This is a genomic window from Pseudoalteromonas sp. 2CM28B (assembly GCF_023161935.1).
On the sequence record NZ_JALNTH010000039.1, the window covers coordinates 1 to 57,671 of the forward strand.

General features: G+C 39.3%; 43 protein-coding genes and 2 pseudogenes (1 of these 45 running past the window's edge). 20 read left to right on the plus strand and 25 right to left on the minus strand.

Annotated elements, in window-relative coordinates; genetic code table 11:
• Positions 1 to 525: 525 nt before the first annotated feature.
• The 4 genes and pseudogenes from MTN96_RS30375 to MTN96_RS30390 all read right to left on the minus strand — a co-directional run.
• A pseudogene (locus MTN96_RS30375) lies at positions 526 to 830 on the minus strand (sulfotransferase); the annotation flags it as partial.
• Positions 831 to 904: 74 nt separating this feature from the next.
• Positions 905 to 1,537, minus strand: coding sequence for a hypothetical protein (locus MTN96_RS30380; RefSeq protein ID WP_248533919.1), 633 nt, complete (start codon positions 1,535 to 1,537; stop codon positions 905 to 907).
• A complete protein-coding gene (locus MTN96_RS30385) occupies positions 1,530 to 3,113 on the minus strand; it encodes a sulfotransferase (protein WP_248533921.1) in 1,584 nt (527 codons plus the stop codon). Before MTN96_RS30385 ends, MTN96_RS30380 begins: the two co-directional genes overlap by 8 nt.
• A gap of 85 nt (positions 3,114 to 3,198) precedes the next feature.
• Entirely contained in the window at positions 3,199 to 5,616 is a 2,418-nt protein-coding gene (locus MTN96_RS30390) for a TonB-dependent receptor (protein WP_248533923.1), read from the minus strand.
• A 415-nt stretch (positions 5,617 to 6,031) separates the two neighbouring features.
• Here MTN96_RS30390 and MTN96_RS30395 point away from each other — a divergent pair, with 415 nt between their 5' ends.
• Positions 6,032 to 7,126, plus strand: coding sequence for an NADH:flavin oxidoreductase/NADH oxidase (locus MTN96_RS30395; protein WP_248533925.1), 1,095 nt, complete (start codon positions 6,032 to 6,034; stop codon positions 7,124 to 7,126).
• 79 nt (positions 7,127 to 7,205) lie between these two features.
• Entirely contained in the window at positions 7,206 to 8,384 is a 1,179-nt protein-coding gene (locus tag MTN96_RS30400) for an MFS transporter (RefSeq protein WP_248533927.1), read from the plus strand.
• 75 nt (positions 8,385 to 8,459) lie between these two features.
• Here MTN96_RS30400 and MTN96_RS30405 read toward each other — a convergent pair whose 3' ends face one another.
• From MTN96_RS30405 to MTN96_RS30420, 4 genes are all read right to left on the minus strand, one after another.
• Positions 8,460 to 9,317 carry a DMT family transporter gene (locus MTN96_RS30405; RefSeq protein ID WP_248533929.1) on the minus strand — a complete coding sequence of 286 codons (858 nt, stop codon included), beginning with the start codon at positions 9,315 to 9,317 and terminating at the stop codon, positions 8,460 to 8,462.
• 219 nt (positions 9,318 to 9,536) lie between these two features.
• The gene (locus MTN96_RS30410; protein ID WP_004587131.1) at positions 9,537 to 10,286 is read right to left on the minus strand and encodes a FadR/GntR family transcriptional regulator; all 750 of its coding nucleotides are present in this window, start codon (positions 10,284 to 10,286) and stop codon (positions 9,537 to 9,539) included.
• Positions 10,287 to 10,843: 557 nt separating this feature from the next.
• Complete coding sequence (locus tag MTN96_RS30415) at positions 10,844 to 11,845, minus strand: Gfo/Idh/MocA family protein (RefSeq protein ID WP_248533931.1); 1,002 nt, start codon at positions 11,843 to 11,845, stop codon at positions 10,844 to 10,846.
• Between the two features lie 288 nt (positions 11,846 to 12,133).
• Positions 12,134 to 13,150 carry an AraC family transcriptional regulator gene (locus MTN96_RS30420; protein ID WP_248450417.1) on the minus strand — a complete coding sequence of 339 codons (1,017 nt, stop codon included), beginning with the start codon at positions 13,148 to 13,150 and terminating at the stop codon, positions 12,134 to 12,136.
• Positions 13,151 to 13,326: 176 nt separating this feature from the next.
• Here MTN96_RS30420 and MTN96_RS30425 point away from each other — a divergent pair, with 176 nt between their 5' ends.
• On the plus strand, positions 13,327 to 14,937 hold the full coding sequence (locus MTN96_RS30425) for a GMC family oxidoreductase (RefSeq protein ID WP_248533933.1): 1,611 nt from the start codon (positions 13,327 to 13,329) through the stop codon (positions 14,935 to 14,937).
• Here MTN96_RS30425 and MTN96_RS30430 read toward each other — a convergent pair.
• From MTN96_RS30430 to MTN96_RS30440, 3 genes are all read right to left on the minus strand, one after another.
• Complete coding sequence (locus MTN96_RS30430; protein ID WP_248533935.1) at positions 14,932 to 15,756, minus strand: class I SAM-dependent methyltransferase; 825 nt, start codon at positions 15,754 to 15,756, stop codon at positions 14,932 to 14,934. The two genes, MTN96_RS30425 and MTN96_RS30430, sit on opposite strands and share 6 nt — an antisense overlap.
• A gap of 3 nt (positions 15,757 to 15,759) precedes the next feature.
• On the minus strand, positions 15,760 to 16,158 hold the full coding sequence (locus MTN96_RS30435) for a hypothetical protein (protein WP_248533937.1): 399 nt from the start codon (positions 16,156 to 16,158) through the stop codon (positions 15,760 to 15,762).
• Positions 16,159 to 16,225: 67 nt separating this feature from the next.
• Positions 16,226 to 16,645: a DUF3429 domain-containing protein gene (locus tag MTN96_RS30440; RefSeq protein WP_054981772.1), complete on the minus strand. Its 420-nt coding sequence runs from the start codon at positions 16,643 to 16,645 to the stop codon at positions 16,226 to 16,228.
• Positions 16,646 to 16,899: 254 nt separating this feature from the next.
• Here MTN96_RS30440 and ahpC point away from each other — a divergent pair, with 254 nt between their 5' ends.
• A complete protein-coding gene (ahpC, locus tag MTN96_RS30445) occupies positions 16,900 to 17,469 on the plus strand; it encodes an alkyl hydroperoxide reductase subunit C (RefSeq protein WP_004587118.1) in 570 nt (189 codons plus the stop codon).
• 156 nt (positions 17,470 to 17,625) lie between these two features.
• Positions 17,626 to 19,209 carry an alkyl hydroperoxide reductase subunit F gene (gene ahpF, locus MTN96_RS30450; protein WP_248533939.1) on the plus strand — a complete coding sequence of 528 codons (1,584 nt, stop codon included), beginning with the start codon at positions 17,626 to 17,628 and terminating at the stop codon, positions 19,207 to 19,209.
• A 111-nt stretch (positions 19,210 to 19,320) separates the two neighbouring features.
• Here ahpF and MTN96_RS30455 read toward each other — a convergent pair whose 3' ends face one another.
• The 3 genes from MTN96_RS30455 to MTN96_RS30465 all read right to left on the minus strand — a co-directional run bounded on the left by MTN96_RS30455 (position 19,321) and on the right by MTN96_RS30465 (position 22,019).
• The gene (locus MTN96_RS30455; RefSeq protein ID WP_004587115.1) at positions 19,321 to 19,572 is read right to left on the minus strand and encodes a hypothetical protein; all 252 of its coding nucleotides are present in this window, start codon (positions 19,570 to 19,572) and stop codon (positions 19,321 to 19,323) included.
• 17 nt (positions 19,573 to 19,589) lie between these two features.
• Positions 19,590 to 21,617, minus strand: coding sequence for an ATP-binding protein (locus MTN96_RS30460; protein WP_248533941.1), 2,028 nt, complete (start codon positions 21,615 to 21,617; stop codon positions 19,590 to 19,592).
• Positions 21,618 to 21,797: 180 nt separating this feature from the next.
• Positions 21,798 to 22,019 carry a hypothetical protein gene (locus MTN96_RS30465; RefSeq protein ID WP_024032720.1) on the minus strand — a complete coding sequence of 74 codons (222 nt, stop codon included), beginning with the start codon at positions 22,017 to 22,019 and terminating at the stop codon, positions 21,798 to 21,800.
• Positions 22,020 to 22,467: 448 nt separating this feature from the next.
• Here MTN96_RS30465 and MTN96_RS30470 point away from each other — a divergent pair, with 448 nt between their 5' ends.
• From MTN96_RS30470 to MTN96_RS30480, 3 genes are read left to right on the plus strand one after another with little or no spacing between them, the layout of a single operon-like run.
• Entirely contained in the window at positions 22,468 to 22,755 is a 288-nt protein-coding gene (locus tag MTN96_RS30470) for a hypothetical protein (protein WP_031289698.1), read from the plus strand.
• On the plus strand, positions 22,752 to 24,347 hold the full coding sequence (locus MTN96_RS30475; protein WP_248533943.1) for a PepSY domain-containing protein: 1,596 nt from the start codon (positions 22,752 to 22,754) through the stop codon (positions 24,345 to 24,347). The genes MTN96_RS30470 and MTN96_RS30475 overlap by 4 nt, the downstream gene beginning before the upstream one ends.
• A complete protein-coding gene (locus MTN96_RS30480) occupies positions 24,344 to 24,580 on the plus strand; it encodes a hypothetical protein (RefSeq protein ID WP_248533945.1) in 237 nt (78 codons plus the stop codon). The genes MTN96_RS30475 and MTN96_RS30480 overlap by 4 nt, the downstream gene beginning before the upstream one ends.
• Here the strand turns inward: MTN96_RS30480 and MTN96_RS30485 are convergent.
• The gene (locus MTN96_RS30485; RefSeq protein WP_055253856.1) at positions 24,577 to 25,413 is read right to left on the minus strand and encodes a patatin family protein; all 837 of its coding nucleotides are present in this window, start codon (positions 25,411 to 25,413) and stop codon (positions 24,577 to 24,579) included. The genes MTN96_RS30480 and MTN96_RS30485 overlap by 4 nt on opposite strands.
• Before the next feature lie 354 nt (positions 25,414 to 25,767).
• Between MTN96_RS30485 and MTN96_RS30490 the strand changes: the two genes are divergently transcribed.
• The gene (locus MTN96_RS30490; RefSeq protein ID WP_248533946.1) at positions 25,768 to 26,640 is read left to right on the plus strand and encodes an SMP-30/gluconolactonase/LRE family protein; all 873 of its coding nucleotides are present in this window, start codon (positions 25,768 to 25,770) and stop codon (positions 26,638 to 26,640) included.
• Between the two features lie 4 nt (positions 26,641 to 26,644).
• Here MTN96_RS30490 and MTN96_RS30495 read toward each other — a convergent pair whose 3' ends face one another.
• The 3 genes from MTN96_RS30495 to MTN96_RS30505 all read right to left on the minus strand — a co-directional run bounded on the left by MTN96_RS30495 (position 26,645) and on the right by MTN96_RS30505 (position 29,643).
• Positions 26,645 to 27,100, minus strand: a complete 456-nt coding sequence (locus tag MTN96_RS30495) for an NfeD family protein (RefSeq protein ID WP_029774440.1) — start codon at positions 27,098 to 27,100, stop codon at positions 26,645 to 26,647.
• Positions 27,101 to 27,128: 28 nt separating this feature from the next.
• Entirely contained in the window at positions 27,129 to 28,085 is a 957-nt protein-coding gene (locus tag MTN96_RS30500) for an SPFH domain-containing protein (protein ID WP_029774439.1), read from the minus strand.
• 106 nt (positions 28,086 to 28,191) lie between these two features.
• Positions 28,192 to 29,643, minus strand: a complete 1,452-nt coding sequence (locus MTN96_RS30505) for a diguanylate cyclase domain-containing protein (protein ID WP_248533948.1) — start codon at positions 29,641 to 29,643, stop codon at positions 28,192 to 28,194.
• A gap of 198 nt (positions 29,644 to 29,841) precedes the next feature.
• Here MTN96_RS30505 and MTN96_RS30510 point away from each other — a divergent pair, with 198 nt between their 5' ends.
• A complete protein-coding gene (locus tag MTN96_RS30510) occupies positions 29,842 to 30,738 on the plus strand; it encodes a cation diffusion facilitator family transporter (protein ID WP_248533951.1) in 897 nt (298 codons plus the stop codon).
• On the opposite strand, the gene MTN96_RS30515 is transcribed toward MTN96_RS30510, so the two are convergent.
• On the minus strand, positions 30,735 to 35,237 hold the full coding sequence (locus MTN96_RS30515) for an EAL domain-containing protein (protein ID WP_374276185.1): 4,503 nt from the start codon (positions 35,235 to 35,237) through the stop codon (positions 30,735 to 30,737). The two genes, MTN96_RS30510 and MTN96_RS30515, sit on opposite strands and share 4 nt — an antisense overlap.
• Positions 35,238 to 35,402: 165 nt before the next feature.
• Between MTN96_RS30515 and MTN96_RS30520 the strand changes: the two genes are divergently transcribed.
• The 7 genes and pseudogenes from MTN96_RS30520 to MTN96_RS30550 all read left to right on the plus strand — a co-directional run bounded on the left by MTN96_RS30520 (position 35,403) and on the right by MTN96_RS30550 (position 44,337).
• Positions 35,403 to 35,957 (plus strand): hydrolase, encoded by a 555-nt coding sequence (locus tag MTN96_RS30520; RefSeq protein ID WP_248533955.1) that lies wholly within the window; start codon positions 35,403 to 35,405, stop codon positions 35,955 to 35,957.
• Positions 35,958 to 36,050: 93 nt separating this feature from the next.
• Complete coding sequence (locus tag MTN96_RS30525; RefSeq protein ID WP_248533957.1) at positions 36,051 to 37,517, plus strand: methyl-accepting chemotaxis protein; 1,467 nt, start codon at positions 36,051 to 36,053, stop codon at positions 37,515 to 37,517.
• Positions 37,501 to 38,019: a DUF6436 domain-containing protein gene (locus MTN96_RS30530; protein ID WP_374276186.1), complete on the plus strand. Its 519-nt coding sequence runs from the start codon at positions 37,501 to 37,503 to the stop codon at positions 38,017 to 38,019. The genes MTN96_RS30525 and MTN96_RS30530 overlap by 17 nt, the downstream gene beginning before the upstream one ends.
• A 426-nt stretch (positions 38,020 to 38,445) precedes the next feature.
• Positions 38,446 to 39,592: pseudogene (locus tag MTN96_RS30535) on the plus strand (IS3 family transposase).
• 223 nt (positions 39,593 to 39,815) lie between these two features.
• Positions 39,816 to 42,224, plus strand: a complete 2,409-nt coding sequence (locus tag MTN96_RS30540; RefSeq protein ID WP_248533961.1) for a hypothetical protein — start codon at positions 39,816 to 39,818, stop codon at positions 42,222 to 42,224.
• On the plus strand, positions 42,224 to 43,909 hold the full coding sequence (locus MTN96_RS30545; RefSeq protein ID WP_248533963.1) for a LeoA/HP0731 family dynamin-like GTPase: 1,686 nt from the start codon (positions 42,224 to 42,226) through the stop codon (positions 43,907 to 43,909). Before MTN96_RS30540 ends, MTN96_RS30545 begins: the two co-directional genes overlap by 1 nt.
• Positions 43,910 to 44,151: 242 nt before the next feature.
• Positions 44,152 to 44,337, plus strand: a complete 186-nt coding sequence (locus MTN96_RS30550) for a hypothetical protein (RefSeq protein WP_024594843.1) — start codon at positions 44,152 to 44,154, stop codon at positions 44,335 to 44,337.
• Between the two features lie 1,089 nt (positions 44,338 to 45,426).
• On the opposite strand, the gene MTN96_RS30555 is transcribed toward MTN96_RS30550, so the two are convergent.
• The 4 genes from MTN96_RS30555 to MTN96_RS30570 are packed head-to-tail and all read right to left on the minus strand — an operon-like array spanning position 45,427 to position 50,337.
• A complete protein-coding gene (locus MTN96_RS30555) occupies positions 45,427 to 46,758 on the minus strand; it encodes a TniQ family protein (RefSeq protein WP_248533965.1) in 1,332 nt (443 codons plus the stop codon).
• The gene (locus MTN96_RS30560; protein WP_024032700.1) at positions 46,758 to 47,708 is read right to left on the minus strand and encodes a TniB family NTP-binding protein; all 951 of its coding nucleotides are present in this window, start codon (positions 47,706 to 47,708) and stop codon (positions 46,758 to 46,760) included. Before MTN96_RS30560 ends, MTN96_RS30555 begins: the two co-directional genes overlap by 1 nt.
• Entirely contained in the window at positions 47,702 to 49,729 is a 2,028-nt protein-coding gene (locus MTN96_RS30565) for a DDE-type integrase/transposase/recombinase (RefSeq protein WP_096042865.1), read from the minus strand. Before MTN96_RS30565 ends, MTN96_RS30560 begins: the two co-directional genes overlap by 7 nt.
• Positions 49,726 to 50,337 (minus strand): TnsA endonuclease N-terminal domain-containing protein, encoded by a 612-nt coding sequence (locus MTN96_RS30570; protein ID WP_055253882.1) that lies wholly within the window; start codon positions 50,335 to 50,337, stop codon positions 49,726 to 49,728. Before MTN96_RS30570 ends, MTN96_RS30565 begins: the two co-directional genes overlap by 4 nt.
• 1,339 nt (positions 50,338 to 51,676) lie before the next feature.
• Between MTN96_RS30570 and MTN96_RS30575 the strand changes: the two genes are divergently transcribed.
• The 3 genes from MTN96_RS30575 to MTN96_RS30585 all read left to right on the plus strand — a co-directional run bounded on the left by MTN96_RS30575 (position 51,677) and on the right by MTN96_RS30585 (position 53,270).
• The gene (locus MTN96_RS30575) at positions 51,677 to 51,901 is read left to right on the plus strand and encodes a hypothetical protein (protein ID WP_055011434.1); all 225 of its coding nucleotides are present in this window, start codon (positions 51,677 to 51,679) and stop codon (positions 51,899 to 51,901) included.
• A gap of 39 nt (positions 51,902 to 51,940) precedes the next feature.
• On the plus strand, positions 51,941 to 52,267 hold the full coding sequence (locus MTN96_RS30580) for a hypothetical protein (protein WP_055011433.1): 327 nt from the start codon (positions 51,941 to 51,943) through the stop codon (positions 52,265 to 52,267).
• A gap of 406 nt (positions 52,268 to 52,673) precedes the next feature.
• Positions 52,674 to 53,270 (plus strand): HD-GYP domain-containing protein, encoded by a 597-nt coding sequence (locus tag MTN96_RS30585; RefSeq protein WP_004589546.1) that lies wholly within the window; start codon positions 52,674 to 52,676, stop codon positions 53,268 to 53,270.
• Positions 53,271 to 53,674: 404 nt separating this feature from the next.
• Here the strand turns inward: MTN96_RS30585 and MTN96_RS30590 are convergent, their stop codons facing one another.
• Both MTN96_RS30590 and MTN96_RS30595 read right to left on the minus strand, forming a co-directional pair.
• A complete protein-coding gene (locus MTN96_RS30590) occupies positions 53,675 to 57,151 on the minus strand; it encodes an ATP-binding protein (protein ID WP_248443010.1) in 3,477 nt (1,158 codons plus the stop codon).
• A gap of 16 nt (positions 57,152 to 57,167) precedes the next feature.
• Positions 57,168 to 57,671, minus strand: partial view of an ATP-binding protein gene (locus tag MTN96_RS30595; protein ID WP_248473964.1) — the final stretch only. Its footprint extends 1,764 nt past the window's final position; only the last 504 of its 2,268 coding nucleotides appear in the window; the start codon falls outside the window, past its right edge; it ends in the stop codon at positions 57,168 to 57,170.

A 57,671-nucleotide genomic window follows, 5' to 3' on the forward strand; every position in this document is an offset into this window, starting at 1 on the left:
TTATTGTTAACCGACAAAAAGAAAGTCGATGTTTTTATTTGAAAAAAGCCTAGAACATAGCAAAACAGCTAACAGCTTATTGAACACCATTTTGGTGGTTTATAACACACCGAAACGGCGTATATTACATACCCTGATAATTTCACCAATAATTACCTTTGTAAACAAGTAATTAAAACAGCTAGGAATTAAGCATGTTATTTTGCCCCAAAACGGCGTTTAATAATGTTATTGGACAAAATTAGATTTCTACTTAAAACACAGGAATAAATTTAACTTTTTCAGTGTCCGGTTATCGCTCAAAGCCGACCTATAGAATAATTGCTTTAACACGTTTTGGGGCAGAAACGAGTTACGGCTGATAGTCAGCTTATGGCACTCTCCAGTCATTCGACAACATAAAAAATTGATAATAATTGGCAAGGTATTTTACTGTGTCGGATGGCGCTTCGCTTATCCGACCTAGGCTAGCACAAAGCGGACTATCCCTAAGTCCATCTATTTAACTCCCAAGCCATAAAACCATTACTCAACACTAATACCTTGCTTTAATAGGTACTCCATTGCTGAGTTAGTATGGGGCTTAAATGCCTTCCAACGGCCAATTGCCTTGTTGCTAGTGGCTGGCGTACTTGTACTTTACTAGCCGTAGAGACCGGTGCGGTGTTTAAGTGAAAGTCTATACACTGTGCTTGCCATTCTAAATTACAAAAGCTGACTAACTCTTTTATTTGTTGCTCGGGCTGGGCGACTAATTCTTCGTATTTTACTAATTTTATATTGCTGTGCAGGGCGCTAAAGTGCTGCATGAGTTTGTAAAAGCGGCTATTTAAAAAAGATAAATCCCCCATACTGGGGGCATTTATCAAATTAGTATATGACCTTAATATAATTACTAGCGATGTTATTTTGAATTGGAAATTACTGGCCACTCGTCAACTAAAATGCCATTGCCACAATCGTTGTCTGCATGTATTAAATTAGGTTTTAGATTAATCAGTTGTGGGAACGAAATGGTGTAATTGACTTTATAACCGCAAGAGCCAAAAGCAGAGTATAAGCGCAGAGACTTTAATTCATTCTCTATTTCACTAACTTCAATACTGCCGGTAATTAAATTAGTTTGCTTTAGCTCCCACTTATTATCAATAAAAGTAGGTTCTGACCAAGTTATGGGGTAAGCCATGTTAGTTAACGTCTTGACATAATAGGTCAAGTAACTGTCTTGATATGCTCCAGTGTTGCAAGCTAATGCAAGCAGTTTATCGCCCGAACTTAGCTTAAAAACTGAGACAAATCGTTTGTTATGATGTTCGTCTTTGATAGAGCAGTTGTTGTGTTTATTTAGTAAGTTAAGAAGCTTTTTTTGAGTTAATAGTTCAAAATTTAGAGGCAACTTTAGACCAGTTGATACCTCTACTTCTAAGTGTCTTTTATTTTTAATATCTGTATTGATCGTAACTGCATTACTATGGGCGCAGAACAAAAAGATTAAAATGATGAACATATTTATATTTTTCAAAAAATATTTACTCAATATTTATACCCTGTTTTAAAAGGTACTCCACTGCTGCATTAGTATGGGGCTTAAACGCCTTCCAACGGCCGATTGCTTTATTGTTAAGTGGTTGGCGTACTTGCACTTTACTGGCTGTAGACACCGGAGCGGTGTTTAAGTGAAAGTCTATACACTGTGCTTGCCACTCTAAATTACAAAAGCTAACTAGCTCTTTAATTTGCTGCTCGGGCTGGGCGACTAGTTCTTCGTATTTTACTAATTTTATATTGCTGTGCAGGGCGCTAAAGTGCTGCATGAGGTTATAAAAGCGGCTGTAAAACTTGGCAGTGTCGAGTAAATCGAGCGAGTACGCGTAGTAGGGGTTATTTATAGTAAATAGCTGGCGGTAGTTACCAATGCAGGTGTCCATTGGGTCGCGTAGCATACAAATAATTTTAGTGTTTGGTAGGGCTTTGGTTATTAAGTCGATATAAAAAAAGTTAAACGGGAGTTTATCTATAAAGTGCTTATGGCTACCGGTGGTTACGCGAGTGGCGTTTAAATACGTTGTCCCAAGATGATTAAAATCAAGCTCGTAAGCTTTAGTGAGTGTTTGAGTATCGAGTACATGCGGTGTTTGAGTTTGGCTTAATTTTTTAACGCTTAGGCCAAAGTCTTGTAATTCACCGGCTGATTGTACGTCGCTGTGGCTCGATAAAATACGCTCAACCAATGTGGTGCCAGAGCGGGGCATACCTAATACAAAAATAGGCTCTTGCGTTGGGCTGCCGTGTGTTAGCGCGTGTTTATGCTGCTCACTTAAATTTTTAATGTGTGCAAATAATGCGGCTGAGCTTTTATGATCAAAAGGCTGCATAGCGCGTTTAGTGGCTTTTCCTTGCTCTAGGCTGTTAAACGCATCATCAAACTTGCCTATGTCTTGGTACTCTTTTGCAAGTGCGTGGCCAATGTGTAATTTTGCATCGGGGTGTGTTACTTGCTCAAAGACGTTTTTTAAGCGTTCAATATGGTTAGTTTGCAGCGTCGCTTTGGTTAAATCGCTTAATGCGAAATGGCTTGCGTGGTGCAGTGAATTTAGCGCAATGGCGCTTTCAAAGGCATTTTTGGCTTGTTCAAATAGGCCTAAAAATTTAGCGCTTACCCCTAAATTATAATAAAACTGTGGTTGCGGTTTATTTGCATGGTTAGCCAGCTCAATAGCGCAGTTAAAATAGTTTAGTGCCTCTTTGTGCAGGCCTGCTTGTGTAAGTGCAACACCTAGAGTGTCGGCATCAAGACTCTTTTTTATTTGCTCAACGGGTATCGCTAAAGCGGTGTTTTTGGCTTTGGTAAGCTCACCGGTTAATGCGTAACACTTTGCAAGCTGCGCGCTGTATTCAATGCTTTTACCAAGGCTAAGGGCTTTTTCTATTAGCTTTATGGCTTTGTGAATTTGCCCAACGCGTAAATTAACCATGGCCAGTAAAAAGTAGCCATCGGCAAAGTCGCTTTTTTGAGTCACTAATTCAACGAGGGCTTTATGGGCACGTTGTATATTACCTTGGTTTAAATACTCAATGGCGCTTTGATGAAGGTGCTTTAAGTTTGGCTGCATGATGTTTGTTTTATTTATGTGTTAATAAAGAAAAAAGGCTCAAATAAATTTGAGCCTTATAACATTGTTTAAAAGTGACTATAAATTATATTTCAAATTTGTAGTTAAATTTAACGCCTACCGTAAGCGGGCGATTAATATAGTGGCCGTAGTTACGTTGTATGTCGGCGCCATTTGCTGATGTTATGTCTGCATCTGAGCGACGTACTGATGTAAATGCATATTTGTTGAATAGGTTATCAACATAAAGAGTTGTTGACCACTCATCGGCTGTTAACTTAGCAGAAATATTACTTAAGCTATAACCTGGCAGGGTTTCACCGTTGTCGTGCAGGCCTACTCTTGTGATTACATCGCTTTGTGCGGTTAAACCGTAGTTAATATCAAGGGTTTTATCGCTAAATACATCTGTTTGATAGTTTACACCCATTGAGAACTGATGCTCTGGCGAGCCCGGTAAGCGGTCGCCGTCTTCTGCGCCATCGGTGCCATCGGCATTAAATAAAAATGGGGCGTCTGATGTTAGCTCTGCTTTAGTGTATGCGTATGTTGCGTACACGGTAAACGAGTCAGATAAAATAGCACGGGTAGATAGCTCAATACCTTTTGCGTTGGCAGAGCCTGCATTAGATAAGTACGGTAATTGGCCTACATCTGTTGCGCCTGCAATTTGCGCATCTTCCCAATCTACATTAAATAAAGCGGCGTTAAAGTGTAATTGGCTTCTAAACCAGGTACTTTTAAAGCCTAACTCGTAGTTTGTAGTAGTATCTGCATCAAAAAGCCTTTCGTCAGCGTTACCACATCCTGTTTGCTGGTTTTCAGGGATAGGATCAGGGCAAACAGCTAGAAGGTTGGAACCGCCAATTCTAAAGCCTTCACTTACTGTTACATAACCCATTACTGAATTAGTAAACTGGTATTTAGCATTAAATTTGAATAAGTTACCGTTATCGCCTGCTTCGTCTTTTTCGTAAGCAACGGTGATTGCATCAGGGTCTGCATCGCCATAAAGTGTATTTGCAAGCGGGAAGTCAAATGCTGCTTGCGCCTCTACATCGTATTCGTAAAAACGTGCGCCAATGGTAATATCTAATTTTTCGGTAACTTGGTAGCCAACTTCGCCGAATAGCGCAGACTCAGTGACCTTACTTTTTGTAAGCTCTAAGTATTCTAATGAGTCAGGTCTTAGCTGAGCGCCACCAAAGTTATCGATAGCGAATTGGTCAAACCCAGGCGTAAACTCTCTACTTGATGCTTCGGTTTCTGTTTTGTTGTAAAAGCCACCCACAATCCAGTTAAAGTCGCTGTCGCTTTGAGACACTAAGCGAATTTCTTGAGTGAAGGTATCTTCTTCGTCAATTTCACGTGTGTATGATGAAAACGCAGGGAACTCTTCATAACCGTAATCTAGGCGGATAAGTAAATCGGTTTGGTCACGTTGGCCGTCGGCATCAAAGCTTGAAATACCGGTTGCCGATACAAGCTCTGCAAAACCTAGGTCGGCTTTTAGCTCAAGGCTTAGTAGTTGATCTTCTTTTTCGCGCGGCTCTTCATAACGATAAGCCGACTCGTATTTACCTACAATATCGCTTAAACCGTTATCATCGTTTAGGCTGTTGTAATGAACAATTGAACGGCCTTCGCTGTCTTGGTTTTGGTAAAAGTAATTAAGTGTCCCTTCAAATGTTTCGCTTGGTTTCCAACGTACAGAAATACGCCCTGTGGTAGTTGTTTCGCCGTTAGCATCTTCAACATTTTTAATATTGTTGTTTACTTCGTCGGCGTTGCTCCAATCAGGGTCCGGTAGCGATACACCTGGCTCACGCACTGTGTAAGCATAATCAATAAAGCCTGGGTCTTCGTATACGTTTAAGCTTGCACGTACTGCAAGTTCATCTTCAATAAGTGGCAGGTTTACTATAAAGCCGCCTTCGCCGCCTAACGAGTCACTTTCTTGAGTTTGAAACATATCGCCAAATACTTCTACCGTTGTAAAGTCAAGCTCTGGCTCTTTAAGCATGTAACGAATTGCGCCGCCTAAAGTACCCGCACCATAAAGGGTACCTTGTGGCCCAATAAGTACTTCAACACGCTCTATGTCTACTAAACGCATATCAACTGACACTGGAATTTCGTTAACGTATGTGGCTACGGTGCCGCCATCTGATGATGGACCCGACGAGTTAGTGTTTAAACCACGTACTATAATTGGTGAGCCTGAGCGACCACCTTGATCGGTAATTGTTAAACCAGGTACCCAACGCGCTACATCGGCTAATTCGCCAATGTTTTGATCTTTCATTACATCGGCATCAAGTGCGGTAATGTTTAGCGGTGCATTTTGTACAGATCCGCTGCGTCTTGTTGCTGTAACTTCGATTACTTCGAGTGATTTGTTTTTAGCGGTGGTTTCTTGTTGTGCCACAGCTGAGTTAGAAAATAAAAATGCGCTAGATACAGCGCTCGAAATAGCCAAGGTTAGCAAGCTTGGTTTAAACATAAAAAATGATCCCCAGATTCAAAATTTAACACCAGTTAATATAAGTTAACCAGTTTATCAGGGAGTTAAAGTGGTGGGAATATTAAAATTGAATTTTAATTCACTTTTTTGGAATAAATATAGCTAGTTGCACAACAAAAAATTATATAAATATGTATAACATCCAAGTAATTGGCTAATTAAGGTACAGGGAAGCATATTTTACTCGTTGAGTAAATGTAAATAGCCATTCATATTGGTTAATTACCTGAATGTATTAATACGGTTAAAAAACCTATAAGACCCTTTTGAATGTTTTTCTCAACGGTATTTATTCTCGTTTTGACACTATAAAAGTGAAGTTTGATCCCCATTAATCCTTCATACCGTAAGCTATAGCATTTCGTACTAAAGTACGCGTATTTAAGGAATATTTATGAGCCAATTATTCTCACCTTTAAAGCTCGGTGAACTCACTTTAGACAACCGCATTATTATTGCGCCTATGTGCCAGTACTCAGCAAATCAGGGGTCTGCCAGTGATTGGCACACTATTCATTTAGGGCAATTGAGCTTAAGTGGTGCAGGGCTATTAATTTTAGAGGCCACCGCGGTAAGCCCTGAGGGGCGCATTAGTTACGCCGATTTAGGGCTTTGGAATAACGAAACCCAGCAAGCACTGGGCAAAAGCTTAAAAGCGCTTAGGCAATACAGTCCGATGCCTATTGGCGTTCAGCTTGCGCATGCAGGGCGAAAAGCATCTACTGAAAAACCGTGGGATGGCGGTGGTGCAATTGCACCTAGCGATGAAAACGGATGGCAAACACTTGCGCCTTCTGCCATAGCCTACGATGACAATGCCTACCAACCAAAGGCTATGACAAAATCGGATATAACCCAGCTAATAAACGATTTTGTAAGCGCAGCAAAACGCGCTGATGAGCTAGGGCTTGATTTAATTGAGCTACACGGTGCGCATGGTTATTTGTTACACCAGTTTTTATCGCCTCTTTCAAACAAGCGTGATGATGAATACGGGGGCAGTTTGCAAAACCGTATGCGCCTTGTGCTTGAGGTGTTTAAAGCATTAAGAGCTGAATTTGCAAGCCATAAACCGGTAGGCATTCGTATCTCTGCTACTGATTGGGTAGAAGGTGGCTGGGATTTAGCACAATCTATTGAGCTTGCTAAAGCGTTAGATAAGCTTGGCTGCGATTTTATTCACGTAAGTACAGCAGGGCTAAGCCCAGAGCAACAAATACCGGTTAAACCTAACTTTCAGGTACCATTTGCAACCGCTATTAAAGAGGTCGTAAGTATGCCGGTAATAGCCGTAGGTTTAATCACTGAGCCACAACAAGCCGAAGATATTATTAGCGAGCAGCAAGCCGATGGCGTAGCACTAGCGCGAGGTATTTTGTATAACCCGCATTGGCCTTGGCATGCTGCAGCGCAACTTGGTGCAACCGTTAATGCGCCTAAGCAGTACTTGCGATCTAGCCCGCATGGGCAGCCTTCACCTATTAAGTAACCCACACTTTTACATTTACCATGGCTACCCACTGCATTTATATGCAGTGGGTTTTATTATTTATAAATTAGAGTTATTTATGAACCAATCACGTGCACAGCCAGTGCAAATAAGTAATACCTTAGTGAGCATTATTGCTCTGTGCTGTGGCCTTATTGTGGCAAATATTTATTATGCCCAGCCTATTATTGAGTTATTAGCGCCCGATGTGGGTATAAGTGCGCACAGCGCCAGTTTTATTGTGTCGCTTACACAAATTGGCTATGCAATGGGACTGTTTTTTTTAGTGCCATTGGCTGATTTAGTCGAAAACAAACGCTTAATGCTCATTACCTTAGCCATAACATTTTTAAGTTTAATAGGCGCAGGCTTGGCGCAAAGCCCAAGTGTAATGTTGCTATTATGCTTATTGGTGGGGGCAAGCTCTGTATCGGTGCAAGTATTAATACCGCTTGCTGCGCATTTATCCTCAGATGAAAAACGCGGGCAAGTACTGGGCAATATAATGGCGGGGTTGTTACTGGGTATTTTATTAGCCAGGCCAGTTGCAAGCTTAATAGCCGATCACTTTGGTTGGCGAGCCGTATTTTACTTTGCCGCAGGCTGTATGGCATTTATAGCCAGTGTTATATATTTTGCAATACCGAGCAGACAACCGACACACAATACAACATACTTTAAGTTATTAAAATCGCTTAAGCAGCTAATAATACAGCAGCCAGTGCTGCGTCAGCGGGCATTGTATCAGGCGCTTATGTTTGCCTCTTTTAGCTTATTTTGGACCAGCGTACCGGTTGTATTAGCCAGAGAATATGGCTTATCGCAATCACAAATCGCCTTATTTGCTTTAGTAGGCGCAGCTGGTGCTATTGCAGCCCCTATTGTTGGGCGTTTAGCCGACAAAGGTTACACGCATCAGTTATCGTTACTTGCAAAAGTGATTGCTGCTGCGTGCTTTTTACCCAGTATATTTGAGCTTCCGCACGGTATTATTATTTTAGCGCTTACGGGCATGTTTATTGATTTTGCTGTGCAGGCAAATATGGTGCTGGGTCAGCGGGTGGTATATTCATTAGAGCCGCAAAGCCGAGCTCGCTTAAACGCCATATACATGACCAGTATTTTTGTTGGCGGAGCGCTTGGCTCGTTAATGGCAAGCCCTCTATACGAGGCTGGTGGCTGGGAAAGCGTGGCGTTAGTGGCAGCGGGTATGCCAGTTATATCACTAGTTGGCTATTTAATGACAAGTAAAAAGTAGCGCGATACAAGTTATATAATATTTTGTTATTTAAAAGGCCAGCGCAGTTATGTGCTGGCCTTTTTATTGAGGCTATTATTGTTTTTTAACACTTGAAAATGAGCTACCCACCGAAGCTATAATCACCAATAAAATAGCCAACCATTGCCACAAGGTTAATAACTCGCCAAGTATAATAAACCCAGCAAGAGCGGCAAATGCAGGCTCTAGACTTAGCATAATGCTAAACCCTTGAGCGGGCATATTACGCAGTGCAACCATTTCAAGTGTATAGGGCAGTGCACTTGATAAAATAGCAATGCCAATGCCCAGCGGTATAACACTCCATGTAAACGCACTGCTTTGTAATATGCCGCCATAAGGTACAAGTACAATGGCTGCTACGGTCATGCCGAGTGCGACCGTTGCGCCGCCTGAGCTTTGTGTGCCGGTTTTTTTGCCAAATAAAATATAGGCTGCCCAGCAAGCACCGGCACCTAGCGCGAGTATTACGCCAATTGGGTCTAGGCTTTCTTGGCTGCTCATATCGGGCAGTAACAGTAAAATACCCGCAATTGCACACGCCACCCAAAATAAGTCGCGCTTAGCGCGTGAGCTAAATAATGCCACCGCTAATGGGCCGGTAAATTCAAGCGCCACACCAATTCCTAAAGGGATACGTTCAATGGCGTAATAAAATAAAATGTTCATTCCGCCTAGGCTTAAACCGTATACCACAATTGATAACCGATTACCTTTAGCTGGTAGGTGTTTCCACGGTTTAAATATTAAACACAAAATAAGTGCAGAAAAGCCAAGCCTAAGTGCAGTAGTGCCTTCGGGGCCAACAACAGGAAATAACTGCTTAGCAAATGAGGCGCCAGATTGAATTGTGATCATTGCTAAAATAACGCACACAAGCGCGAGCAAAAAGTTTTTAGTGGATGATTGCATTGTTTTCCTTGGTAACAATCGTCTAGTTTTGCGCAGTGTATCTGTTTTTTATTGGCTAAGTAATAGCTTGTAAGGCATACACATTAAATTTGGGAGGGAGTGACTAATATGTGCGATGAATTAGCGTAACTGATTATGCATAACTAAAGGCAAACGCTGAGTGCCTTAAAATAAAAAAGCCAGCGAATAGATCGCTGGCTCATAAACGTTTAGGTCGTTTTAGTGTGTTTTGCTAGCACTTTTAACTAGGCCATCTAAAGAATAAAGGCCACGTTTTTCATCATTTTTACGTTTGATTTCTTCAAGCGCACGCGCTTCTACAGCGTCAAATAATGCATTAATTAAACGGTTAAAGTGTTTATGCATTGCGGTACGTGCGGCGCTTGCATCGTGTGTTTGCAGCGCATTATAAATAGCGGTGTGCTCATCCATTACGCAATCGTTATTGTTTTTACACACACTGCCGTAATCAGCCACAATTTGTGAATTGTTTAAACGTAAATCCCACAAATTTGCCACTGCATACTCAAGGGCTTTGTTACGTGTAGCACGCGCTATAATTTCGTGAAACTCGCGGTCTGCTTGTTCTACATATAAGCCTTTTTCCATGGCTATTAGCGTTTGCTTCAATTGAGCTAGTTCTTCATCGGTGATTGATTGAGCGGCAAGTGCAGCTATTTCACCTTCAATGAGTGCGCGAGCTTGTGTTAGCTCAAAAGCGCTGATCTCTTTTGTTTTTACAGATGTTTCTTGTTGTTCTATTACATAAACGCCTGAGCCTGTTTTGACCTCTACGCGGCCTCGTACTTCTAATGCAATAATAGCTTCACGAATTGTTGGGCGGCTTACGTCAAACATGTCGGCAAGTTCTCGCTCTGGTGGTAAACGACTCCCAGCAGAAAACTCTCCTTGGTTTATCAAAGCTTCAACTTTATCAACAATGCGCCAAAATAAGCGACGGTTTCCCATATTCTACCTTTATTACCTTAAGGAATAGCGGCTAATAGGCTCAAATAGCCTAAACCTACTGTTATTAGCAGAGGTTACCCCAAAATTCACTATTATGTCAAAATTCTAAAGTGATGTAACGGTCATATAATATTATAAATGAGTGTTAACCTATTTATGTTACCAATTTAGTATAAATTTTAATAATTGGCTAGCTTGATTGGTCATGTTTTTGTGTGCTAAGTTAACTTTGCTCATTTATATAAGCGTGCTTAGAGCAAGCTAATTTTAATGGATTGAAATGTGTGCAATCTAGGCGCGGGTTAATGGTGGTGCGAGGTGAGTAACCTAGTACGCCTAATAACTGGCGCAGCGTGATCACCTAAATGTGTCGCGCACCCATACTACACAGGCGCTGCCTTGGTTGAATGGTGAATAGATTTATGCAAATTAAACCATTAAAAATCTACACGCTTTAATAAAGAGCCTGTGTAATTTAGCTGTACCTAATAAAAAATAAGTAAGCGCATAATTACAACTAGGCTCTTGCCTTGATTGCCCACGGATGGGGGTCAACTTTAGTCCGCTGCTGCGTTTTTATCATTAGGGTAAACTACCCCAAGCTGCTTTCTTGCGGTATCAAGTACGTTCATTACGTCGCGGGCAAGCTGATGTGTATTAACATCTGACTCTAGCTTTTGCGCGTTTATGGTTTGCATAAAGTGCGCAACTTCGTATTTCATAAAGTGCTCATCAAATTTATCTGAAATAACCTCAACCTCCCCGTTATTGGCAACAAACTCTATGTGTTTTAACTGCGACACGGCGTGTATTCGTAAGCGTCCGCGCTCACCTTGTATTTCTGTGATGTTATCGCCTTGAGAAATTTTAGAGTAGCTAATAACGGCTTGTTTATCATCGTAATTTAATAATACGTCGCCTGCGCCATCTACGCCTGTATCTAATAGTACCCCACTGGCACTCACGCGCTGTGGAGCGCCCCAAAGTGCTATAAGTAGGTAAAGCGGATACACACCTAAATCGAGCAAAGCGCCATTGGCAAATTCCGGTAAAAAGGTATTTGGGCGTTCGCCGTTTTTGTATTTATCGTAACGTGATGAGTACTGACTGTATTGGCCAATAAACTTACGGGGTTTACCAATTTTACTCAGCGCATTTTTAAGTCGCGCAAAGTTTGGCAAATGCGTGGTCATCATTGCTTCCATGTATAGGCGTTTATTGGCATTAGCTGCAGTTAAAATAGCATTTAGCTCTTGGCTATTAGCGGCTGAAGGTTTTTCGCCTAGTACATGTTTGCCTGCTTCAAGGCACATTACTGCATATTGCTTGTGTAGGCTATTTGGCGCTGCAATATACACCGCATCAACATCGGGGTCTTGGCATACCAGCTCAATTGAGGTGAAAATTTTTACATCGGTATTGGGGTGATTAGATAAAAAGGCTTCGCCGCTTGATTGTTTGCGTGAGCACACACCGTATAAATTAAATGCAGGTAACGTATTTGCTGCGCTTAGTAGGGTATCACTAATAAAATTTGTACCGACAATGACAAAGTTCATGCCTGCTCCTTAGCTTAAATAATAAGAGCCGTTACTTTAACATTTTTTTTGCCCTGTATGCTTTAGGGCGTGTTGACCTTTGGTGGTTGAATTTACAGCAGTATGTTTGGTTTTTAGGCAAGGCAGAGCCTATGTAGTGTGGTTATTCCCCATAAATAGGCGATAACGCAGCATAAAGACCAAACATGCGCTGCCCTATGGGTTCTTTCTAGGGACGATTGACTCTTTGTTGCTCGATTTTTACTTAGCCCACTAGGTTACAAACCTCGCGCCGCGATTAAATCGCCCCTAGATTGAATAAATTTCAATCCACAAAGTTCGACACGCCCTAGGAGAATACCCAAACCAGCGTTTAACACTTGCGCATAAGGTTGCCTGTTCGTGATAGCCTAAAAGCATTGAAATAGTACTGATAGAGTATTGTTTTTGAAGCAAGTAATGCGCCGCTAGCGCCCGGCGTGTGGTGTCTTTAAGTTTTACAAAGCTGGTGTTATGTTTAGCTAATTCTCGGTGCAAGGTACGCGGGTGCATATTAAGTGCCTCGGCAATAGTTTGGTTTGAACACTGATAAATAGGCAGCATTGGCCTTATGAGTGCGCTTACTTGGGCAGGTAATGACTGACTGTGTTCGTTGCGTTTAGCTAAAAAATTAAAGGCCGCGTCGGTTTTATTAAGGTTATTGTGGTTAAGCTTTATCGATAAGTCGGCTTTGTTTATTACAATGCCCGCACTGTTGCGGTGCTCTATTACTTTACAGCCAAAATAGGTTTTGTATGCGAGTGTATTAGTTGCCAGCTTTTGCGGTAAAAACACAGTGCGAGGCTTGCACTGATTATTACTTAATTTTTTAATTATGCTCATGGCTAAGCCAAGCGTGAGCTCTATGGCTTGGTTAATTTGTGGTAGGGGCTTTAGGTTAAATTCAAACGATAAAAATAAGCTCTCGTCATTATCTAATGAGTGCGTTGTTAAGCACAATGCGGGGCTGTGTAAGTGTAAATATTTAACCACCCAGCTAAGCGCTTCTTCTAAATTAGTCCCACTTTTAGCGGCTATGGCTATGTGGCCTAAAATATCAAAGTTTTGTTTATTTGCTAATTTAAGCCCAAAGCTTGGGCAGTTAAGCGTGTGGCTGCAGTACTCTAATAAATTTGCATAGCTCAAATAGGGTAAATATTGGTTTTCAAGGTTATTAAAGTCGACATTGACCTTACAGGTTTTCATTACGCTTGCTGGGTCTGCGCCAAGTTCTTTAATTAACGAGTCTATTGAATATAAAGAGGTGGCACGTATTGGGCTGCTCATACACTGGCGCTGTAAATTAAAGAGGGTGTCTAAAAATATCAAGTTTTTAGGATTTAATCTATGCACTATATAGCGAATAGCTTGCTGCAATAAAACTGCTTATTTACAACTGCATGGATGCACAAAGCAGAAGCAGCTACCAATAACACCTAAATAGTGATGATGCAAAGGCACCTATGAGTAACCACACGTTTGATTATATTATTATTGGCGCAGGCAGTGCAGGTTGTGTGCTGGCAGCGCGTTTATCAGAAGATCAGCATATAAGTGTGTGCCTAATAGAGTCGGGCGGTAGCGATAAGAGCGCTTTAATACAAATGCCTGCGGGTATTGCGGCCAGTGTGCCATACGGCATAAATAGTTGGCATTACAACACGGTACCGCAAAAGGCGCTTAATAACCGATGTGGCTTTGTGCCGCGGGGTAAAGTGCTAGGTGGGTCTAGCTCTACTAATGCCATGGTGTATATACGCGGTAATAAATACGATTACGATAACTGGGCACAAAATGGCAACCTTGGGTGGGACTACAACAGTTTATTACCCTATTTTATAAAAGCCGAAAACAATAAAACGTTTAATAACGCGTTACATGGCACAAAAGGGCCATTGCATGTGCAAGAGCTGACTAAGCCAAGTGCGGTAAACTCTTGCTTTTTAAAAGCGTGTGTTGAGCAAGGAATACAGTTAAATGACGATATAAATGGCGCTGAGCAACATGGAGCACGGCTTTCGCAGGTTACGCAACATAATGGTGAGCGCTGTAGTGCTGCAAAAGCGTATTTAACACCGCACTTAAACAGGCCTAACCTTAGTGTGTTTACCCACAGCCACGTTAATAAAATTATAATCAAAAATAAGGTCGCCCACGGCGTAGAGCTTGAGCGCGGCGGTAAAATTATTACATTAATGGCCAAAAAGGAGGTGCTTTTAAGCGCCGGTGCAATTAACTCTCCACAAGTGTTAATGCTTTCAGGAATTGGCCCTAAAGCGCATTTAGCAGCGCATAACATACCACTGGAACATGCACTGGAAGGAGTAGGGGGTAATTTGCAAGATCACTTAACCGTGGTGCCTTTGTGTAAAGCAAATACTGCAAAAGGCACCTTTGGGGTAAGTGTAAAAGGCGCTGCAAGTATTATTAAAGGGTGTGCGCAGTGGTTTAGTAAACGCAGCGGAATATTAACCAGTAATTTTGCTGAGTCACATGCGTTTATTAATGTGTTGGATAATTCGCCTGCGCCGGATATTCAACTTGAGTTTGTAATTGGGTTGGTGGACGATCATAGTCGCAAAGTTCACCTTGGCCATGGCTATAGTATTCACAGTAGTATTATGCGTCCCAAAAGCCGAGGGACAATAAGGCTTGCCAATAGCAATCCACGCAGTGCGCCGCTTATCGACCCTAATTATTTAAGCCACCCTGATGATTTATCGCTTATGCTTGCAGGGCTTAAAAAAGCGCTGCGTATTATGCAAAGCCCCGCCTTTGATAAAATTCGTGGCAACATGGTTTACCCGCTTGATGTAAATAACGATTCCCAGCTTATTGAATTTATTCGCCAAACTGCCGATACCGAATATCACCCTGTGGGCACCTGTAAAATGGGCACCGACAATATGGCGGTGGTTAATAGCAAACTACAAGTACACGGGATACGCAGCTTAAGGGTTATTGATGCCTCAATTATGCCTACCATAGTAACAGGTAACACAAACGCACCTGTTATTGCCATTGCTGAAAAGGCCGCTGATTTAATTAAATTGAGCTATAAAACAGGGTTATAAAGAGTGGTTGTAAAAGTGAGTAAGCCACGCCTGCCAGTCATCTTCTAGTTTAAGCATTTGTTGGTGCTTTTTAGCGTTAAGGTGTTTGTTTTCATCTTCGGTAGCAATAAAAGGGCCTACCCGACAAAGCGAGCAATGATTTTCACCTAAATACGCAGGCTTTGTAAGGTGAGTGCTTAGTTCGTCAGATTGCGCCAAGATTGCTTTAGGCGTAAACACATAAGTGATGCCACTGGTGTCTTTTACGTGTTTGTCACGGTCTACGTTTCTTATTTTGTAACCATCAAACTGGTTAATATCAAAAGGCATTTGGCCCGCGTATTTAGCCTCAAGGGCATTACTTAAGCTGCCTTCAATATTCCACTCGCGATAGGGTTTTACATCTTTTGAGGTTATGTAGCAAAGCATAGGGCCGCTCTTGTCGAGCGCGTAATTGTTAGCGTATTTAATAAATTGATGTAGTAACGCGCGATTAAGCACGTTCATGCTGGTTTTTTGGGTGTTGCTTTCAAATGCTTCGCGCCCGACAAAGGCTGGAATAAGCGGAAACTGAAAAATAACCACATCAAAGCTGTGCTGGTGGGCAGCTAATTTTTGCCAACATAAAGGGTCCGTTACATCAAAGCAATTAATAACCTCAACATGACACTTTTTTAAACTACTTAGCGCATTGTGCTGGTATTTTTGCTCTATGGTTTTGGCGCTATCATAAGTAGATGCGACTAACTTTGCCGGTTTTATATGATTAACCACCGCATTAGAGAACGATAGATCGCCATCGCCTACGGTGAGAATTCGCCAATTAGGATTTAAATACATAACTTAATTAGATTTGTGAGTGTTTTTATCTGCACTTTGAGTATTTTGCGCTGTATTAGCACCATGCAAACGATGAAACGCAAGGCGTGTTTTAAGCCCTTCAATGGCTATTTGTTTTAAAATTAAATTAAAGGTAATTAAAATAGCAAACACAATATGAATAGGGCCATGTGTAAAACCCGCCTCTGGGTTATAAAGCGTAAGCCCAAACAATATAAATAACACCACTAACAGTATTTCTATTAATTGGTTTGAGTAAAAGCTGAGCCGGCCTTCATTTTTGTGATCTTTTTTAATACTAATAGCGCAAAAAAACGGAATAACTTTAATTTTAAAAGCGGCGTTTTTTTCTACGTAGTTTTCGCCAAGCTCGTTAAGCTGCTGGCGTAATGTATCAATCATGGTGCGTCCTTAAATAGCAGTGCGCGGATGTTACACTATTACGCCTAGTAGGTTAAGCAGCGCAAGGTTATTTTGGGTAAAGGCTCATACCAATGGTGAGTATGTGACACACAAATACCACTGAGGTAAGAATAAAGCGCATTTTTTGATAATCGCGATGGTAGGTTTGCCATTGTGGTGTGGCTTTTTCAAAGATAAGAACTAACCAAAAACTAGCCCCTAACCAGGCAAGCGCCCACTCCAGCGGGATAAACGATAAAAATGGTACGGGTATAACAGGCACAACCGCTTTAATTGCATCGCTGTAGCTTTGCATCCCAGCGCGCCATAAATTGCCCGCCATAAATGCCAGTATAGCAATGCTGTAAAAAGTAAAAAACTCCAAGTTAACGCTATTACTGCCAAACATAAGCGGCCACGCTACGCAGCCTAAAAAGGGTAGTAACCCCAAATAGCCAAGTTGAATATGATTAACAAATTTTTCCATTACAGCATGCCTTATGTTGTGTGTTTTTTAGCGCGGCTATTGTAGCAGTATTCTTAGCACTTACAGGTAATAAATCGTTTACGAATAGAAGAGCTAGATAGTTCAATCTTAAAAATCGATTGTTTTAATCTAAACAATCAATTTTATTTAGTTTGCCAATGGGCTTATTGTATTAATCAAGCCAACGCGAAAGGCCACACATTTTGGCTGCGTTGAGTAACTTTAAAACACTTTAAATATAAATGAGGAATACTATGAGCACTTCATTGATCAACACAAAAATTCAACCTTTTAACGCAACTGCATACCACAATGGTGACTTTGTAGAAGTGTCTGAAAAAGACGTACTAGGTAAGTGGTCAATCTTCTTCTTTTACCCTGCAGATTTCACGTTTGTATGTCCTACTGAGCTTGGCGATGTTGCTGATTACTACGAGCAGCTACAAGAAATGGGTGTAGAAGTTTACTCAGTATCAACTGATACTCACTTCACGCATAAAGCATGGCATGACACGTCAGACACTATTGGTAAAATTAAATTTCCAATGATTGGCGACCCAACTGGCCGTATTACTCGCAGCTTTGGCGTTATGATTGAAGATGACGGCCTTGCACTTCGCGGTACTTTTGTAATGAACCCAGAGGGCGAAATCAAAGTAATCGAAACTCACGATTTAGGTATTGGCCGTAGCGCTAAAGAGTTAGTACGTAAAGTACAAGCTGCTCAATACATTGCAACTCACGACGGTGAAGTTTGCCCTGCATCTTGGCAGCCAGGTGAAGACACACTTGCTCCTTCACTAGACCTAGTTGGTAAAATCTAAATATAGGTTTACCCACTTTTATGAGGGCAGGTAACTGCCCTTAAACCAACATCATTTCGTTTGTTGGTGCCTCCTATCTCAACTCGGACTCATTAGCACATGCATTAGTTGGCATGGGAGGCTTGCTGTTTAAATTTTCCTAAAAAGGGTTAAGCCATGTTAGATAACAACATTAAAAATCAATTAAAAAGCCATTTTGAATCGCTTACTCAACCTGTTGAGCTGCTTATTGCCTTGGATGACAGCAAAAAATCAGCAGAAGTAGAAAGCTTAGCAAACGACTTAGCATCATTAAGCGACAAGTTCACGGTAGTGAGCAACCCCGATTCGAGCGCACGTCGCCCATCTATGGTTGTGCATTCACCTGAAAAAAACACCCACATTACGTTTGCTGGCGTACCTATGGGTCACGAATTTACAAGTTTAGTGTTAGCGCTTTTACACACTGGCGGACACGCAAGCAAAGCAAAAAGCGAAGACATTGAACAAATAGAATCACTCAATCAAGAACTTAATTTTGAAGTATACATAAGCTTAAGTTGCCAAACATGCCCGCAAGTAGTGCAGGCGCTAAATACAATGGCAGCAACAAACAGCAAAATTAAAGCAACAATGATTGACGGCGCACTCTTTCAAGACGAAGTAGAAGAGCGCAATATTTTAGCAGTACCAGCTGTGTACTTAAATGGCGAACCATTTAGCCAAGGTGCATTAAGCCTGACCGACATTTTAAATAAAGTAGACTCTAAAGGCGCGGCTAAACAAGCTGCAGCATTAAGCGAAAAAGACGAGTTTGATGTGTTAGTAGTAGGTGGCGGACCTGCGGGTGCCTCAGCCGCTATTTATTCTGCTCGTAAAGGGTTAAACACCGGTATAGTTGCCGATAGATTTGGTGGCCAAGTTGCCGATACGTTGGCTATCGAAAACTTTATTTCGATTAAAGCCACTGAAGGTCCAAAGCTTGTTGCTCAGCTTGAAGAGCATGTTAAAGAATACGATGTAGATGTAATGCATAACCAACGCGCAGCAGGGCTTGGTCGCGGTAGTAATGGTTATGAAATTACCCTTGAAAACGGGGCTACTTTAAAAGCTAAATCGCTTGTTTTAGCAACCGGTGCACGCTGGCGTGAAATGAACGTCCCTGGTGAGCAAGAATATCGCGGTCATGGCGTAGCTTACTGCCCACACTGTGATGGTCCGCTATTTAAGGGTAAGCCTGTTGCCGTTATTGGTGGTGGTAACTCGGGTATAGAGGCGGCTATCGACTTAGCTAACATTGTAGAGCATGTAACTGTGCTTGAGTTTGCTGATACGCTGCGCGCCGACGAAGTACTTATTCGCAAAGCGAATAGCTTAAGCAACATCACTATTATTAAAAATGCGCAAACCACTGAAGTAGTAGGCGATGGTAAAAAAGTAACCGGACTTAATTACACTGACCGTGTAACAGGTGAGGAAAAATCATTAGCACTTGCAGGTATTTTTGTACAAATAGGTTTGATCCCTAATACCGAATGGTTAAAAGAGAGCGACCTTACACTAAGCAAGTTTGGCGAGATAGAAATTGACGCTAAAGGCGCAACCTCATTACCGGGCGTTTACGGTGCGGGTGACGCGACAAATACGCCGTTTAAGCAAATCATTATTGCAATGGGTAGTGGTGCAACAGCAAGCTTAGGGGCGTTTGATTACTTAATTCGCCATAGCGAGCAAAGCAACCAAGACCAAAATGCAGCTTAATAGGCAAATCGTCTCTTGATGTAACAGCAATAGGTACACCCAAAAGCTGTTTGTTAACCCAAGCCGCCCTCTCCAAAGGCGGCTTTTTTAATGCTTATAACAATATCTCTATTAATCACAGCCACCAGAATCCCCACCGCAATCATTATTAGAGTGTGAGTTATTACTAGCATAAATTGAAGAGTCAGTGCTTGTATAAGTTGAACGGCCTTGTGATGCCTTACCACTGATAAACGTAACTAATAGCAATACGCTTGATACAATAACAACGATTATTGATGAACCCCATTGCCCTGTAGAAATGCCTTTAAATATGGCTAACAACAGTACAGTAAAAAGTAATGTTCTTATTATATTTCTCATAGTATGTCCTTACTAAATTAAAGCGAATTTACTTTAGCTGTATGTTCTAAGGCATTAGAAAGCGCTTTTTCTATGTGCGGAAGCTTAAACGGCTTAGAGACAAACATATCCATGCCTGCTTGCTGGCAAGCTAGTTTATCTTGCGACGATGTATTAGCAGTTAGCGCTACAATGTAGGTGCTTTCGCTAGGGCAAATACGTTGCGCTCTCAGCGTTTTAGTGGCTTCAAAACCATCCAGGATTGGCATAATGCAATCCATAAAAATAAGGTCGTAATGCTTTTGCTTACACTTAAAAATAGCGTCTTGGCCATCAATGGCGCAGTCGGCTTTTACGTTTAACTTATCAAGAGAGGCATCAAGCACACGGCGGTTTATATCGTTGTCATCAACAATAAGTACACTGAGCGAATGGCTGTTTAACTCAATTTTTGATTTAATATCGTCTATAACTTGCTCTTTACCAAGCTCTAGCGGAATATTAATGCTAAACGTTGAGCCTTTTTGTAGCTCACTTGTCACCTTTATTGTGCCGCCCATGTATTCTACAAGCTCTTTTATAATTGCTAGGCCAAGCCCTGTGCCCCCTTTATTATTTTTAGCGTCAACCTCTTGTGTAAACGGCGAAAATAAAGACTCTAAAAAGGCAGGGGTCATTCCGCGACCAGTGTCAGAAACTGTAATACCAAGAGATAGCGCATCGTTATTATTCATGAGCTGTGTTTTAAGTTTTACATGGCCTTGCTCGGTAAATTTTAACGCGTTACTTAATAAGTTAGAGGTAATTTGGCTCAGGCGTGTGCTGTCGCAAAAGGCCCAGCAGCTATCATCAATTGTATTTTCTATGATTAATTCAACATGGGTTTCTTTAAATAACGGGGTATATAAAGAGGCCAAATCACTAAATATGGTTTTAAGCAGTACATCGGTTGGCTCTAGTTTTAATTCACCATGATTAATTTTAGAAAAATCGAGTACTTCGTTGATAATATTAAGTAAAATGTCAGCGCTGCGTAGCGCTATTTTTATTTTTTCGTCTCGTTTTTCAGTGTCTTTTTCATCTATTAAGGTGGTGAGCATGCCAGTTATGCCATTTAGGGGGGTGCGTAACTCGTGGCTAATTTTAGCAAATAGCATACTTCTATCTTCTAACATATGCTCTGCTTCGGCTTTTTTCTTTTTTAGCGCTTCTCTAAGTAATATAGATTCGGTAATGTCTTGAAATGTACCAAATAGCCTTATGCAATTACCTTCGTGAAACTCGGCTTCTCCAAAAGTCGAAATCCAAATTTCTTGGTTTTGTGCAGTGATAACCTCAAGCTCTAAATCCCATTTTTCACCTTTGTTTATGGCGTTTTCTACCGCTTTATTTATGGCTTCTCTGCTGGGGCCCTCTTTGTAAAACTCAATTGCGTTATCAACTATTGGCTGGTAGTCATCGGCTACCTGATGAATGCGTTTAGTTTGCTTACTCCAATAAACTTTGTTCTCGATTAAATCGACCTCCCAAGTGCCGATATTAGCGATGTTTTCGAGCTTTGAAAGGGTGTAGCTATTTTTTAAAAGTTGCTCTTTCGTGTCTATTTTTGCAAATTCAGATCCTAACCATTGGGCAAATAGCTCAATGTAATCGTAGGCTTCGTCGCTAAATGCAGTTGACTCGTTAGGCGATGAAAAGTTAACCGTGCCAAAAGTTTTATCGGCTACTTTTATAGGTGCGCCAATGTAGGACTCAAGTTGAAAATTTATGTAACAAGGGTGAGTTGCAATCGTACTTTGTGAGGCTTTATGAAACGATAGCGCCGAGCCCGCAGATAACGTATGGACGCAATAGGTGCCATCTAGCTCAAATTGTGTACCGGGTAATAAGGCGTTATCGGGTGTTAGAGCATGTAATACTGTGTACGTATTAGCATCAATTTTACTAATTATTGCTACATCAAGGCTGAACACTTCTAGGCCAAACGCGAGTAGGTTTTTAATTTTAGAATTAAAATCCAGAGTTTGGTCTGAGACTATATCGTGAAAACGCCTTAAAAAGTTCACCGCAATTACCTTAATTGTATTTTATATCGTTATGCGTATCGGCAGATAGGCACATTTATTTATATGTTTTTAACAGTTTATACCAACAGGCGTAAACCGTTGAGCAATATATTGAGTAATGGGTGTTAGGCTATCAACACGCGAACTTAATTGTTTTGCTCAATTAGCAAACTTTTCTCATTAATAGGTAGAATTAGGCGTGTATTCTGGGTTTATGTCGCCGCCTACTTCTTCTGGGTCTACATCGTTTATAAGCAACACTTCGCGCACGGCTTCAATATGATCAAGCACCGTTTGATAGCGCTCGCCATATTCGTACTTTGTTACTTCAATTGCTTGCGGCATGTAAGTAAATGCAATTTTTAGTGCGTGTAACGCGTCTGGATTGATTTTATCGCTCATAAATTTTTCTCATTTTATCAATGTATAGTGATTTGTTTAACAGCTGCAAAAAGAGCCTGCCTAGGGACAATTAGCTTTTTGCATATGCCTTAACAAAATAACAATAATTATAGAGTTTGTTGACTGTTAAAGTTAAAAATTTGCCTGTTTAGTCGTTATTTTAATGGGCTAAGCAGTTAAGCACTGATCAGTATGATAACGCAGTTGTTTTTGGGATTATTTAAAAACAGTTTTAGCTCATCATATTTGCCTACCTAAATACCAAGTATGCTCAAAAAATGTAATTTTATAAATAAACAGGCATTGATTGTGCGAATAAAAAGGAGCTTGTTAGCTTATTAAGTAACGATAATATGTTGCATAAATTCACAAATGCGCAATATAATGCAAATAGTTGTTATTTGCATGTACAGATGTGCGCGCCTGCTATTTATTAAATGAGCTAAAAATGAATAATAAAAAAACCTTTAGCGCTACAAAGCGTCGCCATTTAATGGCGTGCGTATTGGCATTGGTAACCGCTACGGTGATGATCACCGGGATGACTACCTACTTGCCCTTACAAATGAGTGAACAAATTTTACTGCCTATTTTACTGTTTCCAATTATTTGGGTTGGGCTTTTTATATATGCCTACATTAGCGAAAAAGCATGGCAGCCACTTTTACTCATGATCACTTTGTGTTTAGTGCATGGAATTTTAAGTTATTTTGCATTAATGCAGGGGCAAGGATGAAATCAATTACTTTAAAAAAGCTATTTTTATTACATAGTTGGGTGGGCGTAGTAACCGCCGTTTTATTGTTTGTTGTGGCATTTACCGGCGCGTTAGCAGTACTTGCCAGGCCTGAGCTAAAAATTTGGGCCAACCAATCACTGCAGCAAACTCAACATATTCCTGATAGCGAAATAAGCATATTAGTTAACACATACCACGCTCAAGTGCCCAAAGAGTTTGGTGAAAATATTCATGTGTTTATGCCAACAGGGCATAATTTTCATTTACTGGCTTTAGTATTTGAATCGCACCATGGTGATGAAAATTACCAGCAAGAAGTACTTCGGGCATTTGAATTTGACCCAGTCAGCTTAGCGTTGGTAAATACCTACTATGGCCCTAGTAAGCAATATTATGCCAATAGAAAAACAGATGCAGCCAGCTACATTGGTGAGTTTCACGCTGACTTACATTTAGGGCGACCTATAGGGCTTATTTTAACTGGGTTTTTAGGTTTAACATTATTAGTAAGTACAGTAACTGGCTTATTTATACATCGTAAATTAATTAAAGAGCTGTTCACCTTTAGGTGGCTTAAAGGCTTTGATGTAACCATAAGTGACGGCCACAAAGTAATGGGCATTTGGGGCAGTATTTTTAATATTGTAATTGGCTTTAGTGGCGCATTTTTAGGGCTCGCAACCGTAATTTTACTACCTGCAGCAGCTTTTGTTAGCTTTGGAGGAGACCAAGATAAGTTGATAGAAACTTTTACAGCTATTCCTGAGCCAATAATTAGTCATGTAAATCAGCCGACTAACATAACCGCTATTTTAAGTGATGCGCAACAACGCTACCCACATGCAGTTATTTTAGATGCCACGGTAATGGCGCATAACGATGCTAACGCACAAGTGTATTTACGCCTTTTAGGAGGCGAAGCCGTGGCTTCTCAGTTATTGCATTACAATGGGCAAGGGGAGTACATCACTTCTATGAGTAGTTTTGGCGATATTGCAGGGGTATCAATTAAAATTATTGAAATACTCTTCCCACTCCATTTTGGTAATTTTGCAGGTTTATTTGTGAAGTTACTTTGGGTAATGCTTGGCTTAGCATGTGCCTTAATGCCACTTTCTGGCGTGATGATGTGGTTAGCAAAGCGTACCAGAGGCAGCACACCAACGCTTAGCGCTGGCGCATATGCAAGGTGGAACCGCTTTATTATAGGCAGTTGCGGTGGTTTAGTGCTTGCTTGTTGTGTGTTATTCCCTGTGCAAGTACTTTTAAACTATGCCGTGGCTGGCGCTGAGCACAATGCTTACTTTGGGCCGGTATTTTTTTACGCGTGGTTAGTATGGCTAGTAATTGCAGCATTTTGGCAAAACTATAAAAACTACTTTAGAGCAACCTTGTTGCTTTGCGCCTTATTCTTAATAAGTGTTTTACCACTTAATAGTGTATTGGGCGTTAATAATATTATTAACGCAAACAGTACCCTAGTGGCATTTACAGATATTAGCTTTTTAATTGTTGGACTGGCGTTTTTATGGGGATACTTAAAAACAAAACCTGATGCCATAGCAATTGCAGAGGTAAAAGCAGCATGAGCACCGTTATGATAGTTATTGCGCTAGCGTGTTTACTGGCCGCTTTATTATTAATGAGAAGTAAGCACTTCAAAGTAGCCTATAAGTGGCTGTATTGTTGGGCTTTAATAGCTATTGCCTTAGCGTTTTTTATACATGTTTACGCTGTGCTAGCGGGCATTGTATGCACCATTGTAGCGTTTACTGTAATGGGCATACTGGTTGCGCTATCTAAAGGGAAACAACACACTTAGCTTAAAAAGGCTTTGGCTGTATCAATTCCCATTTTGTACCCATCGTTAAGGCGTTTAACATTTTTGGTTGTACGACCCACTCTAAATTGGGGCGGTGGAGCAATAATATTGATTTTGCAATCTTCAGGCGGGTTATTAATAAAATCTATGCTGCTGTTATAAACATGCGCTCTGTTAATCGAGCTATTTATTAAAGCAGGGTAGTTTTTATAAAGTTTTTTGGTTAACCACTGAGATTTACTTGGCTTTTTTCTATAGCCTAGTGGCTGAGAAAGCACCACGGTTATTTCTTGAGCACCCATTTCGTATGCTTTTATTACGGGAATAGAGTCTGCTACGCCGCCATCGGTCATCGCAATATCATTAATTATAGGGTAGTTACGATACGCAATTGGAATCGCGCACGATGCCTTAAGTTGCTCTACCATCGCATCACTACTTGCTTTAAGGTAATGGGGCTGCCCTGTGGTGATAGCTGTAGAGACGATATAAAATTCGTGAGCTGCCTTTGCAAAGGCTTCTGTATTGAGGGGGATTTCTTTAATGGTTGCTTGCCACAGCCAATCTAAATCAAATAAGTGGCCGCCTTTGATAAAGCGCGCTAAGTTAATAAATTCAGGCCGACACGAAAAATCGGTAATAACATGGTAGTTTCGTTTAGGTTGTTGGCATAAATAAGCGGCTATATTGGTAGCGCCAGCAGAAACCCCAAAGTAATTAGTAAAAGGTTGATAGCGCTGCGCTAAAAACTCATCCAACACGCCGGCGGCAAAAATACCGCGCATTGCACCTCCCTCAACCACTAAAGAATGTTTATTGTTATTATTAATCATACTATTACCTCCCTTTTGATGATATTACCAACTAACCAAGTAAAGCGCGATAAAATGCTGAAATAATTATACCCATTTGCCACATTACTTAATTCACTTAAGGGATTAAACTTAGCGCTAACGGCGCTAAAAATTTTGATATAAACAGAGCAATAAAGAAGCTTTTATCCTGTAATCAGCATGGTTTAGTATTTAAAACTAAATCACTTAATTAAGCTATTTGGTATTAGTGCACTGTTTGGCTTAGCAAAAGCATTTAGTTGCTAATATGTTTTGTTTAATCGTAAGTGTTGGGTATTTCTGATAAAGTATTTATTAATACAAGGCTTTGTTAATATTAAAGAATCGTTATTTATGACTGACTCAAGTGTGACCGTATTTAGTAATTTGCAAAATAAGTTAGGTGAAAGCCCGCTTTGGCACCCTTTGCTTGAAACGCTATTTTGGGTAGATATAGAAAAAAATCTCCTGCTAAGTAAGTGTTTAACAAAGCCTGACTCACTAACACAAGTTGAAATGCAAGATACGGTTTCGGCTTTAGCGTGGCTTGATAAAGCACACCTTATTATTGGCACCAGTACGGGTATTTATAAATACCATATAGCTTCTGGGGTGCGCCAAACGCTCACATTTTTAGAAAATACCCAGTCCACACGGCGCTCTAACGATGGTCGGGCAGACCCTTGGGGTGGTTTTTGGCTAAGCACTATGGATACAAACGCCCGCTCAGGCGAAGGTAAGATTTACCGTTTTTATCAAAATTCGCTTAATTGCGTGGTGCAAGGTTTAACCATTCCCAACGGGTTATGTTTTGATAAAGCGCGCTCACGTGCTTATTACTGCGACTCAAAAGCCAGCTGTATTTTTACTTTAAATGTAAACCCAGATAGCGGTGAGCCTATATTACCCGCCCAAGTTTTTTATCAATTTAAAAATACCCAAGTAGACCCAGATGGCTGTGTGATTGATGCCCTTGGCAACTTATGGCTTGCGGTATGGGATATGGGCTGCGTTATGTGTTTATCGCCAGATGGGGAGGTTTTAAACACACTGTCGCTTGCAGCAACAAAACCTACAAGCGTTGCGTTTGGTGGCAACAACGCACAGTGGCTATTTATAACTTCTGCAGATGACAGTAATGTAAAAACTAACCAGTCATTACAAGGTAATGTATTTAAAATATCAGGTATAAAAAGCGGGCAGCTAGAGCCGCCCGTAATAATATAAAACGTTACGGGGCAGGGGCAACCCACATAACACCTACCTCTTTTTTAACCACTATTACTTTGGTGCCAGCACTAATGGGTTGTGTACTTTTGAGTTGCCAGCTTATGCCAGAATATTGATGTGTTGTTATTTCTTTATCTGAAACATCTTTTGCTAATACAAAAGTAAGATCGGCGAAATCGCTATTTATTTGCTTAGAATCTACATTTTCTTGCATACGTTTCATGGGTTTCCATAAAAGTAGTGCCAAAACAGCGGTAATGATGGTATTGCTCCAAAGTGCCGCTGTAATAGTTTCGGGTAGTACTCCTGCAACCATTAATAGCCCAGAAGTAAGCAAAGACAACCCCAAGAAAAGCAGAATAATAGTAGATAGCCCTAAAACGGTGACTTCTATTATTAATGCAATAATACCTATAACCATTAAAGCTTGTGGTAAGTTTTGCGAAATTAGGTCCATATATTCTCCTAAATTAAGCTAATAGGCTTTATTGCAGCTTTTGCGTTTTATTTAATGTATTGATAATAGACATACCTTGCGCTACGAGCGAGCTAGCATCGGTGGCGTTATCGGGAAGTAAAACGACCGATGACTCTTTAGCTATGGCCTCTTTTGCAGCGATAGCCTTAGTTGCAAGGTCTAATTGGATAGCTTTTTGTCCTTGTTCTGTATCTGCTGCTGCACCTACTTCACGCAGAGCATCTGCTTGTGCTTCAGCTACCGCAATAATGGCTTTTGCTTCACCTTCTGCTCTGAGTATTTGTTCTGCTTTTTCTGCTTCTGCGGCAAGTACCTGCGCCTGCTTTTTACCCTCTGCAACATTAATATTTGCTTGTCTGTCACCTTCGGATTCTAATATTTGCGCGCGTTTTACACGCTCAGCTTTCATTTGTGCTTCCATTGCTTCCATAACTGATTGAGGCGGCACAATATCTTTTATTTCATAGCGTAAAACCTGTATACCCCATGGCTCAGCTGCTTGGTTAATAGCTGCCACAATGTTGGTATTTAATAAGTCACGTTCTTCAAATGTTTTATCTAGTTCCATTTTACCTAACTCTGAACGCATAGTTGTTTGCGATAATTGAGTAACAGCAAATACATAGTCATCCACGCCGTATGTTGCTTTGTAAGGGTCAAGTACTCGAAAGTACAATACACCGTCAACAATTAGAGAGATATTATCTTTTGTGATGGCTGACTGTGAAGGAACATCTTGAGCTTGTTCTTTCAAACTACGGTCTGCAGCAATGCGGTCTATAAATGGCACAATAAAATTGAGGCCGGCTTCTTTAGTTGATTGGTATTTTCCAAAGCGCTCTATTAACCATGCTCGGTTTTGAGGTACAAACTTAACACTACTTTTTAGAAGTACAATTACAAAAACAAGTAAAAATGCTTCAACAGTAAATACCATATTTAGTATTTGATTGATTGGATCCATTTAAAAATTCCTTATGAGAGTGGAGTTGCTGAGTTGTTGTATTGTTTATAATTTCAGCGTGTATAGATTATCACTACTTGAATTTATGCACCACAAAAACAAGCTTTTAGTGAGTGGGTTTAAATTGGCATACCTTATTACGGCCTGTTTCTTTTGCGGTATAGAGTGCTTGATCGGCTTTGCTTATAAAGCACTGTGGCGTGCTATTTTTATCAGGCGTGGCTGAATAAAAACCGATACTTAATGTTAAGTACTCACTTACGGTAGAATTATTGTGTTTTATGCCTGCCGCTTTAATTGCTTGTTGAATTAAGCGGGTAAATTGTTGGCAGTCTTGCTCATTAGTTGCCGGTAAAATGACGGCAAATTCTTCACCGCCATAGCGCGCGGCTAAATCGCTTTCGCGTCGGCATCGCGACTTAAGCGCTGCTGCCACCTTGACTAAGGCTTCATCGCCTTGTTGATGGCCGTAGCTGTCGTTGTAATTTTTAAAAAAATCTATATCGCACATAATTAAGCTAACGGGCTGCTTTGCACGTGCGCAGCGTTTAATTTCGCTCTCTAGTGCTTTGTCAAAACAACGTCTATTTGCAATTGTGGTGAGGCTGTCAGTATTTACAAGGTGGTTAAGCTTTTGATTTGCGGTAATTAGCTGTTGTTGAATATGCTGAAGCTCTTGCTTGTAGTTTAAGTTTTTAAACGCATTAGCGATTATTTCACCTACTAGTTTTAACCTAATTAAGTCTAAGTCTGTCCACTCACGTTTTTGCTTTACACAATCACAACCAATAAAGCCTACTAGCTCCTTATCGTAGCGAAGGCCAATACACAGTACCGATTGAATACCTTCACGCTCAAGTTCTTGTTTTTCTTTAGCCGCTTTTGCTGGGAGGCTGGCAACATCATTTACTTTAAATAAGTGTGTGGTGCCCATTAAATTAGCAAAGTAGGGGAGTGAGTTTTTTGGTATGTGCTGTAGTTGATCTTTAAATGGCTGAATCCCCTGGTTAACCCACTCATGGGTGTTACGCATTGACTTACCATCGTCAGAAAATTTAAATAAGTAGCTCCTATCGGCATGGCATACAGTGCCAATGGCTTTAAGCGCAAACTCTATATGAGTATCAATATCGTCAATTTGAATATCTATTAAGTCGGTAGAAATTTTTGAAATAATTTTATCAAAGTTATATTGCGCATCTTCGTTGTGTTCAATTATCTCAAACGTAGCAATGTATAAGTGACTATTTAGCGAGGCAAGTTTGGCGTTTAGTAATAGGCCGTGCGTTTGTTTTTGTAAAAATACGTGGCAGTTAGTATTTATAACTAAGTATTTTTCAAACAATTTCGCAACAGTAAATTGTTTTTTACTTTCTGGACTACTTAGCGTGAGGTGCTTAAAGTCTGCATCTTTTAATGTTGGCTGTGAGGGTAAATCAAATATACTCTGCGCTTGAGTGTTTGCTTTGTAGGCTTGTGTTTTAGCATCATAAAGTACAACGGCAAACGGAATAAGCTTTATAGTACTCCACATATCTTCGATTGGTTTTAAGCCCACTCATTGCTCCAGTTGATTTTACATACAATTTAATTGTTCCTACTATGTTATTTAGTACAACTTTAGCTATTTTGCTAAGTTTTTAGTGCGTTTAAGAGGGCTTCGTATTACAATTGCTACTGTATATCATTACCCTTTTCTACTCTAAGCCACCTGACGGCTTATTTGCATTTTAAGTATAGGTTTTTCAAGCATTTCATGACAGAAATCACTACACACCAGGCGTCTCGTCGTCGGTTACTTATCGCTTTAGCGATAACATGTTCATTTATGATAATTCAGGTAATTGGCGCTTATTACGCTAATTCGCTTGCTGTACTTGCCGATGCAGGGCATTTATTTGTGCATAATAGCTCGCTATTTATTGCCCTTATTGCCTCAAGCTTAGCAATTCATTTTGCTAAAACCTATAACGATGGCTATCAACGCGCTGAGCTCATTGGTGGTTTAATTAATGGTTTACTGTATTTGGCAATAAGCTCCGTAATTTTATATGAAGGTGTAGAGAGAATTTCCCATCATAACGATGGCCATGATTTAGCAATAAACAGCTTTTTAATGTCGAGTATTGCCTCTGTAGGGTTTTTATTTCATGGTGCTGCAGCGTGGGTACTTTATAAAGGCCGCAAAGCAAGCATTAATGTGTACGCTGTATTTTTGCATTCGTTTTTTGACATTATATCGACCATTTCTACGTTTATAGCAGGCGTACTTATTTATTTTACGGGCTGGAGCATTATTGATATTTTATCGAGCATGCTAATTGCCTCGTTTGTATTATTTACCGGCGGTAAAGTGATCACGAGCTGTATTAAAGGGCTGTTCTTTAATAACGCTAAGTTGCCTAAAGTGAAGGATATTGAGCAGTCAATTACCGATTTAGAGCATGTGCATAACGTACATAATGTGACGGTGTCGCGCAAAGACAGCGATATTATTGTCGGCGCTCACGTGGTGTTAAAAGAGCATTGTACAATTGAAAAGCACGATGAAGCCTGCCGCTTAAAAATAGAAAAACTCCTCGCTGCGCGTTTTAATGTTAAAAGCAGCGTACTGCAAATTGAAAGCCACGAATGCCAGCATATTCATAGCTAACTTTTTATTAAAGTGTGAATATGCTCATGTGTTTCGGGGTTTTGTAATTGCTCTGCACGCATTGGTTTTGCAAAATAATAACCTTGTAAAACATGACAACCTAACCCTTCTAAAAAGGCTTTTTGTTGCTTAGTTTCAACGCCTTCGGCTATGCAATAAAGCTCTAAGTTTTGAGCCAAAGTGTAAATAGTTTTGATGATCGACTCATCACTTTTATCAACCCCAATGCTGTTAACAAAGCTTTGATCTATTTTAATGACATCAATAGGGAACTGGCTCAAATAAGTAAGTGATGAGTAGCCGGTGCCAAAATCATCGAGTAACAGCTTAAAACCAGCCGATTTTAACTTTTGTAGTTGCTTTGCGGCTTTTTGCTTGTCTTCTAGCAGTATGTTTTCTGTTATTTCTAGGCGCAGTTGTACTGGGCTCATTTGATGCTGTTTTAATATATTGGTCAGCTTGGTTGCTATATTCGTCCTTAAAATGTGCTTTGGCGACAAGTTAAGTGAAATATAAAACAATGGGTTGCTGGCCAATGTAGGGGCTAGCTCAGTTAGCGCGCGCTCTAAAGCTTGCTCAGTTAATGCTTCTATCAGGCCTGTTTCTTCAGCAATAGGGATAAATAATGCCGGCGAGACAAATTGGCCGTTATTTTCCCAGCGCATAAGTAATTCAACCCCATTTATTGTTTGTGCGTGCGTGTCTATTATGGGTTGGTAGTGATTAAATAATAGATTATCTTTCGCGGCGTCTTTTAAATCGTTTTCGAGGATGAGCTTTTGTTTTATTTGCTCGTTCATCGAGTCGTTAAAAAACTTAAACCCGTTTCGGCCAGCTTGCTTTGCATGCATCATGGCTACATCGGCGTTTCTGATCAGTAAATCGGTCGAGCTGGCATCAAATGGGTATAAAGCCACGCCAATACTGGCTGATATATTAATAGAAAAATCTTCGATAATGACCTTATTGGCAAGTTCTGAGCTGATACTTTTGACTATGTTATTAAGTGCGGCTATGTCTTCTACGTTATCAATAAGCACTAAAAATTCGTCACCGCTTTGGCGGCCAAGTGTGGCATTACTTGGCAACATAGCGCTCACTCTTTGGGTAATATTACACAGCAGTTGATCTCCCACTGCGTGGCCAAATGTGTCGTTTACCGGTTTAAATTTGTCTAAATCTATAAATAGTAAAGCGCTTTGAGTGAGCTGTTGGTGAGCTTTTTTAATCGATTTACCAATTTTTTGATGCATTAAACTGCGGTTAGGCAATTGTGTAAGGGGATCGAAATTGGCTAAATAACGCAGCTCGTCTTCTGCCTTTTTTTGCTCGGTTAAATCCGAAATAACAATCACATAGTAACTTATGCTATGTGTATCTTTAGCGATTGCAGTGGCACTTATATGTATGGGGTGGTGCGGGTTAGTTGCAGTTTTAATAACGGCATCAGTTCGCCAATTTTGTTTTGCTGTTAAGCTTTTTAATGTGCTGGCATAGCTTTTACATTGCGCTTTACCTATCGCATTAACAAACACTTTTAAGCTAAGCGGATGTTTATGAGTTTGCGAAAACGTTTTTATAAAACTGTTATTTGCAGAAACCGGCACCAAGTTATTATCTAAAATAAGCAGCCAGTCGTTTATTTGCCCAAACGCCTCACCTAAAATGTTGGCTTGCTGCTCATTGGCACGTTGCTCAGTTATGTTGGTATATATGCCAGATACAGATACCGGTTTATTTGTGTGTTCGTCATAAATAATTTGCCCTAAATCTTGATACCACAACCAATGGCCAAGCTTATGCTTTAACCGGTAGGTTGCTTGCCAATGCTCATGCTTTTTTTGTTTGGTAAAATTTAACCAGTGCGAAATAACACGAGGTTTGTCTTCAGGGTGAATTAAAGCTAAATAATGTTTTAGCGGAATACGGTTGGGCAAATTAGTATACCCAAGCTCACTTCCTCGGTTTGTATTTACCGAATCGTCGTTGTAATGGTAATCCCAAATGCCACTTTTATTGTTACTGAGCGCAAGCTCCGTTTGTTTTTGCGAATGTATTGTCGCTTTTTGCGCATTAGCTATGGCTAGCTGTCTGCTTCTGTATTGCCAAAACAGTAAACACAGCACAGTTATAATAATTAAAATATAAGCTGCATATGCATAAGGAGACTTCCACGGCGCGTATGCCACATTAAAATTTAACAGCGCCGGCTTTGACTCGGTCGCACTATTAAAATTATACGCGCTGGCCTTTAATTGATAATTTCCTGGTGGGAGCTTTGTAAAAAATATTTTGTTTGCTTTTAAATCATCATACTCTAGCGAAGTAGGCCCTTGAAGCGTAATTTTGTAACGTGTTTCCGCGCTATTTTGAAAATCAAAATTAGAAAAGCTGACCTCCAAACCCATATCTTCATGTGTTAATTGCAATGCAGAGGTGGCAAACTGATTTGGCTGATAGTCTAAATCGCGAGACATTAAAGTAATATCGGTTATTGAGGTTGCTGTTTGCGTGCTTTGCTGTAAAAACTCAGCGGGGTTAAACGAAATTGCACCATAACTGCTGCCAAACATTACAGTGTTATTTTTAAGCGTAATTGCCCCTAAAGTACTAAATAAATTAACCGATAAACCATCTTTTACTGTAAAAACTCGCAGTCTTAACGTATCGGTATTTAAGCGGTACAAACCATTTTTACTGCTAAACCATAAATAACCATACTCATCGCTAATAAGTGAATAAATAGACTGCGTTTTTAAGGCGTTACTTACGTTAAAGTGGTGCTTTTTTTCAAAGCTCTGCGCATCAATACCCACTAGGCCTTCGCTGGTTGTTGCTAACCATAAAATATTGTTTTTGTCAGCTAACCAGTTTTCGACTGTGTGGTAATTTTGGCTGTCTTTTTTACTGGTTTTATAAATAGCGGTAAGGGTGTTTGTTTGTTCGTTAAACCGGTAAAAGTGGGTAGTTGTACTTAATACAAATTCATTTGGGTAATCATCAAAAGGTCGATGAAAGGTATAGGCCTCTAAAGGGTTTACATGTTGTTTTAACCCGTTAATTTCGCGCGTTAAGCCTGTTTTGCCATTGTACACATAAAAACTGTGATCATTATAAAAAGCGAATGTGTCGGGGGCTACCTCAGACAAACCATAAATAACCGCACCTTCAGACATTGCGTTATTTAAATCTTTTTTGGCAACGGCAGTGCCTGTTTCTTTGTCAAATAAAATTAAACTGTAGTACCCCGTTAGCCATAAATACCGTGAAGTGGATTCTAAATGCGCTTTATTAATTGCAAAAATAGCGTATTCACCATAAACCGCTTTAGGGTCTTGCGAGGTTAGGTAGTAGGTTGTTTTGTTTTTAGCATTTACATGAGCAAGGCCATTATCGGTGCCGTACCACATAGATAAATCATCGTCTTGGTAAATACTGTTTATATAGTTGTTTTCGGGTAGGGTGATTTTGTTAAAGCGCCGTGTGTTTATTGACCAAGTAAGCACGCCTTGAGTGCGCGACGCCAGCCAAAACACGCCACTTGAGTCGACCATTAAATCGTTAATAGTATTTTCGGTAATATTAAATTTACTTTGATCAAAGCTAAGAATTAACTCAGTGGTGCCCTTTTCTCGGTTAAATTCGAACAAGCCATGCTCTGTGGCAATAAATTCGCCATAGGGTGTATTGCTGTAATCCCAAATATTGTAATCAGCAATCACGCTTTTAGTGCTTTTATCTGCAGCTGCTCCTGCTGAGCTATTTAAACTTAACGCGTACATGCCCTCAACGGTGCCTACTAATAATCCTAGCGCGGGGTCTACAGATAAAAATTTAACATTACTGTTATCGACTGTTTGTTTATCGGGAGTATGTAAATTAAGAGGGGTTAATGACTCTGTTTTTAGGTCGTAGCTAAATAAACCCGTTTGTGTGCCTATAAATAGCGTATTTTTGTAATATTTTAACGCGCGCACCACGCTGTTTTCATTGCCTATAGTAAACTCTAAAGTAAGTGAATTTGTTTTAGAGTTAAGTGAATACACGTTGTTTAAAATGGCAAGGTAAAAGGTATCTTGGTTCTGGGCTATCGCTTCAATAGAAGCGAAACTAGCTGTATTACCTGCAAGATTGCCCGAAAATATATTACGAGTAGTTAACGTTTTTGGGTTAACTAAATAGGCACCGGCAAGCTCAGTAGAAACAATTATATTGCCTGCATGCGTTTTAAATAGTGTAGTGATGAAGTTTTCGTTAAGGGTAGATCCGCCATCAAAAGGGGTTACCGTGTAGCCGTCAAATCGATTAAGCCCTTGCGCTGTAGCTATCCAAATATAACCTAAATCATCTTGCAAAATTTTAGTTACGTAATTTTGGGATAAACCTTCAGCGGTAGATATTCGTTGTAGTTGTTGAGCATAATTTGTGGAGGCCGATACGCTAGTAATACAAAGAAAACATACAGTGGTGAAGAGAAAAAACAAAATACTCAATCGCACTAATAAACTCGCTCTAGGGCAGGGATATACATATAAAAGTTAATATAGCACATTTTTTAAAATGTGGATTACAACTTATAACAACTAAATTAAAGCACTAATTTAGTTATTTATAATCATTTAAGCTACGCTTACTAATTATATTTTACTTAAAAACGGGGTATTATGGTTAGTCACAAAAATTTGTCTGCAGATAACAGCGTGTTATTAGTGATAGATATTCAAGATAAGCTATCTCCTGCTATTAGCGAATTTTCTGATTTACTAGGGTGGGCAATAAAAATTGCCAAAGTAAGCGGCCTTTTTAAAATTCCTAGCATAGTGACTGAGCAATATCCTCAAGGGCTTGGTGGTACAAACAGCCTTTTAAAAAACACCCTTATAAACGCACAGACTGTTGAAAAAACACATTTTAGTGCGTGTAATGAGCCTGCGTTTAATGCTGTGTTTACAAAACTTACGCGTTCACAAATTATAGTAATAGGCACGGAGGCGCATGTATGTGTGTTACAAACCTGCTTAGATTTAATAGCACAAGGGTTTGAGGTGCATGTAGCTGCAGATGCTGTGGGCTCACGTAATACGATGCATAAATCGCTAGCTCTAGAGCAGTTACAACAGGCAGGGGCAATAATTACAAGCGTAGAAAGTATCATTTTTCAGTGGACAAAAAACGCAGCATTACCTGAATTCAAGATTGTTTTACCACTAATAAAGTAATAGTAACTTAAAATATGTTAATTAAAGTGGTCTAAATGTTTATTTTACGCGTATAATGTTTTTCTAGTTGTTTTGTATTAATTTAAGGTGTCCATGAGTAGTGTAAATCGTTTATTTATTATAATATTTTGCTTTTTATTTTTAGAATCTGTAGCAATAGGTTTATATTTCGGGACACTTACACAATCATTTATAGTCGGTCTACCTTTAAGTTTAATGCCTATATGGTTACTCAAAACTCAGCAAAATAACCCAATCACAGGTCATGTTGTTGCCGCAGCAGCAATGATGTTTTCATTTTTACACATCCAGCAAACATATGGCCTTATAGAAGTGCATTTCGAAATTTTTATCTTAATGGCCATGTTGATTATGTTTGTGCAATGGCAGGTGTTTATTACGGCCATTATTTTTGTGGCCGTTCATCATTTAAGCTTTTACTTTTTACAAACACAAAATACCGGTTTTTATGTATTTGACCCTGACAGACTGGCGTTTACTACGGTGCTTATACATGCCGGCTATGCAATAGTAGAAGTGTTTGTAGCAGGCTATATTGCTAAAACACTACAACAAGAGCGCAGAGCTGGCGTGTCTTTAACCAAAGCGACCGAAGCCATTATGCAAGACCCTGAGCATATACAGCTTTCGCTTAGAGCCGATGACAAAAAAAGCAATGCAGTAGCGGGCTTTAATACTTTATTGGGTTATTTATCAGATGTAATTAGACAAGTGCAAACGCAGTCTCTTTCACTGCAGCAGAATTCGCAGCAATTAATAAACGTACACGATGAGCTAGCAAGCGGGGCAGAGCAAAGAAAGCAACAAACTAATGATATAGCTGACTCTGGTGCTCAAGTTGCACAGGGTTTTAGCTTAGTTGAGCATGAAAGCGAAGTGTTAAAGCAGCAGGTAGATAACATTACTCAAGCTGCAAATAGCGCCTTAAATGACGTTATGCAAACAGACACTAAAAGCACGGAGCTACTTAATTTACTTAATCATACAGAAGAGCAAATAAATCATTTAGTGGCCGCTGGCGATGTAATATCAGGGTTGTTGAATGAAATATCAGGCATTGCAGAGCAAACTAACTTACTTGCGCTTAACGCAGCCATTGAAGCCGCAAGAGCGGGTGAGCATGGCCGCGGGTTTGCAGTTGTAGCCGATGAAGTCAGAACGCTTGCTACAAGCAGTAAAGCTACGACAGATAAAATTGCTTTAACATTAAAAGATTTAGTTACAAACAGTAAAACGTCAACCCAATCTATGAGCCAGTGTGTCGATTTTGTTGTTGATTTAACGCATATCAGCACCACCATGAAAGAAAACATAAGCGCCATGAGTGAGCAAATAAAAGCCGTCAGCCAAAGTACTCACTCTGTAGCGCAAGTTGTTGCTGAGCAAGCTGTAAACACAAAACAAATAGCCTCAAGCACAGAACAAATGCAGCAAAGCCAATATCAAGATACCAAAGTGGTAGAAAAACTCACCGCTAAAGTACAAATGATCGACGTAAGTATTTCGGTATTAGAGCAAAGCATTGCTAAATTTAAGTAATTCATCCATTAAAATGAGTGCAGTGATTGCTCTGTGGTTAGTATTGACGGTTTCTGGTTTAGTTTATTATCAATATAATCAGTTGCGCGTTTTTGACAGTTATGGCGTACTTGAACAACCAGGGTGGTTTACTAAATTTAAACAACACATAGGGTTTACAGCTGCAAAGCATAATTCGTTGATTATCGTTACAGACCCTGACTGTGGCTGCACCAAGCAAGCCCAGCCTCATTTAAAACAGTTGGCTGCGTTTTCTAAATCGCAAAATATTACGCTTATCAATATTGAGCAAACAGCCTCTTTACAAATACTGCTCCCTGCTACACCGGCTGCCGTGGTGATTAACGATAAAGGTGACTTTGTTTATGCCGGCCCACTTTCTCAAGGGCTCGGCTGCGCGCAGGGCAGTGGTTTTGTTGAAACGGTTATAAATAATCTTGTAGCTGGATTTAACAGCGAACTTTTACTTAATAAAACCAGTGGTTGTTACTGCACTGCTTAATAGCGCTATTACTGATTAGCCTTTTATAAGTATTAAAAAAGCCACCTGCGTAATATTAAGAATATTAGGCTTGTATGTTTGTGGCTTAAATGCGAGTAAGCGCTACCTTTACGGCTTTAGGTTACGGTTATAAACAACAAATTTTGATGAAGCCTACTGTTAGTACAATCACAGCAAGTGAAATTTAAAAGTACTTAAATATAGTTATTTCTATAATAACGCTTATTTAACTCTAGCCGCTTATTTGCCTGCTTTCTTGAAAGCGTCCTGCTCAATTACTAAATAGCATTTGAACTGTATCAAGGTTTGCTCATGCTTTAATTATTAGCACATGGGTTTAGACAACTAGCAAAATTATCACTGGACTTCCCATAGTTTGCTAGACACCCAATGAGTTACATTGTAACTTCTAATTAGAGGTGTTTTATGAGCAAAGGCAAACGGTATACCCAAGAATTTAAAATAAAAGCAGTTAAACAAATAACTGAACGTGGTTATTCAGTTGCTGAAGTATCAGAACGATTAGATATTTGTACCAAAACGTTATATCACTGGCGAAGCCAGTTATCAGAGAAACCCAAACAAGCCAAATCATCAGATGAACAACTAAGGATCGCCAAACTTGAGGCCGAGCTAAAACGTATCACGGAGGAACGCGACATTCTAAAAAAGGCCGCAAGGTACTTTGCCAGCAACCCCGAGTAAAGTACGCTTTTATTCGTGAGCATCAAAATGAGTTTTCTATTGTTGCGATGTGTAAACTATTTAAGCTACACCGCAGTGGCTTTTATGCGTGGTTAAAGAAGCCATTGAGTGACAGAGCAATCGAAGATAATCGTTTGCTTAAGCTTATTAGAGAGTTTTACGTTGCCAGTGGTGGCACTTACGGTAGTCCTTGGATACACGCAGATTTACGTGAAGCTGGTGAGCAATGTAGTGTTAATCGTGTCGCTAAGAGCATGCGCCAACATAAACTCAAAGCGCAAATAGGGTATAAACGTCGCCATATTAAAGGCGGTAAAACATCGCGCATTGCAGATAACTTGCTAGCTCGTCAGTTTAATCCTCCTGCGCCGAATCAAACTTGGGTAAGTGATATTACTTATGTGAGAACCTATGAAGGCTTCTTGTATGTAGCAACTGTCATGGATTTATTCTCTAGGCGCATCGTAGGCTGGTCGATGGATAAAAACATGGACAAGCACTTAGTAATTAAAGCATTGCTCATGGCAGTTTATCAGCGCCAACCCAAAGCTGACGTAATGGTACATGGTGATCAAGGAAGCCAGTATGGTAGCGCTGATTACTTAGCCTTTATGAAAGAACATAACCTTGTACCCTCAATGAGTCGAGCTGGGAATTGTCACGATAATGCAGTTGCTGAAAGCTTTTTTGCGACGATTAAAAAGCGAATAGTTAAGCGTAAGATATATTCGACAAGGGAAGATGCGAAAGCTGAGATATTCAATTTTATAGAAATGTTCTACAATCCAAAAAACGCCATTCACACACAGGCGGTGTTTCACCTGCTAAGTTTGAGGAAGCGTATTTTTCTGAGTTAGAAACTGTCTAGTTAAAGCTGGGAAGTCCAATTGAGTCTGTTTTTTGTACTTGCAAACAATGCATTAGTGAAGATGCGAATAAGACAGTAAACGTAAAAGAAATAGCTATAAGACATTGACATTAATAATATAATTTTTTAGTTTCTGTGAGAGGAATACTTAAGCGCACCTTCCCTAAAGCATGTTACTTAATGGTGATTTATTTCACGAGACTTGGACGTTAGTAGAGTTAGAATGAATATCAAACTAGAAAACCCTAAAGACATTTACGACAAAATCAATATTGAATTGTTAAAGCTAGTCACTAGCTTATCCCTAGAGTCATCAGATGAATCACTCAACAAAGCACAAGAGGATGCATGCGATAAAATTTTTGGTCTTCAAGTTAAGTTAAAAGACAAACTGGAAGAGCTTGAGCTAAACTCGGAGTGGAATACGTTTACAATAGCATTTTATGGTGAAACAGGTGCAGGTAAATCTACACTGATTGAAACGTTGCGCATACTTTTAAACGAGCCTACTAAGCTTGAAAAACGCGACGCATTCCGAAAACTCAAACATTCTTATGATCAGGCTATTTGTCAATTACCAGATATAGAAGAAAAACTATTTACATTAGATAAAGATTTAGAGCAGATAAATGAGCAACTGAATTCGCTGTCCAAGCAATATCAAAGAGAAGAAAGTCAGTTGGAGCAGGAGTTTGAAGTATCAGAAAAAAAACTTTGCATTGAACATCAAAAAGCTGCAGAAGCAGTACAAGCTCGAAAAAGCGAACTTTCAACCCTTAAGGACAAAGTTGCCGACTTACAGCGGTCAATAGTTCAAGAGAAAGCTCAAGCATCATTTTGGCAAAAAATAGTAAATATTTTCAAAAAACTTCCGGAAGAGCATGAGCTTTTAGCAGCTATCTCAAATCTCCCAAAACTTGAAGATATGCATGTCGCAGAGGAAGAAAAGTTAGCCGATGCACAACAAAAGCTGAGTGAGACACGCTCGCTACGCAAAGAAAGGAATGCTGATTTTATAAAAAAGTTTGACCTTCCTATAAAGGCTTTGGAGCGTGACAAAGGTCTAGTTGAACAAACCAAGAGCCTTACAAGTCAGCAACTTGAATCTACCTCGAAACAAGTTTCTGCTTTGGAGCTTGAGCTGAATAGCTGTGCAGATGGTAAAATTATTGGTGATGGTCGAGCGGACTATACTCGTGAAACATTAAGTTATCGCTTTGATATTGAACAGTGTGATTTTAATCTACTTGACGTGCCTGGCATAGAAGGTAAGGAAGCTCTTGTGGTCGATGAAATTGAAAAAGCGGTACAAAGTGCCCACGCTGTTTTTTACGTAACTAATAAAGCCGCTCCGCCGCAAACTGGTGATTCAGAACGTCAAGGCACATTAGAAAAAATAAAAACGCATTTAGGTACACAAACTGAGGTGTGGTCTATTTTTAACAAAAAAATCACGAATCCTAAATTTGCGTTTAAGAATACTGAGCTCCTTACCGATGATGAGCATGCAAGTTTAGTTGAAATGGATAAAAAAATGGCTGAACAGCTTGGTCGTAATTACCAAGGCTCATTTCCATTGACCGCCTTGACTGCGTTTATTGCCTCGACCGATTATTTTGCTCCAAATTCGGATATGTTAAGAAAGCGAAATAAATTTCTTGAGGATTTCTCAGCTGAAAGTCTTTTAGAGCGTTCACAGTTAAGTGCGTTCATTCAGTTATTAAAAAATGAGTTGTTAGTTAATGGCCAGAGTAAAATAAAGATAGCTAATTTCAATAAGATTAAAGGTGAGTTAGAACGTACTACTCATGATTTAGATGATATTGAAAAAGTTTATAAAGTGGTGGCGGAGGATGTTAGTGGTAATAGTGAAAGTGCGTGCCATCAATTGCAAGCTAGTTATGCAATTTTAAACTCTCAGCTGTATGGCAAAGGAAATGATCTTATTAGAACTACTGTACAAAATACCAGAAAGAATATATATAGTGAAATCGATAAAGATGTCAGCAAGGAGCAGTTTGAAACAAGCTTTGAAAGTCAAACTAATAAATGTGTTAACGACATTCAGGCTCAATTACCTAATGTAATTGAAACGTCTGTTAAAGAATTTGAATCTTCGGTAGTGTCAATTTTTGAACGCTTTAGTGAGTTAAGTGAAGACTTTTTGTCTGTTGCAGATCAGCTTGGAAAAAGCAAACTTGACGCTGAATTCAATATAAAACTCAATATGGATAGCGGACTCAAAAAAGGTGCACTTTTTGGTGCTTTAATAGGAGCTGCGTTGGCCCCATTCACAGCAGGTACAAGCTTATGGTTAACTGGAGCAGCTGCGTTTTCTGCCGTACTTGCTTTTGGAAAAGCTATATGGGGTTATTTCGATAACGATTTCAAAATGTCTGAACAGAAAAAGGCTGCTGATACGAATCTACGTAATTTAGAAGATAAACTAAAAAAAGCACTTCAAGATAGTCTAGATGAAGGTAAAAGCGATATGCAAGCTTCAATTTACAAGCTTCATACTGAACTTAAGGCACCAGCACAACAGGTGGTAAAAACTAAAGAGTTACTTGAGCGCTCGAACCAATCATTAAAATTACTTTCGAAGCAAATTGATCACATTGGAGAATGTTAATGAAAAGCACGCTGAATAGCTTTAAAGAGATTAAATTACTAGAACGGCTAAAGTCGTTCTTGGAAAAGGGAAAGGAAATCGGCATTGAGATTGATTCCGCATTTTTTAGTAAATTGCAAAGTAATTTAAAGAAGGTTGAGGGTGATAAACTAAAAGTTGCTCTTATTGGTGGCTTCTCGGAAGGTAAAACATCCATTGCAGCAGCCTGGATGGAAAAGCTTGATAAGTCGACGATGAAGATAAGCCATGAAGAATCGTCTAATGAAGTGAAAGTATACGAAGTGGGTAGTGACTTTGTACTGATAGACACTCCAGGTTTGTTTGGGTTTAAAGAACAAATCAATGCTGATACCAATACCATAGAAAAATACAAAGATATTACTAAAAAGCACGTAAGTGAAGCGCATTTGGTGCTTTATGTCATGAATTCAACCAATCCCATTAAAGAAAGCCACAAAGAAGATTTACAATGGTTGTTCCGCACGCTAAATCTATTGCCTCGAACTATCTTCGTGCTGAGCCGGTTTGATGAAGTTGCTGATGTCGAGGACGAGGTTGACTATCAGTCTAATTTAAAAATAAAGCGTGAGAATATCACTGGTCGTCTTCAGGATATGATTAACTTAAGTCATGAAGAGCTAGAAGCATTATCTATAGTTGCTGTCGCTGCCAACCCCTTTGACCAAGGAATAGATTATTGGTTAAGTAATATTGAAGAATTCAAAGCGCTTTCACATATTTCAAATTTACAAGAAGCCACTAATAAAAAAATTCAAGCATGTGGAGGAGTCGAAGAACTAGACTATGATATGCGCTCTAGCATCATAAGTGATGTACTTTACAAGCAATTGCCAGTTGCAATAGAAACAGATGAAAAAGTGTCAGAAGAAGTTGAAAAATTAAATGGATTACTAAAACGATTAGAGGGCCAGTTACAAACCACTGAACATCAAATTAGCGTGTCAAGGACGAATTTGAGAGACTTTATTACAAGTTACTTCACAGACCTGATTATGCAAGTTAAAGGGTGTAGCTTAGCGACATTTGCAGACTTTTGTGAACGTGAAATTGGTTCCGAAGGAATTGTTCTCAACCAAAAATTGCAAAGTGAATTTGATAGACAAATAGGGGCTATTACGCTTAATGTTGAAAAAATGAACGCAAGTTTTGATGGAGAAGTAAATCATTTTAATACGACGGTGAGAGAGCTAGGTAAAAGTGGTATAAATCATGCCCTTAAAGGTAACTTCATTAACAATCAGACGGTAATTGCAACACGAGATGGTATCGTTTCGGTTGCTAAAACAGTAGGCTTTGACATTAGTAAAGCTCTGAAATTCAAACCTTATGGCGCCTTAAATTTAGCAAAGGGTATAAATGGGGCGTTAGCATTTGCAAATATTGCTCTAGAAATTTGGGATTCCTATGACCAATATACAAAAGAACAGAAGTTCGTTAAAGCTGTTGGAAAAGTGGAAGAGGATTTCAAAAAGCAAAGGATAGAATTGCTAGAGTTAGTTGGTTCTGATGAGTTCAAACAAAAGTTTTTCCCAACCTACATAGAGCTAACAAACAAGTTGAACGAACTAAATGAGAACATTGCAGCAAGTAACGAACGCAAGAGTCTCTTTGCAAATTGGCGTGAAGAGGCGCTTTTGATTGAAGGCGAATTCAAAAACGGGTAACTGTCAGATCAAGTCTGAGCTAGTACAGATGTAGTAGCTCATATCCGATCTTACAGTTTAAAAGAACGGGTTTAGACTTCGCCTGACAGGCAATTTTGAGCGAACAGCGGTCATTGGAAAAGTTAAATTTATTCTAGTGCTTTGAGTAGAAATCTAATTTTGTCCAATAACATTATTAAACGCCGTTTTGGTGTGTTATAAGCTGTTAGTAAGACACGAATATTTCGCATATGGAGTTGCCAATGAATAACGAAACAAATAACCCTCGCATTAAAGAAGATGTTGAGCCAAAAGACCTAATTAAAATGCAAACTGAAGTCGGTTTAATTGAATCAATGCTTCAGTCGAAGACGCTCACAGCTATAGTCATCATTGCAATTATTTTGTTGGGTGGCTTTTTCATGTTCTTGTCCAAGGTGACAGGTTAGCCGCAACAGAATGTATTGCTAACAAGCATCTAAATCCTACATTGCCGGCAGCCACACTTTTAGCAAGCAACGCAAAAAGCCCGCCAGTGCAAGGCGTATTAGGCGAGCGTTAACAATGTCCCCAATTGGCACATAGCAGGCCGCCGGTAATTATTGAGTGATGCAATCCACGGCTAAAACTGACCAAGAATAGAAGTTCTTTATGTAATGAAAAATAAAGATGCGCTGTTGCTACTCCGCAAAGCATCGGCCTAAATAAACTCTACCTCGAAGTAAACCGATTAGCTTTCGTATAACAGATAGGCAAATTATCAATTCAAATCACTTACTGTAATAGATGTTTTCAAGCGATTTCTCGTTGTTTAAGAAATTTACCTAATAAAAAACATAATTATTTTTAGAGTGTAATTAAGTTAATAAATCTCAATTTAAGTGCCATATTTCATTATAAATCAATAAGTTCTCAACGCGCCGTGTATTCTCGACTTAAGTGGCACTGATCTAGTTTTGATCGGCGCCATATAACTTGAGAATCTCAGCCATGTAATAAGATTTCAAAACAATAACTTAGCTTGTGTTCTTTATCGGTACTGCGCCTCTTAAATTGAGAATTATTTATAGCTAAAAACTGCCCCAACACAAATTCTCATCCAGCCAAAAAGTTCTCATTCTGCCTTGCAGATTCTCATTCTGCCACTGAAGAACTCTGACTTGATTTTAATGAGCACATAATTAAGTAGATTCTGTATTCGGTAAATTAGTGGCGAACACTATACGCTAATATTTACTTAGTAAAAGTGTAGTAAATCGATTAGAAAATGGATTTTTAGGATAAAGAGAAATGAAGCCATTTAAGTGAAAGTTAAAATGCAGATATGCGAAGCTTCATTTGTAATGTTGAGTTAATTCAAATTTGGTTTGATTTAGGTTTAGTTATGGATGAAGTTACTAAACCTTTATTAAAAAAGGGAAAGTTAAACTTATTGATATTCAGTCGATTAGTTTTAGTGAACTGCCGGTATTGTTATTAATAAAGCATAGACCGAGAACATGTCTCGGCCTAAAAATTAAAGTTGAAATTACAAAGTACTAAATGTCGAGTGATAGCTGTTTGTTTTGCGTTTTCGCCAACTTCAAAGTATCACAATTAAGTATACGTTTTGAATTATTGCCATGAATGTAAACGGGCCTGAGCTTACCGGTATTAATCAACCTCATTAGTTCTACCTTTGGTATACCGGTGACTTCAGCTACGTTTGCAACGGACATCGTTTTATCTCTTATAAGTTGAGTATGTAATTTACAAAAGGTATCGAATGCTTCAGGCAAAACGTGTATGGAATGCATTAAGTCTAATGAAGGTTTGTATGTTATTGATAATTCTTTATTTTTAGCAGCTATCAGTACATCAGTTATACAGATATTATGAAGAGCCATAAAGCGACGTAGCTCAGAAAGGGGGACGTAATCTTTATTGTGGCTGAACTCGGCTAAAAAGGTATAAACACCTGATATTTCAACGCGAGTATCTGTTCTTAAGGCCTTTTTTGAATCAGTTCTTATCAATCCAACTTCGACTAAAAGAGCGATTTGTTTAAACGTTACCCCAATTATAGAGGAGGCTGTTTGAGCTTCAAACCAAAGCTGAGTTATGGGAGCTTTTGAACGAATATACTCGCTATTATACATTTCATATAGTGTGGATAATGACCCCCATTCACATAGCAAATTCTGAACAATAATTTCAATTTTGTGAAACTCAATGTTCAACGGTAGATCTGTTGGTACACGTTTAGCCCTTTCACTTAAGAATACTCTAGCACTATCTGGGTTATTAAGAATATCAGCCGCTCTATTTAATAATGTGGAGGTAATCTCCTTTGGTGGGAAACTCGTTCGTGTATTACTATCGTCAACTATCACTTTAGCTATGAGGTATGCATCGTGGACTTGTTCAGGTGATTTTAATTGACTATTCAATGGCATATGCGTTAAGCGTAAGCCGCACAAAGGTGATGTGCAGCGGCCATTTAGAAGATTAATGGTAAATTGCAGCGGTGAATTGCAATGAGGGCATTCGGATAACAGGGCACACTCATGAATAATACAGTGTCGTAAAAATGGATTTTGCCACTGGGCCCTAAAATACCCATATTGGTTAACACAATCTGGACAAACTTGTGGCGTTAGCAATCTCGCATGTGTCCAGCACTTTATCTTTAATGATGATAAAGTGCGAGTTATAGGAATAAGGTGATCAAGGAGTCCGTTCTTTGTTGATCTACCTTTGATGATACTGGTTAGCATAGCCTTATTGAGTACGCGAGATTCTGATTGTATGCCATTTCTTTTAAGTAAACGAAGTACATAACCAATACCTGACTCCGCTTCATAGTAAGAGGGTTTTATTGGGAAACGCATTAGCATAACCCCGAATAGAACTGACTTCTAAGGTTTTTATCTTGCTCATTTAGATATGCATCTAATTGTTTTTTTGTTAAAAGTTCATAATCAAATGGATTGACAGCCCCAATTGCATATTTCTCAAAGTTTTCAAATAAGGCTTCTATAAGCTGATCATAGTTTTTTGCATTTCGTGTGTTATTACGTAAAAATAAATCGCGCATTGTACTCATGGTGTGCTCACTGTACGCAAGGTAAATACGATCAAGTAGCTCACTGTGCTCATCCTTTGTTAAATTTGGCAACCCAACTTGTTGAATGAACCAATTACAACAGGCAATCCAGTTTTTCGTTTTAGGAAGGATTGGCTTAATTTCAATGGGGCGCATTTGTCGACGAGACATCTGCTCGTCATCGTCAAATTTACCGGCGGTTCTACCAAATGTAATAAGGCGCTTAGCACTGCTTGTACCGGCGAAAATAATCGAACAACGGATCTTGTTGCTATCGATCAGATAGCAAAAATATTTAATAATTCGTTGAAACTCTATCCCATCATAACTTGAGGCAATATTCTGAATTTCATCAAGAATGATTAGCTCCACTTCTAGGTCTTTGAGAAGTGAGATAAGTTGGGCATCCAATTCAGCTGCAGTAGTGCGAGAGTTTTGTGTTGTTCCCTCTAGCTCTGAAATTAAAAATCGAGTTATCTCTGCAGTACTTTTTTTAAACTCCTTAAAAGCGACATAAAAGATTGGTTTTGTCGTTTTTTCTGGCTTAGTAACAGGTAAAAACTGAGCGTGATACTGCTTTAATATATACGTCTTGCCAGCACCCGAGGCACCATAAATAAGTTGAGCTCGTTTATCCTCTGAAGGTACGTGATACATATTGTGGATTTCCGCTATCCTCTGCCATATCTTCATTTGAATGTCACATGCGAAAATTGTACTGGGCATAGTTACCATTGTTTTTCATTTCCTTCATCATCATTATAACGGGTAGAGGCCATTTCTCTGGTTTTGCTCACTATCGTATCTGCGTAGGTATCTTGTTCACCTGAGTGCGATATCTGTGATTTAAGTTCATTCACTTTATGAGATTTTTTTATTCGCTCTACAATGGATAAGTTCTCTTTCGTATTTTTATTGAAAGACGCTACCTTCGGGCCTCTGTGCTGTTTGCGTTTGGGCTTTTGCTTTACGAATTCAGTTATTTCACCGACATAGTGACCAGTAGGAGTATGGGAGAAAGTTTCTGTATATATTCCGAGTTGGGTCAGAGTTTGATTGCCATTTAATTCAGCAAAGCTGACTGGTAGTTTAGTATCATGATGGTCAATATTATCAGCCACTATTTCCACAGGATTGTTCTCGCCAGGCAGTGTTGCTTGAACTGTTACTTTTCTGGCATCTAGGTCGTCATGAAACACATAAACAGAGGGGTTTTCACCCAGCTCCATGTCTGTTTTAGTAGCCGCGTATAGTTGTTTTAGCTCATCACTGTAATAATCTTGACCTAAACATCTGATAGTTCCACGTTGCTGTAATTTATGTGAGGCCTGGGCTCTGGACACGTGGAAGCAATGTTGTAGCTGATCATATGTGAATGAAGGCATAGGCGTATCAATAATGGACTGATTCCATTTTTTGATAGGCGTATGGCCAGCCTGTTTATGGTGTTTGTGCATGTATTCTGTCAAAAATATATTCAGTAGCTTTGTAAAATCAGATACCTTTATATCCGCACGTTTAGCTAATGGAATTGTGTCGAGTGAGTTCGGGTTAGTACGTTTTCCTGAATAACTTTGAAATCCAATACTCGTCTCACCACTTTGCGTTTCAATCTTCATACCTGAAAAAAAGTGATCTCTTAATACGTTAAAAAATGACTCAATGAATGGCTTCTTAGCAGGTTGATTTGATGGTGTATAATGAATATTTAACTCAAGTCGCTCCGCAGCCTTTTTTATCAAACGATTATTAAACCCTGGGCCATTATCCATAATCAATGTAGTCGGTTTGCGTCCATTCATTGTAAGATTACTATCCGCCATAAATATTTGACGTAAAAGGTTAAGCCCACCGGCAGAGTTTTCAGGTTCAAAGCTAAGCACCACAGAGATAGGTGCGCGTGTGTATACGTCTATTGCTACATACAAAGAAATAGGCGGTGTCGGAAGGCCTGTTTTGTCGTCAATTAAACACATATTTAGCACAACACGGTCGCATTCAACGCGCTGCATTGCGTAATAGGTTTTTATTCGTTTACGTAGCGTTGTTAGTCGCTTATTGATTTCCGCTTGTGAAAGGCCTTTAAAATTAGCAAGTTTTTCGGCATCAGTAAGCTCTTGTAACCGGCGGTAAAAGGTGCGTTGTGATGCGATTTGAATCTCATTATTTTTCAAGCTAGCTTCTTGCGCTTCTCGTTTATAGTTACTGTAATATGCGCCTTTGAAAGCAGAGTTATTACACGAATAGACGGTAGCGATGTAGTGCTGTATGAAAGCCTCAGTGGCCGCATTTAGCCGTACAGGGCTATTGCGCTTCACTCCCGCAAGCGCCTCATCATTAAAATCTGATTGAACCCATACGCGCCAATGGCGACATACCGTTTTCCATTGCGGGTGTTTTGTGGCAATAGTTGCAGGATGTTGGCTCTCGACTCGTTTGATGAGCTCATCATATGTCTTCTTAGTTGTAGCAGGGTATCCTTCACTAACCAGTTCTTTCAAGATAGATTGATACATCAATCGTGATGTAACCGTTAACTTTTGATATTCTGTTAGTTCAATATGTGGATGCTGTGCGTTTCTTAATATAAAGCCTTGATCATCAATTGATTTCTCAAAGTCGTCTCGAGGTAATAGGCGCTTCTTAGTCTCTATACCATCACCGGAAAGGAGTATTGATGTACTGTCAACAAACGCAATAGATTCAACGTTACCGTACTTATTAGTCAAGTCAGTGCCCGTAGCATATCCGATCATTTGAGGTGACCTCGCATCAATGTAGTAGAGGCGTTTAACGGCTTCTCCATATCGAATTTATATACATTTGATGCAATTAGTCCATAAGCCTCTGACACTGGGTTTTTAGCTATACCCTCCAAGCATTCGATGAGTTGACCAAAGGTTAAATCTCCATCAGGCAGCATTGTTAATGGGAATGAATGCTCCGAGTAATACATTGTTATCAGATTCAGGTTCGCCATAAAGATAGTATTGAGCTTATCGACGATGATTAACCGTAAACCTATTTGTGCTTTTTTTCGGGTGTACTCATTAAAAAGATGAATTTTCGAGTGATACTCTTTATCAACCTGAGACTCATGATGAACTTCAATATATTCAGCGAAGCCAGAATGATATAGGACTAAGAAGTCGGGTGTATAGCGGTAAACTTTTTTGTCTATAGTCACTTCTATTTGCTCAGGCTGGGTGGCAAACAGCTTCACATTAGGGTCACATTCCAGTTTAAAAGCCAGGATCAGCTCCTGAAATGACTCGGGATTAAGTGCGCACTGATTTTTATGGGAGTAAAATCGTATAACAAATCGACCTCTGTGAACGTTAGCGTTCGTCTTTGTAACGGTCATAATTTTACCTCCCAAAAAATAAATGTCTTTACACTATAGATAATGGGTGATAAATTAAAAGGTTTATCTTTAGAATAGTTGTTCTTGGTAAGCATTTTTACATTATTCCTTTCGTCATAATTAGGCTTATCAATCCTTGGAGCCACTGAAAATTTTGTTTTATTTTCAAGGGTTAATCTCACTTTAAAATTCAAAAGTTAAGTTCAATGTTTTTTCTACGAGCAAATTATTTATTCTCAAAAAAAATTTATCTTTAAAGTACTGTGAAGGTTTCTCGAGTTGTTTTTACCTTATCCAAACCGATTTTATGTTTGTGTTTAACATGAAGTTGTTATGTTCAAGTAAAACACCCAAAGTGAAATTAGTATTCAGTGCTGCTCCTAAAAGCTTAAATTTAAAATTTCACACCTAGCCCCCAGCAAGGTTGATGCTTTTCAAAAGGCAGTCACTATGATTGCAGATATTACAGAAATAGAGAAGGTTAAACTGGTCAGACCTCTCGTTATCTTCTTTAAGTGTCTTTGATTTGGGTTTTAAAATTCATAAAATGCCAACGATATTAATTCTAGGTTAATTTAAGCATTTTTATTTTTTGTGTTTTTTAAGAAAAAAGAGGGGGTGTTCTTGTTTATTAAGTTAAGGTTAATGGAGGCTTAAATTTTTTTGTAAACAAGATGGAGTGACATATGAAACACAAGCCAGAAGGGTGGGTTGTTTTAACGTTTCAAACTATTGATAGCAAACCCTGCTATGTGTTGTTTTGTTCGTGGAAAAATGATGATGAATGGAGAGTAAGCTCAGGTTCAATGGTTCTACCCCACTTATCAGCCTGTGGGAATTATTAGATTTGGCCTCAAATATCAGGCTCTGTTTATGAGCTTCCCGTTGATGAAGAAAATGGCTATACCTTTTACACCGGCGCTGTATTAGATGAATTGTTAGTAAAAGGGTATCGCGATGGTACTAAGCTAAAGCGCATTGCACTTAAAGATATTATGGAAGATAAATAAGGCGATTAGCGCCTTCTAATCTGTCTATTTTACTTTTAAAGGTCATGAGCTCTACATTACGGTAGATACCTAGGGGCTTTGGTAGGCAAAGATGAGAATCTGTATTTTGTAAATGTTGCTAGTTTTACATTAAAAGCTAATAAATGAATACAGTAAAAGCTAATAAATGAATAGAGTATAGGTATAACTAACGCGCACTCCTTTAGTAATCCAGCCTAATAAAATTTGGCTAGTATCCAATGAGGTTCTGCTTGCGTTGCCGAAGGAGTTGATATTCTGGCTTCATTAATCTTTAATAAGCACAAATATTACTTCACAAAGGATTACTTATGGGAAAGGAACTCGATATTTATAAATTGCACAAACCAGATAGAACATACGATATAATTGACCTAGATATCGTATCGATGGCAGACCAAATTGCCGAAGAAAATAACCTCAGTTATAAAGAAGCAGTAATATTAGCCAAGATTGGCTTTCCAAGCGGCAAAACTAGAATAACGGATATAGTCAAAAACGGATTTAGCTGCAAAGTTGAAAAAGAAGCTTTATAGCAAGCCTACGACGTAAACTTATTTTCGAATTACCTTGTTTTGAACCATAAAGCGTATATTGCCCTAGGGAACTATCTGCAAGTTTACGGGGAATTTATACCGCTTAGGTGTGATAAAGAGCTAATTTTATTTAATCCACTCGTTTTCGAAGAAGAAGACGAATTTCTTACTGAAAAGGCTTACCTGAATGGTATTGAGGATGGCCTCAAATCCTTATCATTTAAATCAGACAAACATCTTGTTTTCAAATCATGCATTCAAGGCGGGACAGCACTTTATTGCAATGCTGAGTTTAAATCTCTGATTAATGAAAATAACTTAAGCGGACTTTCTTTTAATAGTGATTTAGTTAGCATTTTTGCTTAACAAGATAAGCGCGGAATGAATTCATTTAATAAGACCTAACCAAAACTGTCAGATTTGAACAAATAGAGTCAACCAAATCGAACAGACGCATTTGTGCCATGAGCTGCCTTTCCGATTTAACTCATTTCTGCCCCAAAACGTGTTGAGGCGAATGCCTTAAAAGAGCGATAACCGGTCATTGAGGATGGCTAAATTTAGGGCTAATTAATAGATAAAGTTGTGTCGTTTATTCATATAGTCAAGCAAACGAGCAACGCGTATATCCTACATTTAAATTTATTTAAAATCTTGAAATACCCTCGGTTATTTGTTGGAATGTGGATAGATGAGCTTGAAGTCAGCAAAAATATGCGTGATGAGCGCACTATTAAATTGTTAGGCGTTGCTGAACAAGGAGAGATATTCAATGGCTTTTGCCCTCGCACCAGATCAAGAAAATGCTTACCCATCACTCATTACGGCATTGTGCGCGCGCGATGCGTATACTAGAGGCCATTGTGACCGCGTCTGTGCGCTTGCGTTGGAAGTGGGGCGTGCGGCCGATTTGAGTGCCCCCTCATTAGATGACTTGCGTATTGCCAGTCAATTACACGACGTGGGTAAGATTGGAGTTCGTGATACTGTTCTCTCGAAGCCTGGAAAGCTCACACCTGATGAAAGGGAAGAGATAAAGGCTCACTCGGTTATCGGTGAGAGAATAATTAGTGAGACATTCCTGACAAACAGAGACGAGGTCGCGTCTATTGTCAGACATCATCATGAAGCATTTGATGGAAGCGGATACCCAGACGGACTGGCTGGTGCCGATATTCCCCTGAGTAGTCGAATACTTTCGATCATTGATGCGTATGATGCACTGACGACTAGCAGGCCATACCGCATGGCTAAATCGCACCTTGAAACTATGAATATCTTGAAGCATGAAGTGGACACGAAGTTTGATCCAAATATTTTTTTGTTGTTTACAAAAGTCATAAAGGCCAGTTCGGCACGTGCCTCGTAAACGCTCGTTCCTAGAATACGGTGAACGCTGCCTAAAAAGTCTCTGCAGATGACATTTGATCCGCCACCCACTTTTTTGCTAACGCAAAAGCAGGCGTTGTCTCAAATGCACCTGAGCTCAGGCGTTGCTAATGTCTGCAAATGGCACAGAGCCGTCCTTCGGCTCTAACTCATTTATGTCCATAAACGAGCTTGAAGACCCTCCTGTTTTGGCTCAGTGCCAATTCTAGTCATTAAAACGTAAAAACCTTAAAATAAGCTTAGCTATAATCCATAAATATCATTGCGTCTTCAAAATAGCCAACCTATTCGTAATCGTGACACATATCTACTCTTAAAAGCGTCATTCCACAAAATCATAGTTATGCAGTTCTTTACAGTAAGAACACATGAAATAACGCATATCTAACCGTTATCTTCTTCGAGCCAATCATTAATGTCATTTAATAATACAGGAAGCTGCTTTTCCAAAAGTGAAAACTCTTTTTCAATATCTAGTTGCCCCTTGCTTGCTTGTAATTCAATCTCTGCAAACAAACTTCTTAACCTGTCGGCGCTTATCTCACCACATAAACCTTTAAGAGAATGCGCAACTTGACGAACTTGTTCATAATTATGATCATCGACAAATTCTGTTAGTTGGTTAAATTTTTCAGGTGCTGTTTTAATAAACATAGTACAAATTTTAATAAGCAAAGCTTCTTTGTTAAGTAAACGAGAAAGTGCAGCACCATGATCCCATAACACTTCTTTTTCAGCCAAAATTTCAGTGACCGGATGTTCATTTTTTTCGTAATTAGATAATGCCCACTCTATTACTTTAGCTTGCGCCTCATTAGCTTGAATGGGCTTACTAATATAGTCGTTCATACCAACCGATAAACATTTTTCTTTTTCACCCATCATGGCGTTAGCTGTCATAGCAATAATAGGTATATTTATAAACTCATTACCAGCATCACCTGCACGAATTTTCTCACAGGCTTGGTAACCGTTTAAGATAGGCATTTGACAATCCATCAAAATACAGCATATTGGCTTTCCTGCTAAGCGACTAAGCTTTAATGCTTCTATAGCTTGTTCACCGTTACTTGCTGTTTTTACGTGAATTGGTAAAAACTCAAGTGCAGCTACTGCTACAGCGATATTTATCTCAGTATCATCAACAATTAATATACTGCACCCATCAATTTGCTCTAAAGTTCGTACTGGTATATCACTGTTTTCGCTTGCTTCTACTGTAAGCAACTGCAATTGATCAAGCTTACTCAGAGTTAATCCAATCGCTCTTAGTAAATCACTTTGTGTGAATGGTTTACTAATTGTCGTTATCTTACTTGAAATACCTTCAGGTAATGGCCATCCGGGTTTATGTAACACAACAATTTTAACGTTTGATTTATGGTGCATGAAGCCATCAATTATTTGTTCTAACTCACCATTTTTATTGTCTTCTGCATCTAAGAAAATAATGTCATAAGGTTCAGCAGTTATATCGGCTAAATCTTCAAAATTTGAGAGTTCTACCTCGCCCCCTTCATGACGAATTAACTGTCCTAGTAGCTCTTGAGATTCTTTATTATTATTAATAACTAAGACTTTTTTAGACAAATAATGGTTGTTCTGTGGTGTATTCTCACTACTTTCACTATCAATTATTATATCAAAACTGAACGTACTGCCCTTATGTGGGACCGAATTGACTTTTATATCGCCCCCCATCATCAGGCATAACTTTTTGCATATTGATAATCCAAGTCCCGTACCGCCAGACTCAGCGTTTATAGAGCTATCAGCTTGGTTAAATGCTTTAAACAGGTGCTGCTGGGCGCTATACTCTATGCCTACGCCGGTGTCTTGGACGCTAATAATTAATTTGTGTTTTTGATCCTCAATCTTTTCTGATTCAACTTTGATCTTTATGAAACCACGCTCTGTAAATTTAATCGCATTATTAATTAAATTATTGATTATTTGGGTTAACCTTAATGGGTCTGATACAGCTCGCTGGCAATTTAAACCTCGTGTATCAAGATAAACCTCAAGCTCTTTATCAAAGGCTAATATGGCGCACGATTCAACTAAGCCTTCAATCAAATATTTAGGATTAAATGTTCTAAAATTTAATTCAAGTTTACCCGCTTCAATCTTAGACAAATCCAATATATCGTTTATCAACAGGTTTAAATTAGTGGCACTTAACTCCATCATACTAATCAACCTACGTGATTTTTCTGGTAATTCTTCACGCTTTAAAATATTCAATGTTCCAATCACACCATTAAGAGGCGATCTTAGCTCATGGCTGATATTAGAAATAAACGCGCTTTTTAGATCACTATTTTTGATAGCCAGATCTTTCGCTTCAGCAAGATCTTGCGTTCTGTTTCTAACTTTTGACTCAAGCTCAGAGTTCAAACGTTTTACCTTAATTTCAGCCGCTTTCTCTTTACTAATATCCCTGATAATAAGCGCGAGGCCATTGAGTACAAGCTGTTCAGAAAATACCGGGCTTACAGAGATAGCAAAAAAGTAGGATTGCCCATTTACCTCTATGGACCGTTCATCTTTGATTTGTGGCTTCGAGCTTTCCAAATCGGCTATATACGTATCTATCGGCAGTTGTTGGAGTAATATCAGTTCATTGGTATGCCTACCTATAGATAAAGCTCTAGACGTTGATAATAATCGCTCTGCACTAAAGTTAAGGCTGGTTAGTTCACCTTGAAGATTTAATCCAACAATGGCATCAATTGAACCATCGACAATGGCAGAAGACTCCCTACGTGCTTCAGCTAGCATTTGGCTTCTGGTTGCATTTCGATAAAAAGTAATAAGCAGTATTACAGTAAAGAAGATAATTACCAATAAAAAGCCATAAGTCAAAAGCCGTTTATCACTAATCATCGTATCGATATACTGCTTTGAAACGACAGTACTTAAATCAATATAACTAAACTTTTTTCCCGGTCGCATTTGAACTGTATCGGAAAACATATAGTATTGATCACCCGCTTTTTGTTTCGAATCCACACGATAAAGTCCTTGATATTGGATCGGCTGCTCATATAGCGTATCCCATGTGATGTTCGGTGCTAAATCTCTTGTAAATCGATACTTTTCGATAGGGTGATATAAAAAATCGCCTTCAGAGCTGCTAATTATAAGCTGAGAATAGTCAAACACTGTGGTTGTTAATTTTTCAATTAAGGTATTTGCGCTAACGTTCATAATTAAAAAAGCAAAGCGTTTACCTTCTTCACTGTAAATAGGGATAGAAAACCGTAACATCGGCTTGTATGGAAATGTCACTTCTCGAAACTCGCGATTCAACGACATAGGCGATAAATATATTTGCTTAGCTTCAAGCTGCGAACTCGGTAAAAAATACAGCTCCCCACTTTTGGGTTGTAACGAATAATCTGCTACAGCCTCAACTGAAGCACCTCGGCGCTGCACACGAATAAGCTCTTCCCCTGAGGCTGTAATAGCAATAATACGTAGTTGCTCAACATTTAAATTATTTTCCATAAAGCCAATAAAGATAGTTTCTAACTGCTCTTTCCACTGTGCATAAGTGGTTCCATCATATGGATCTATACCATTGTTATAATGAGCTCTGGGTAACCCTGAAATAGGTGGTGTAGAATGCAAAAAACTAAGATCCGATTTTGATCGGGATATAAATGAAGTCACAACTTCTTTCAATCGCAGGTTTGTTGCTGTAAACTCGTCCTCTATTTGTATTAACACACCTTTTTTTACATGCATTTCAAATAGTAAAACAGCCAAAACCAACAACAGACCAAAAAAGAACGTGATCCACCTAAGAAACGTCTTTGAAGATACAACTGACTTATTTGCTTTCATGGAAATATTCATTTTTAGCCTTTTGTTACTAATGCTTAGTTAGGGGATTACACCACTTTAATAGTACCGCTCTTAAACACTCATAACTTATTGGTTTGCCCATAAAATCATCCATACCAGATTCAAAACAACGCTGCTTATCGCTACCTAGTACATTTGCAGTTAAAGCTATTATCGGTGTTGTTAAAAAAGCTGGCATCGTTCTAATTTTAAGTGTTGCTTGAGGCCCATCAAGTACAGGCATTTGCATATCCATAAAAATAATATCAAACGCACACATTTCGCACTGTGTAATCGCCTGCTCACCATCACCGGCTATATTGATACAAGTGATATTAAACTCTTTCAAAAGCGCTTCAATAACAATTTGATTAATCTCATTATCCTCAACAACTAATACGTTTAAGTTAGATAGATCAATCTCTTGCGGTGCTGATAATTTAGTATTTTCATGTTGTCGACTCGCCTGTTTATCACCCCTTTGAGTCTTTAATTCAAAATAGAAGAGCGAGCCTTTACCAAGCTCACTTTC

Bases quoted from the DNA above. Each gene is read 5' to 3' on its own strand.
- MTN96_RS30385 (WP_248533921.1), bottom strand. From the start codon at position 3,113: ATGCAGCCAAACTTAAAGCACCTTCATCAAAGCGCCATTGAGTATTTA.
- MTN96_RS30390 (WP_248533923.1), bottom strand. From the start codon at position 5,616: ATGTTTAAACCAAGCTTGCTAACCTTGGCTATTTCGAGCGCTGTATCT.
- MTN96_RS30395 (WP_248533925.1), top strand. From the start codon at position 6,032: ATGAGCCAATTATTCTCACCTTTAAAGCTCGGTGAACTCACTTTAGAC.
- MTN96_RS30400 (WP_248533927.1), top strand. From the start codon at position 7,206: ATGAACCAATCACGTGCACAGCCAGTGCAAATAAGTAATACCTTAGTG.
- MTN96_RS30405 (WP_248533929.1), bottom strand. From the start codon at position 9,317: ATGCAATCATCCACTAAAAACTTTTTGCTCGCGCTTGTGTGCGTTATT.
- MTN96_RS30410 (WP_004587131.1), bottom strand. From the start codon at position 10,286: ATGGGAAACCGTCGCTTATTTTGGCGCATTGTTGATAAAGTTGAAGCT.
- MTN96_RS30415 (WP_248533931.1), bottom strand. From the start codon at position 11,845: ATGAACTTTGTCATTGTCGGTACAAATTTTATTAGTGATACCCTACTA.
- MTN96_RS30420 (WP_248450417.1), bottom strand. From the start codon at position 13,150: ATGAGCAGCCCAATACGTGCCACCTCTTTATATTCAATAGACTCGTTA.
- MTN96_RS30425 (WP_248533933.1), top strand. From the start codon at position 13,327: ATGAGTAACCACACGTTTGATTATATTATTATTGGCGCAGGCAGTGCA.
- MTN96_RS30430 (WP_248533935.1), bottom strand. From the start codon at position 15,756: ATGTATTTAAATCCTAATTGGCGAATTCTCACCGTAGGCGATGGCGAT.
- MTN96_RS30435 (WP_248533937.1), bottom strand. From the start codon at position 16,158: ATGATTGATACATTACGCCAGCAGCTTAACGAGCTTGGCGAAAACTAC.
- MTN96_RS30440 (WP_054981772.1), bottom strand. From the start codon at position 16,645: ATGGAAAAATTTGTTAATCATATTCAACTTGGCTATTTGGGGTTACTA.
- ahpC (WP_004587118.1), top strand. From the start codon at position 16,900: ATGAGCACTTCATTGATCAACACAAAAATTCAACCTTTTAACGCAACT.
- ahpF (WP_248533939.1), top strand. From the start codon at position 17,626: ATGTTAGATAACAACATTAAAAATCAATTAAAAAGCCATTTTGAATCG.
- MTN96_RS30455 (WP_004587115.1), bottom strand. From the start codon at position 19,572: ATGAGAAATATAATAAGAACATTACTTTTTACTGTACTGTTGTTAGCC.
- MTN96_RS30465 (WP_024032720.1), bottom strand. From the start codon at position 22,019: ATGAGCGATAAAATCAATCCAGACGCGTTACACGCACTAAAAATTGCA.
- MTN96_RS30470 (WP_031289698.1), top strand. From the start codon at position 22,468: ATGAATAATAAAAAAACCTTTAGCGCTACAAAGCGTCGCCATTTAATG.
- MTN96_RS30475 (WP_248533943.1), top strand. From the start codon at position 22,752: ATGAAATCAATTACTTTAAAAAAGCTATTTTTATTACATAGTTGGGTG.
- MTN96_RS30480 (WP_248533945.1), top strand. From the start codon at position 24,344: ATGAGCACCGTTATGATAGTTATTGCGCTAGCGTGTTTACTGGCCGCT.
- MTN96_RS30485 (WP_055253856.1), bottom strand. From the start codon at position 25,413: ATGATTAATAATAACAATAAACATTCTTTAGTGGTTGAGGGAGGTGCA.
- MTN96_RS30490 (WP_248533946.1), top strand. From the start codon at position 25,768: ATGACTGACTCAAGTGTGACCGTATTTAGTAATTTGCAAAATAAGTTA.
- MTN96_RS30495 (WP_029774440.1), bottom strand. From the start codon at position 27,100: ATGGACCTAATTTCGCAAAACTTACCACAAGCTTTAATGGTTATAGGT.
- MTN96_RS30500 (WP_029774439.1), bottom strand. From the start codon at position 28,085: ATGGATCCAATCAATCAAATACTAAATATGGTATTTACTGTTGAAGCA.
- MTN96_RS30510 (WP_248533951.1), top strand. From the start codon at position 29,842: ATGACAGAAATCACTACACACCAGGCGTCTCGTCGTCGGTTACTTATC.
- MTN96_RS30520 (WP_248533955.1), top strand. From the start codon at position 35,403: ATGGTTAGTCACAAAAATTTGTCTGCAGATAACAGCGTGTTATTAGTG.
- MTN96_RS30525 (WP_248533957.1), top strand. From the start codon at position 36,051: ATGAGTAGTGTAAATCGTTTATTTATTATAATATTTTGCTTTTTATTT.
- MTN96_RS30540 (WP_248533961.1), top strand. From the start codon at position 39,816: ATGAATATCAAACTAGAAAACCCTAAAGACATTTACGACAAAATCAAT.
- MTN96_RS30545 (WP_248533963.1), top strand. From the start codon at position 42,224: ATGAAAAGCACGCTGAATAGCTTTAAAGAGATTAAATTACTAGAACGG.
- MTN96_RS30550 (WP_024594843.1), top strand. From the start codon at position 44,152: ATGAATAACGAAACAAATAACCCTCGCATTAAAGAAGATGTTGAGCCA.
- MTN96_RS30555 (WP_248533965.1), bottom strand. From the start codon at position 46,758: ATGCGTTTCCCAATAAAACCCTCTTACTATGAAGCGGAGTCAGGTATT.
- MTN96_RS30560 (WP_024032700.1), bottom strand. From the start codon at position 47,708: ATGGTAACTATGCCCAGTACAATTTTCGCATGTGACATTCAAATGAAG.
- MTN96_RS30565 (WP_096042865.1), bottom strand. From the start codon at position 49,729: ATGATCGGATATGCTACGGGCACTGACTTGACTAATAAGTACGGTAAC.
- MTN96_RS30570 (WP_055253882.1), bottom strand. From the start codon at position 50,337: ATGACCGTTACAAAGACGAACGCTAACGTTCACAGAGGTCGATTTGTT.
- MTN96_RS30575 (WP_055011434.1), top strand. From the start codon at position 51,677: ATGGGAAAGGAACTCGATATTTATAAATTGCACAAACCAGATAGAACA.
- MTN96_RS30585 (WP_004589546.1), top strand. From the start codon at position 52,674: ATGGCTTTTGCCCTCGCACCAGATCAAGAAAATGCTTACCCATCACTC.
- MTN96_RS30590 (WP_248443010.1), bottom strand. From the start codon at position 57,151: ATGAATATTTCCATGAAAGCAAATAAGTCAGTTGTATCTTCAAAGACG.